Raw genomic sequence first — 57671 nt, forward strand, 5'->3', positions numbered from 1 at the left:
TTGTTCTCCTTCTTTTACCAAAATATCAATAATACGTCCAGGCATGGGCGCTTCTAGTCGTTTAATAAAGTCATTGTTTTCATCTTTATTGGAACGTTTACTTCTTTCTGGTTTATCGCTGATAGCCCATTTTCTACCGCAATACTGAATATAAAAGAGCCCATCCTTACCCACTGTATAATTCAGTGAAAAATGTTTGCCCTGTATAATAAATGAAAGTTCGTTTTGTTCAATCCTGATACTTGAAATTAGAATGATATCTTCCTCGTCTATTTCAAGGCTGATGCCTGATGTATCTTGATAAATAACGGATAAATGAAGCTTGTATCCAGAAAAACGAATTTGATGTTGTTGACTTTGGCGCCAATAACCCGTTTTTCTCCAAATGTTATCGCCACTTATTTGCGTATTATTTTTTAAGATAACGAATGCAGCCGATATAACTTCTAGTTCGGAGTTTTGCAAAGGATTTTTGGATAATAAATATTCATGCTTCGCTTGAAAAAAGGAAGTATCATATTTACCCATTTCAAAATCTTTATCCTCCAGTGCTTTAATAATGAACTCGCGATTTGATTCTACACCAAATAGGGCATAGTTATTTAAAAAGCTACGTAATCTTTTTATTGCTTGATCACGATTATTTCCTAAAGCAATCACCTTTTTTAATAAAGGGTCGAAGTTCGGATTCAAGTTTTCTGTGGCTTGTGCTCCTCCATCAATTCTAATGTTAGGATGAGAGGGTATATGCGTACCAATAATCTGGCCAAATGATGGTTTGAAATTGTCTTCTGGATTTTCGGCATAAATACGTGCTTCAATGGCGTGCCCGCAGATGGTAATTTCATCTTGTGAAAAAGAAATAGGCATGCCCGAAGCAATTAAAATTTGTTCTCGAACAATATCAACACCAGTTATTTCTTCACTTACAGGGTGCTCCACCTGTATGCGTGTATTCATCTCCAAAAAGTAATGTTCTTGATTTGGAGTCAGCAAAAATTCAATGGTACCAGCACTAACGTAGCCAATGTGTTTTGTTAATTTTAAGGCATCATTAAGGATGGCTTTTTTCACCTTGGAATCTAGGTTTGGAGCTGGAGCTTCTTCAATAACCTTTTGGTGTCTGCGCTGAATGGAACATTCCCGCTCATGCAAATGAATTATATTACCGTGCGAATCTCCAATGACCTGTACTTCTATATGACGCGGATTTTCAATATACTGTTCGATATAAACAGAAGGATTATTAAAGTACCTTGCTGCTTCAGCGGCTGCGCGTTCAATTTCAGTTTCTAGTTCTTTAAAATCATTGACTATGCGCATTCCTTTTCCACCACCACCTGCAGCTGCTTTAATGATCAACGGTAGCTTTAGTTTTTTAGCTTCGTTAATCATCTCATCAACGTTACCATTTACTTTTTTGAGCAGCGGTACTTTACATTCTAGAGCTATTTTATTAGCTTCATCCTTATTACCCATCATCTTTATTTGCTGGGGACTAGGACCTATAAATGCAATGTTATTAGCGATACACAATTGAGCAAACTCGTCGTTTTCAGATAAAAAACCATAACCTGGATGAATGGCATCTACACGATAACGCTTGGCTAGCTGTACTATTTGTAATGGATTCAGATAAGTGTCCTGCAAAGAATGGCCAGTCATCATAGCCTTTAAATCTGCCTTTTCAACATGTAAGGCATCCTCTTCGGCATCGGTGTAAATGGCTACCGTTTCAATACCCATATCCCTAGCTGTTTTAATGACTCTTACAGCTATTTCACCTCTATTGGCAATTAAAATTCTATTAAACTGATGGTATGTTTTCTCCATTATTCCAAACTGGTTTTCTTTTTTCAAAAAATGCCTTAACGCCTTCTTGTCCTTCGTTTGACGTTCTTGCATTGGCTATTAATCGGGCACAATACAATAATGATGTTTCTTCATCAATATTTTCCTCTAAGCGATGAATCAGTGATTTAGTTTGAATCAAAGCATCGGGTGCTGATGCTGCTATGGCGTGGGCTATTTCTAATGTTTTTTCTCGTATGGGAGCATCTTTAGAAATATAATGTATTAAAGCTTCGTTGTGTGCTTCGTCAGCTGTAAAATGCTGAGGATTCAATAATCTTTTACGTGCATTACTACTGCCCATCTTACTTAATATATAGGGCGCTATAGTAGCTGGTATTAATCCCAATTTCACTTCAGGAAATGCAAACTTTGAATCGGCTTCACAAATGGTGATATCGCAACTGGCCACAATACCTACAGCTCCACCAAAGGCCGATTTTTGTACTTCACAAATTACGGGAGTTGGAAAGCTATGAATACTTTCGAATAAGGTGGTGAATAGCTTAGCATCATTAATGTTTTGAGTTTTAGACTGTAGAATGCCATCCTTCATCCAATCTAAATCGGCACCAGAGCAAAAAGTATCTCCTTCGCCATAAATCACCAACACTCTAAAACTTCGGTTCGATTTTTCCTCGTTTAAAGTAGTAATGATTTCTTCAATCATAGTTTTGTTGATGGCATTCTTCTTTTCAGGTCGGTTTAAACCTAAAAATCCAATTTTGTCTTCGATATGAAAATTAATCGTTTGCATACAATTACATTCTAAAAATTCCGTAAGAGGAACTGTTGTTTTGTTTATTTTGAGCTATACTTAATCCAATGGATAATATGGTTCGGGTGTTGGCTGGGTCTATTATGCCATCATCCCATAAACGACTGGTGGCATAATACGGAGAAGCTTCCTTTTCGAAACCGGCTTTGGTTTGCTGCTTCATATTTTCCAATTCTTCTTCCGATATTTCTGTTCCTAAAGATTTAGCTTGGTCTATTTTTACTGTAGCTAATACATCGGCAGCTTGTTGAGGTCCCATCACCGAAATGCTTGAGTTGGGCCAGGATAAAAGCAAACGAGGGCCAAAGGCTCTTCCTCCCATGGCATAATTTCCTGCGCCATAACTACCACCAATCATAATGGTGAAAAATGGCACTTTAGAATTAGCTAATGCATTTACCATTTTGGCGCCATCCTTTGCTATGCCCTGTTTTTCGTATGCCTTACCTACCATAAACCCAGCAATGTTTTGTAAAAATATCATGGGTAAATTACGGTTGTTGCATAGTTGAATAAAGTGCGCACCTTTTTGTGCCGATTCGGAAAAAAGAATGCCGTTATTGGCTAAAATTCCTACTTTATTACCATTTATACTAGCGTAACCAGTCACTAATGTAGAGCCATAGTCGGCCTTAAATTCACTAAACTTTGCTTCGTCTGTTAAATGCTGTATTAACTTTCTAACATCCTTTTGCTGATGTCCTGCAGATGGTATTTCCTCATAAATATCTTCGGGTGCAAAGCCAGTAGGTTTAGCCTCTTCCTTCAGAAAATTTTCTTTTTCGGGAATAGGTAAACTTTTAAATATGTCTCTGCATATTTCAATGGCATGGTGGTCGTCATCGGCTAAATGGTCTGCTACTCCTGATTGCGAAGTATGCATCTTTCCGCCACCTAATTCTTCTGCAGTAACATCTTCGCCAGTGGCTGCTTTTACCAACGGAGGACCTCCTAAAAATATGGTTCCTTGGTTTTTAACAATGATGGTTTCTTCGCTCATGGCAGGAATGTACGCTCCACCTGCAGTACATGATCCCATGACAATGCTGATTTGTGGAATACCTGCGGCAGACATACGAGCCTGATTATAAAATATACGACCAAAATCATCTTTATCTGGAAAAACATTGGCTTGTTCGGGTAAAAATATACCTCCAGAGTCAACCAGATACACACAAGCCAGGTTATTTTCTGAGGCAATTTCTTGAGCCCTCAAATGCTTTTTAATAGTCTCCTTTACATAGGTACCTCCCTTAGTAGTGGCATCGTTGGCAATAATCATCGTCTCTCTGCCTTCTATTACGCCAATACCTGTAATGATACCAGCCGAAGGAAAACTATCCTTGTATTGCCCATAAGCTGCTAAAGCCGAAAGTTCTATAAAAGGAGTGTGCGAATCTACCAATAAATCAATACGTTCTTTAGTAAGCAGTTTTCCTCTTTTTTTGTGTCTTTCTTTTTGCTTGAAATTGAGCTTATCGAGGTTTTGAAGTATTTTATTGAATTCGGCCACCTCATGAGGCACCGATTCTGTATGGTTAAGATTATTATATGTTTTTGTATTTGTCATTTTTATAGGATATATCGCATGCCTTAATAACCATGATAAATGCAAAATGTTTGAAGGCAATTAAAATTATCAAACCTAAAGCCTATAAAAATGACATCCTCTTAAAAAATATGCACAATAGATTAAAATTGAAGCGTCCACAATAGCAGTTGTTTATTGATGAGAATCTCAAATTAAGATATAAAAAAACGGAGTGCGATAATTGTATCACACTCCGTTTTGAATAGAATAGTTATTCTGAAATTTTAATCTCGGTTTATATCAAATATGATATTTTCCACATACATATTTTTTAATTCAGTCCTAGATAATATATAAATATCATCGCCATAACATGTATCATTCTCAATTTCATGTAGTCCACTTTTAGTGGTAAACCCATAATTGTTCTGTACAAAAACAATACTGTCCTCAGTAACCTCAATTACCTTAATAGTTGAATAGTTCTCAGGTCCATCTTCGTATTCATATACATCTCCTGTTAGGGGATTGTTAATATATTCTTGTTCGTTTTGAGCCTCCACATTCGAAGAATAGCTTAAAAATGCGATTAGCAGAGCAATAAAAATTAATCCTGAGAAATGCCAAATGGGAATTTTAGAATCTTGTTTTATTTCATTGTAGGCACGTTTTATATCATCCGGCATTTCTTTAGGTTTAAAAACGTGGTTGCACTGAATGCATTGGGCAGCACTTTTTTTGCCAAGTGAGAAGGTCGGAATCCAAAAAATATGAAAATACTTGCCAAAGAAACTACTTGTTATAGAGTCCTTTGTTTCGCAATTAGGACATTTGCAGTTTTTAAGTTGTTGACTTTTAATGTGTGATGAACGCCATCCATAGATTACCATAAGTATAGAGTTTAATTATTTTGCACTTGGTTTAACGTATTACTTGAACTAAGGTTACTGGTGTAAATAGGAAATTTTATTATTGTTATTTATTTATAAGAGTTGCTATTTTTGCAATTATAAAGCCAAGTGAATGAGCAGAGCAGTTAAGGAACTTAAAAAAGTACTTGCACTTCTTTTACAAGAGAAGGAAGAGGATTTACTTCAGTATAAAAGAAAGGTTGCTAATACATCCATTGTAGAAAGACGAAAAGAAGGTGTGTGTTGGTATCCTTTAAGTGTTGAGCGGACTAAATTTGATGCAGGTGAACGATTGTTGGTTAAGGTATCTCGCCCTAAAGAGCATAAAGAGTCGCATTTGTTTCAATCCGGAAAGTTGGTTTCTATATTCTCCAATGCAGGTAGTAATAATGAGCAAAAACATGCCATTACTGGTGTTGTTAACCGTTCGGGTGAGCGAGAAATGATCATTACCTTAAATAATGATGATGAGCCTGATTGGTTGCATGATGGTAATGTGGGTGTACAACTCATGTTTGATGAGAACGCTTATTTAGAGATGGAGCGAGCCTTAAATATTGTGATGAATCCGTTGGATAATCGTTTAGAGCAATTGCGCGGTATTCTGCTGGAATCCGAAGAAGCTTCTTTCACTCAAAAGTATCCTGTAGAAATTCCTCATTTGAATAGCAGCCAGAATAAAGCTCTGCAATTAATTTCTTCGGCTGATGATTTAGCCATTGTTCACGGACCACCGGGAACGGGAAAAACTACCTCCTTAGTTGAAAGTATTCATCATACTTTAAAATCGGAAAACCAAGTCTTAGTTTGTGCTCCGAGTAATGCGGCTATTGATTTGTTATGCGAAAAACTGGGAGAAAAAGGTTTAAATGTGGTTAGGATAGGACATCCTGCCAGAGTAACTGAGGAAATTTTAAGTAAAACATTGGACGCTCAGATAGCGCATCATAATAATTATAAAGATTTAAAAGCTATAAAAAAACAAGCTGATGAGTATTATAGAACGGCCAGAAAATACAAACGTAATTTTGGTCATGAAGAACGTCAGCAACGAAGGTTATTGTTGCAAGAATCCAGTAAATTAAAAAAGGAAGCCGAGCAATTGGAGTATTACATTGTTAACGATATTTTAAGTAATTCTCAGGTTATTGCAAGCACTATGGTGGGTGCTTCAAATTATCAAATTAGAGATAGGAAATTTAATACTGTTTTTATTGATGAGGCAGCGCAAGGTTTGGAGCCAGCAACTTGGATTCCTATTACTAAAGCCAATCGTGTTGTTTTTGCAGGCGACCATTGTCAATTGCCACCTACCATTAAATCATTTGAAGCTGCCAGAGCGGGTTTAGACGAAACGCTATTTGAAAAAGCTATCAAGCGGAACAAGGCCGATGTCATGTTACAGGAGCAATATCGCATGCATGCAGATATTATGCGTTTTTCAAGTCAGTATTTTTATGGAAATAAATTAAAGGCCAATGAAAATGTTGAAGATTGGAAAGTATTTGAGGAGGATTTAGCCATAGAATTTATTGATACGGCAGGCTGTGGGTTTTTTGAGCAGGTGGATAAGGAAACTAGAAGCTCTTTTAATCCAGAAGAAAGTGATTTATTATTAAAGCACTTTAGAGAATATTTTAGCACCATCGACCAAACCTTGGGAGATATTGAAACCAGTGTAGGTGTAATTTCTCCTTATAAGGCTCAGGTAAATTTATTACAACAGAATTTTAAAGGAGTGGAGGAGGAGTTTGAAAATACCAAAGCATTGATTTCTGTAAATACGGTAGATTCTTTTCAGGGACAGGAGAGAGATGTGATTTATATTAGTTTGGTGCGTAGTAACGAAAAAGGTGAGATAGGCTTTTTAGGTGATACACGACGAATGAATGTGGCTATGACTCGGGCGCGTAAAAAGCTCGTTATTATAGGGGATAGCGCTACAATTGGTCAGCATCAGTTTTATAGTAAGTTTTTAGATTACGTAAACGAGATAGGAGCATATCGCAGTGCTTTTGAAATGTTGTATTAAAAAGATATTTAGGTCTTAATTGTTAAAAACTATTAAATATCTAGGGAATATTGCATTTAATGTAACATTTTTCTGTGTTTATCGATAAAAGTACTCAAAAAGAGGGTGTTGATATGAAGCTGAAAGAAATTACTACATTACTAACTGGATTGTTATTTTTATCAAATGTTAGTGTGGCTCAATCTAATCAAAAAAGTTATTGGCAAAGAGGTTCGTTAAAAGTAGATACTACTTTTAAAAACATGTATCTCGATAATTTTCTGGTTCCATTCACCCAATTTGAGGATTTACACCATTGCAAAATCCGTATTAAAACCAAGAAGTTAAAAACTACTATGACCGCCCGTCCTGGCTTTTGGTCCTTACTTTTAGGCAAGCGAAATCGTCAATATATTATTCATGTAAATACCGACCCCAATTTTGATGGCGTACTTTTAGCCGATGTACCAGAGGAAGCTCGCATTGGTTTATTTGCGCATGAGTTAATGCATATACGCGATTACGAAAGCAGAAAAATGACTGGTGTAATGCAACGCGGATTTCAGTATCTATCTAAGGATGGAAAACGTAAGGTGGAGCATTATACCGATAGCTTAACTATAGCTGCAGGTTTTGGTGAGCACCTTTTTCAGTGGGCTGCATACGTGTTATACGACTCTGATGCCTCAGAAGAATATAAAGCCTTTAAATCGGAAATTTATATGTCTCCTGTTACTATCTACAATAAAATGAGTTTGGTAGAGTAGTTCGGTTCTGTTATAAAGCTTTCCTTTGTATTATGTTTGTACGTGTATAGTCATTTAATGTACCTCAAAGTACATCTACCCCCGTTCAATGTGTATTATTGTACCGTAGTTTTTTTACGAATTATTTTATCTTTGATGGGCTTGTTTAAAAATGGGCTCAAGTAATAGAAAACTATTTTACATAAATATACTAACATGAAAACCTCAAATTTGATTTCTTCCTTTTTGATTGTTTTGGCATTTTTAGCGAGCTGTGCTCCTGCTAAGAAAAAGGAAGCTGAAACATCAGAAAAAACAACAAAGCCTAACATTGTTGTAATTTATTTAGATGACCTAGGTTATGGTGATGTAGGTGCTTATGGTGCTACTGAAATTGCTACGCCACATATGGATGCCTTAGCTAATGGCGGAGTTCGTTTTACTAACGGATATGCAACATCGGCAACTTGTACTCCAAGTCGTTACGGATTATTAACTGGTGTTTACCCTTGGCGTAATAAAGATGCTAAAATTCTACCAGGAACAGCTCCATTGTTAATTAGTACAGAGCAAATGACTATTCCTAAAATGTTAAAACCTGCTGGTTACCATACTGGTATTGTAGGTAAATGGCATCTAGGACTAGGGTCTGGTATAGTAAACTGGAACGAAAGAGTTAGCCCGGGACCTAACGAGGTTGGATTTGATTATGCTTATATCATGGCTGCCACGCAAGATCGTGTTCCAACGGTTTATATCGATAACGGTAATGTAGCTAATCTTGATCCTAATGATCCAATTGAAATTGATTATAAAAATAATTTCGAAGGACAACCTACAGGAAAAGAGAATCCAGAGTTGTGCGAAATGAAATGGCATCATGGTCATAATAGCACAATTATTAATGGTGTACCGCGTATTGGATTTATGAAAGGTGGAGAGTCTGCTCGTTGGAAAGATGTAGATATGGCTGACCACTTTTTAGCTAAGGCGCAAGCTTACGTTAAAGCGCATAAAAATGAGCCTTTCTTTTTATACTATGCCATGCAACAACCACACGTGCCTCGTACACCACATCCTCGTTTTGTAGGAGCTACTACATTAGGGCCTCGTGGAGATGTAATTGCTGAAGCTGACTGGTGTATTGGTGAGTTTATCAAAACACTTGAAGCGGAAGGTTTAATGGAAAATACTTTAATCGTATTTTCTAGCGATAATGGGCCAGTATTGAATGATGGCTATTACGATGACGCAGTAGAAAAGCTAGGCGACCATACTCCTGCAGGCGGATTAAGAGGTGGTAAGTATAGTTTATATGAAGCGGGTACACGTGTTCCATTCTTTACATATTGGAAAGGTAAAATTCAGCCAAAGGTATCGGATGCCTTGGTATGTCAAATGGATGTGATGGCTTCAATTGCAGAGTTAGTTGGTGTTGAAAATCCAAATTTGGATAGTCAAAATATGTTAGCTGAATTAATGGGTACTTCTGATAAAGGAAGAGACGAATTGGTTCTTGAAGCTACTTCCAGAACTGCTTTCCGTAAAGGAGATTGGGCGTTAATTCCTCCGTATAAAGGAAAGCCAGTAAATACACAAGTTAATATTGAGGTAGGTAACGGACCAGATTATCAATTGTACAACCTAAAAGAGGATATTGGTCAGCAAAAAGATGTTGCTGCTGAAAATCCAGAAAAAGTAGCTGAATTAAAAGCTGCCTTTGAAGCTATTAGAGGTGATGCTAATGCTGGTGTTCAGAAGTTAGAATTACACTAGAATGTAAGTTGTAGTGCTTTAAAATATATAAAGAGAGTGTTCCTTGTGAGCACTCTCTTTTTTTTGTATAAGTGAGGCGCGCAACCCATCTTTTTTTGTTTCGTCAATACTGAAAGAATTTGAAACGAAACCCTATGAAAAAAACTATTTTATTATTATTATTATTTGTACTAGCCCTAGTAGTTGCATGTGAAAAAGAAAACACTCCGGTTGAATATGTCGATGTTGAAAAAGAAGACTGGTATATAAATCTTAAAGCACCATGCGAGGAGGATGATGTTTGTAAAACCACCATTGTAAAGGCAGTTTATAAAAAAGATACCGTTTATTATACAACTATGGTTGGTCCTTTATGTGATAATTTCTTCTATGTTGAAATATTGAATAATAAAGGAGAGCTCATTAAAAAATATGATTACACTAGCGTGGAGGAGTTTTCTAAGGAGCTTACTACTGTTTCTGTAGTTTATCGTTGTGATGAGCAATAAATAATAGGCTGCAGATGACTTTGGGTATTCAATACTTTCTCTGCTGTTGTTGAGTTGTGGCAATTATTATATCTTTAATGCCAAGTCAAAATATACAAGCTTAAAACTATGCAGAAAATTGAAAAATTATATGAAGTAATGGGAGAGTTACTTTATGCCGTTGCAAAAGCAGATGGAGTAATCCAGCCAGAAGAGAAGGATGCTTTAAATAAATTACTTCAAAATCATGCCTCTCAAGAGGATATTATGTGGTCGTTTGAATATGAGGAGAGTAAAAATACTACAGTAGAAGAGGTATATAATAAAGTAATTAACTTTTGCCATAGTTACGGACCAGCTGCGCAGTATCAAGAGTTTATTAATGCCATGACCGTGATTGCAGAAGCAGCGGATGGTTTAGATGAAAAAGAGTCAAAAATCATCAATTCCTTTTCTAAAGATTTATTGGCCAGATTTCAACAAGATGCTGAAAAATTGCTCGTCTTTAAAGACGATATGGAAGATTAATAGCATAAAGGGTTTTGCATAATTGAAACCCTTTTTAGGTTTACTATACCTCACATCTGTCATTTTTTTTGTGCTTCATATTCTTCAAATTAGAAACAAAAAGAATATGGCATATCAAGCTATTATCCAACAAATCTACGAAAAGATAAAGGCCGAAGATAATATTGGTCAGGCTGCATCGTATATACCTCAATTAACCGCTGTCGATACAAATCTCTTTGGAATTCATTTGGTCACAAAAAATCATCAGGAATATGGAATTGGTGACAGGTATGTGAAATTCTCTATTCAAAGTATTGCTAAGTGTTTATCGTTATGCGTGGCGTATAAACTCCTAGGGTCACAAATATGGAAGCGAGTTGGTGTGGAGCCTTCTGGCACTGCTTTTAATTCGCTTACACAGCTGGAGTTGGATAAAGGTATTCCTCGAAATCCGTTTATTAATGGAGGCGCTATGGTAGTGGCTGATATGTTGGTGAGTGCTTTCCGTCATCCAGAAGAAGAATTCCTTAGTTTTATAAGAGAAATTAATGGAGATAATGATATTTCGTACAATGAGCATATTGTGCAATCGGAAAAAGAAATAGGCTATAGAAATATTGCCATATGCAATTTTATCAAGTCATATGGTAATTTAGAGAATCATCCAGAAAGGGTCTTGGATTTTTATTTTCGTATATGTTCCATTGAAATGACTTGTCAGGAATTGGCCAATACTTTTTTGTTTTTAGCAGATGATAATTTCAGAAACTCCAAAGGTGAGGCGGTTTTAAATATGAGTCAGGCTAAACGAATTAATGCTTTAATGCAAACGTGCGGTTTTTATGATGAGTCGGGTGAGTTTTCGTTTACCGTTGGTTTGCCTGGGAAAAGTGGGGTAGGTGGTGGAATAATTGCTATATTTCCTGATAAGTATTCTATAGCGGTATGGAGTCCTAAATTAAACGAAAAAGGTAACTCTTACAGAGGAATGCGCTTTTTAGAGCAATTTACAACACAAACAGAGTCATCGATATTTTAAATGAAATGCAATGGAAAGTATAGCACATCTTGACGAAATAATAAAAGACCAGGGTTTTATAGATTACAAATGGATTAATACCAAAGATATTGAAGTGGCACATTGGGTAAGGGTAAAATGTCAGTTTGGTTGCAGTGATTTTGGTCTAGGTACTTGTCCTCCCAATACTCCAGATGTGGAAGATTGCCGTAAGTTTTTTAATGAATACAAAAAAGCCATTGTAATTAGGTTGAATAAAAAAGCGGATAGAAATAATTACCCATCCGATTGGTCTAAAGAGATGACCAATAATTTACTGAAGTTGGAGAGGGAAATATTTTTAGCAAACTACCCAAAAGTATTTTTGCTCAATCAAACATGTTGTAGTATTTGTAAAGATTGTTCTAGCAATAGATTGCAGTGTAAGGACAAGAAGAACTCCAGACCAAGTCCTGAGAGTTTTTCGGTGGATGTTTATTCCACCTTAAAAAATGTGGGTATGGAAATTCAGGTAGTATCCGAAAATCCGGGAGAAATGAATCGTATTGCTATATTACTCGTGAGCTAAAAACAAAAAACCGTTTTAGAAATTCATCTAAAACGGTTTTTTTACTTCTTAAAGTCCCTGACTAGTACTCATCTTCATTAAAGAAAAAATCATCCTTGCTAGGATAATCAGGCCATATATCTTCAATACTTTCGTAAATGTCCCCTTCGTCCTCAATCTCCTGAAGATTTTCTATAACTTCTAATGGTGCCCCTGAACGAATACCGAAATCGATTAATTCGTCTTTAGATGCTGGCCAGGGTGCATCCTCTAATTTTGATGCTAATTCTAGTGTCCAATACATACCCTGAGTTTTTATTAATTATTTGTTAAATACATTCTTTATATTTCCTGCGAATATAAAAAAAAAGTAATAACCTACAACTCGGGAACCCAAGGAATTTCATTTGAATTGTAATGTTTTGACAAATGGCGCGATAAAACGAACAAATAATCGGATAAACGATTTACGTACCTGATTACCCATGGATTTACCTCTGTATCATCGGCCATATCCAATATTCGTCTTTCAGCTCTTCTGCAAACTGTTCGTGCTATGTGGCAATAACTTACTCCAGGATGTCCTCCTGGTAAAACAAAATACTTCATCGGAGGTAATTCGTTTTCCATTCTATCCATTTCCTTTTCCAGCTCCTCTATAATACTTTCACTATAATCTAGCTTATCTCTTAGGTCGGTTACATTCGAATCTGTAGCTAAATAAGCACCTATCACAAATAACTTGTGCTGTATGTCTATTATTTGCTTTTGGGTGTTATCATCTACCTCATACGAGCGAATCATACCTATAAAGGTATTTAATTCATCCACCGTACCGTACGCTTCTAGCCGATAGTGATTTTTAGCAACGCGGGTTCCTCCAATTAAGCTTGTTTTTCCTCGGTCGCCTGTTTTTGTGTATACTAAACTTTTATTCATTCTTATACTATATCAATGTTCTAATCTTTTGTTTAAAGACTGGCTTTATCATTGAAACAGCAACTATTAATAAATGTTCTGTTATACTACTTCGGCAGGTGTAATATTTTCGTTTACCGTATCCGATTCTATTAAACCATCCTTAAGTCGGATAATACGGTGGGCATGTTGAGCAATATCTTCCTCATGTGTAACCAGGATAATGGTGTTACCCATGGCATGAATATCGCCAAATAAACGCATGATATCTACTGATGTTTTTGAATCTAAATTACCTGTAGGCTCATCGGCAAGAATAATGGATGGGGTGTTGATAAGAGCTCTGGCTACTGCCACTCTTTGTCGCTGACCACCCGATAATTCGTTGGGTTTGTGCGAGGCTCTATCTTCAAGACCAACCTTTGCAATGGCATCATTTCCTTTAATTATTCTTTCCTGTTTAGATACGCCCGCATATATTAATGGTAACATTACGTTTTCTAAAGCAGAGTATCGCGGTAGCAAGTTAAAAGTTTGAAAAACAAAACCAATTTCCTTATTTCTAATTTCGGCTAATCTGTCATCTGTTAAGCGACTAACGTCGGTGCCATTTAAAACATAGCTTCCCCCGGTTGGAGTATCCAATGCACCAATCACATTCATCAAGGTCGATTTTCCAGAACCAGAAGGCCCCATAATGGCTACGTACTCACCTTTTCTAATGTTTACGTTAACTCCTTGTAGTGCTTTTACTACCTGAGTACCTACCTCGTAAAATTTTGTGATTCCTGTTATTTCAATGACATTGTCGTTCATAGGTGACTTATTTCTTTGGTTGTAACAAATATAGTTTTTTAATTGAATTATTGAATAAGGTATAATGGCGCAACAGCATCATGAAATAACGATGTTATCTCAATCTAAACTCTTTTAATAATATAATGCTCTTTGTTTTTTTGAATTTTTAATATGGCTACACCAAACCTAAATAAATCAAAGGTTAATGATACATCAGGATGTTGTTTAATTTCGCTCCAGGCCTTGGCCATTCCTTCAGACCAATAGATATCATCAAAAATAAAAATTGCTGATTCCGAAGCTTTGCTTAAACAGATGTTGAAATAGTTTATAGTAGCTTGATAGTCATGATGACCATCGAAATATACAAAATCAACTTCTTTTATTTTACTTATAACCTTTGGAAGTTCTGTTTCAAAAGCACCTACATTCTGATGGATATGGATGGATTTTGCAATACTAAAATTTTCCTGGGCTTCTTTAGCAATGTTAGCACAGCCTTCGATAGTATACACAGGTGTTGTAGAATTGGGAAGTGCTAGGTAAAGTGTACCGATTCCTAACGAAGTGCCTAGTTCTATGATGTTTTGGGGTTTGAAATAACTTATTAATCTCGAAATTATCTCGCCTTGTTGTTGTGAGCTAGCATTGTATTTTACCAAGTTTTTAATGCTTCTTTTATTACTCCTAAATTTTTTAGAACCCGCACCAAAGTCGCTTATTTCAATCTGTTTTTTCGATTGTAATAAATCATTTCTTATGTCGTTTATAACGACAAAATGATAATATGGATGTACTTCATAAAAAACATCTTGAGCAATGTTTTGTGCCAAGGGCGATTGAAAATCCTTATCGCGCCATTGCTTTTTCTTAAAGATATATTGAAGGTATGCCTTTGCTTGAAACCAGTTCACTATAGGTGATTTATTAATTATTATCTTATTTATTCGTCCTCGTATTCTATTAAGTCGCTAGGTTGACATTGTAATGCCTTACAAATAGAATTTAATGTTGAAAAGCGAATTGCTTTGGCTTTATTATTCTTTAAAATGGATAGATTAGCCATTGTAATATTTACCTTTTCGGATAGTTCCGATAAAGACACCTTTCGTTTTGCTAGCATTACATCTAGGTTGATAATGATTGCCATAGTTATACAGTAAGTTGGTTTTCAGATTTTAGTTTCTCACCTTCTTTAAATACTTTACTAGCTACCATTAAGAATAAGATTACAAATAAAAGGTTAATGTAGGAGTTAATGTTAATATAAAAACCTTGTAAATCTATTTGATTAGCTATAATGTTATTAGAAGCGTTTTTCTCATAGTATATGTACGATAATGAAGATCTCCAATATAATAGGACTAAACTTAGGCATAGATAAATGGAGCAATATATAGATGACTTTTTAAAGAATTGAGATGTATTGTAAAAAAAAGAACCTTCTTTTCTGGATATATTGACAAAACCTCTAAGTTGGTTAATTATCAAAAGAACAAAAGTAAGGCTGATTAATCCTGACATCCAAATTTTAAATTTAGAGCCTCCAGATAATTTATTAAAGAAAATACCTTCAATGTCAGAATTTTTATATTCCTCATAGGTTGTAGGTATTTTTGTTATGTTGCCTGTAAACTCTATGTAAGTATGTTTTGTTAATAGTAATTTTTCTACACTTTGGGGAGAATATCTTGCATGAATGAATAGGTAACTAAATAGAAAAATAGAAATAATAATTATAAGCTTTATAAAAGAAAGAAGTTTGCTTGCAAAAAGTAATGTTCGACTCTGTTTCATAGTTTTTTTATTTTAAATTAATAACTCAAATGTAAAATAAAAATATTAATAAACAATAATAAAATATCGAAAAACGATAAATATATTGATAAGGATTATCTATTCTTAACGCTTATGTTTTCTTCCAGCTCAGGCAGTATAAATTTGTTAATCACTTTTTTTGCCGCTTTATAACCTACTTCAATCAACTCATCTACTTTCGAATAGTCCCAAGGCGAGTAATGAACAATGTTTCTAGGTTCAATAAAAAAGTCGCAATAGTTTCGGCTTTGCCAAACGTTTTGTGCTATAGATAGATAAAATACACGTTCTCCCACTTGTTTAGCCGATTCAATGTTCTCCTCGCGTTTAACAGGGTTTACATTAGAACCAATAATGAAATTACACTCACCAATCATAGCTTCTGCTGGTAAGTTATGAAAAAGACCTCCATCAACATACGCACTTCCGTTTATTTTCAATGGCGTAAAAACTAAAGGAACACCTGCGCTAGCAATTACCCAATCCATCAGTTGACCACCTCGGTTAATAATTTCTCCTTTACCCGAGTTTATATTAGATACAGCCACGGAGAAAGGACGTTCTAGTTTTTCGAATTCGTTATGTCCAATGTGTTTTATCAGTAATTCTTTAACCCCAGTTAAGCTCAGCAAACCAGGCTTAAACCATTCAACTTTAAACCATTTGTAAATTTTCTCATCCTTGAGTAGTTTGGCCATTTTTTTTGCGCTAAACCCAGCAGCATACATTACGCCCACAATGGCACCCATACTGGTTCCTGCCACTAATTCAGGTTTAATATTATGTTCTTCGAGTGCCTTAATTACCCCAATGTGTGCTATTCCTCTTGCGCCACCGCCGCTAAGCGCTATGCCTATTTTATTTTCGTTCATTTTAAATCAATTGACGTTACTTATTATATAATGTCCTTTTTCCTTCAATTTACTCACTTAACTCCAAGCTAACTTAGTTTCTCCATTCTACAATGTGTCCGTCTGTTTGGTTGAGTAGATATTCAGGAACGCTCTTTTTTATATGTTCAAATAGATGTTTAAGCAGCTGTTGCTTGGCAAAATTACGCGAATACACCATACTTACTTCTCTTAAAGGATCGCTTTCTCCAATGTTTTTTACCTGTGCATGTTTGTTATTCAATACATTATCATCAATGCTTAATTCCGGCAAAAGGGTGTAACCTCCTTCTTTCTCAACCAGTTTTTTAATGGTTTCTAAAGATCCACTTTCGTAGTTAATAGCTATCTCTTCTTTTAATTTATCATGAATAGAACACAAATTAACCACCTGACTACGGAAACAATGACCAGTACTTAATAACCATAATCCATCTCCCGCAATTTCAGCAGGATCTACCCTGTTTTTGGGAGCCAGCTGATGTTTATTATTCACGTATAAAAACATTCTCTCGTAAAAAATAGGCTCTTCTTTTATGCCAGCTTCGTTTAATGGAGTCACCAATAAGCCCAAGTCAATCATGTCTTTATGAAGCTGGTCAATAATATCTTCTGACAGTAGTTCAATGATTTTTAGTTTAATGTCGGGGAACTCTCTCGAAAATGAACCTGCAAATAAAGGGAGTAAGTATGGAGCTAGGGAAGGAATTATGCCAATAACGAGTTCTCCGCTTACAATTCCTTTTTGCTGTTTTACTAAATCGTAAATTTTATTGTTTTCGGCCAGTGTTTTTCGAGCCTGCTCAATAATTACCTTGCCCACTTCGGTAGGTACTACAGGTTGTTTGGAGCGGTCAAAAATAACAATGTCAAGTTCATCTTCCAGCTTTTTAAGTTGCATACTTAAAGTAGGTTGCGATACAAAACATTTTTCGCTAGCAGTAACAAAGTGCCTGTATGTATCCACTGCAACCACATATTCTAATTGTGTTATCGTAATCATGGCATTTATTTTTTCACTTCATGTAATGGTAAGTCAAATATAATCAATAGATATAAATAATAGCTATTACAATATAAAAACAATCGATTTGATTGATGCTGGCTTAGTTCGCATATTTGTAGTGTACAATAACAACAAAGAAATAATAACAACAAAAAATATAACGACATGAAAAATTTAGTAGGATTAGACAAAGAAAAAGCGACTGTATTAGCAAGTAAGTTAAATGAGTTATTAGCCAATTATCAATTGTTTTATCAAAATTTAAGAGGTTTCCATTGGAACATAAAAGGGAAAAACTTTTTTGAGCTTCATGTAAAATTTGAAGAGTTTTATAACGATGCGGTAATTAAAGTGGATGAAATTGCAGAGCGAATTTTAACCTTAGAAGGTGAGCCATTGCATACCTTTAGCGATTATCTAAAAACAGCCACTTTAGAGGAGCAAAATGGAATTACAGATGGTGTTCAGGCTATCGAAGTAATTGTGGCTAACTTCTCCACATTAGTATTGTTGGAGCGCGAAATTTTATCCTTAGCAGGAGATGCAGATGATGAAGGAACAGCTTCATTAATGAGTGACTATATCTCAGAAACAGAAAAAACACTTTGGATGCTAAATGCTTATTTGAGGTAAGTTTTGGTATAGGTAGATTAAAAATGAAGGCGCAAGGGTATGGAATACGTTTGCGCTTTTTTTTGTTGATATTTCGTGGATAGTTTAGGTAATTAAAAGCCTGATTAATAATTCGCGTGAGTCATCCTCATATTTAAATTAAAAGTTTATTTTTGCAGCTTCTTAAAATACCCAATTAAAAATGAATAAATCATCAAGTGCTTGCATAGGAACTCCCCTGTCTCCTTCTGCAACAAAAGTTATTATGCTAGGTTCGGGTGAGCTGGGCAAAGAGGTTGTAATTGAGTTTCAACGATTCGGAGTTGAGGTAATTGCCATTGATAAATACGAAAATGCGCCGGCTATGCAGGTGGCACATCGTAGTTATATCGTTTCTATGTTAGATGGCGAATCTTTGGCTAAGATTATTCGTGAAGAGAAACCGGATTATATTATCCCAGAAGTTGAAGCTATAGCTACCGATACTTTATTGGAGTTAGAGAAAGAAGGATTTAATGTGATTCCAACAGCCAATGCTACTAGTTTAACGATGAATCGTGAGGGCATTCGATCTTTGGCTGCCGAGGAATTGGGGTTAAAGACATCGCCATATAGATTTGCAGGCACCAAAGCTGAATTTGATGCAGGTGTTGCTGAGATTGGATATCCTTGCGTGATTAAGCCTATTATGAGCTCGTCAGGTAAAGGACAAAGTGTGATTAAGAGTGAGGCTGATATTGATTATGCTTGGAATTACGCTTTAGAAGGAGCTCGTGGAAATAGCGACCGTGTTATCATTGAGGGTTTTGTTGATTTTGATTACGAAATAACTTTGCTAACCATTAGTCATATTGGTGGCGTTTCGTTTTGTGCTCCAATTGGTCACCGTCAAGAAGGTGGTGATTATCAAGAGTCGTGGCAACCGCAAGCCATGAGCGAAAAAGCTTTAGCCGATTCTCAAATGATTTCGGAAAAAGTAGTGAAAGCGCTTGGAGGAAGAGGTTTATTTGGTGTTGAGTTTTTTGTAAAAGGTGATGAGGTTTATTTTAGTGAGCTTTCTCCTCGTCCGCATGATACAGGTATGGTAACGATGATTTCGCAAGATTTAAGTGAGTTTGCTTTACATGTAAGAGCTATCCTAGGATTACCCATCCCAAATATTGTTCAGCATGCACCAGCAGCCAGTAGCGTAATTATGGTTGAAGGAAACTCAAAACAAGTTTCGTTTACCGGATTGGAACAAGCCTTAGCTGAGCCGGATACGCAAGTAAGATTATTTGGGAAACCAGAAGTAGAGGGTGAGCGAAGAATGGGAGTTTGTTTGGCACGAGGAGCTTCGGTTGAAGAGGCTCGTGAGAAAGCCAATAAAGCAAGCGCTGCTATTAAAGTAAGTTTGTAAAAATTTAGTATAAAACACAAAAGGCACAGAGATATATTCTTTGTGCCTTTTTGTTTAGTTGCTTAATATTAATATCTTCTTAATTTAAGAAACTTTAAAAAAATCGATTGCTTTTTTGAGGTTTTGAGCCTGTGTAGAAAGCTCTTCAGCGCTTGAAGAAAGTTCCTCGGCTATGGATGCATTTTGCTGTGTGGTATTATTCAACGCTTGTATTGCTGAGTTAACTTGATCTACACCATTAGTTTGTTCTAGGCTGGCAGCTGTTATCTCCATCACTAAATCATTAGTTTTAGCTATTTTTGGCGAAATTTCGACCATTAAATTTCTTGAATTTTCGAACTCGTTCATGCTATCCTGTGAGGTTTGCATAATTTCATCGGCCGATTGTTTACTTATTTCTGCCAGTTTACGAACTTCTCCTGCAACAACAGCAAACCCTTTGCCTGCGCTACCTGCTCTGGCTGCTTCTACAGAGGCATTAAGAGCAAGTATGTTAGTTTGTTCAGCAATGCTGTTAATAACAGAAATCTTTTCGATGATGGAATTTACTGACTCAAAACTCTTTTGGGTTGAATCATTTACAATTTTAATTTCTTTGTTGGATGAGGATGCTATTTTAGAAGTCTCTTGTGCGTTATGAGTATTGCTACTAATATTTCCAGTTATTTCCTCCATGGTAGAGGAAATTTCTTCCAACGATGAGGCCTGCTCTGATGAGCCTTGCGATAATGAAGCTGAGGTGTTTTTAAATTGGTTGCTTGCAGATGCAAGATTGGCAGAATTGTTTTTGACTTCTTGAATTATTCTAATCAAATTATCAGACAAGTCTATAATGGAATTATTGAGTTTGTTAATTTCATTTTCTTTGTCTTGTTTTTGTAAATCATTTTTTAATTGACCTTCAGAGAGTTGTTTTACTCTTTCTGCAAAATCTTCGAGTGGTTTTTTTACCCAAACGCTTATAAGTTTCAATGAAACTACGGCAATTATAATACCGAATCCAAGATTAAGGTATGCGTTTATGTAACCAAGTGTTGTCCATGCAGATAAAGTATTTACTATAATAATATCGATTACTACAACTAAACCAACCTTGTTTAATATGGATTTTTTAAAGAAGTACTTAAGGATAAAATACCCTATTGATGCTCCAAATAATACCCTAATTAGTTGAGAGATTGCATATTGTTGAATATCTACGTCCATCTTGTTTTTTGTTTATCTTTTGACGGGGAGGGATGGATAAGGGCTATGCTTACGGTAAGTCCTTTTAAAAGTTTCGGGTATTGTGTTAAGAATTGGTAATTCGGGTATTGTTTGCATCATCCGCTTCATTCTACTATTTTTGTTTCCCTTATTTGTAGCGGGAGATTATGTCGGAATTATCCACCAAGGAAATAACATACTTAGCGGGAGTAGGTCCTAAAAAAGCCGAAGTGTTAAAGCAGGAGCTTAAGATTCAGTCTTATGAGGACTTGTTGTACCATTTTCCGTACAAATATGTGGATAGAAGCCGCACCTTTAAGATAAGAGAGATTAGTAGTACCTCTTCGCATATTCAGTTGCAAGGAAAGGTAATAGGTTTAAATAAGGTTGGTTCAGGTAAGTCCGAGCGTTTGGTGGCAAAATTTGCTGATGATACGGGTGTGATTGAATTGGTATGGTTTAAATTTATCAAGCAGATTAAGGGTAATCTGGATGCCAATGCTGAGTATATCATTTTTGGAAAACCCACTAAATTCAATCAATCGTATAATATTGTTCATCCCGAAATGGAAAAGGTGGATGAAAGTAAACCTAAAGTAACAGCTGGTCTTCAGGCTTTTTATCATACAACTGAACGAATGAAGAAAGGCTACCTGAATTCCAAAGGTATTCAGAAGATGCAGGAAAGTATATTTCTTTCGTTTAAAGGTGCTATTTCTGAAACATTGCCTGCTTATATAGTGCAACAATATAAGTTGATGATTTTAGATCAGGCTTTGCGAACGGTTCATTTTCCTCCTGATTCGCAAGCCTTGCAGCAAGCACAGTTTCGTTTAAAGTTCGAAGAACTTTTTTATATTCAGCTTAGTATATTAAAACTAAAAAATCAGCGAAGCCGAAGTATTAAAGGACATATTTTTGCTACGGTAGGTGATTATTTTAATCACTTCTTTTTTAATAATCTTCCTTTTGAACTGACTGGCGCACAAAAACGTGTTATTCGCGAAATTCGCAATGATGTAGGGTCTGGACGTCAAATGAACCGATTGCTACAAGGCGATGTAGGAAGTGGTAAAACCATGGTGGCCTTAATGGTGATGTTAATTGCGCTGGATAATAATTATCAGGCATGTCTGATGGCTCCAACCGAAATATTGGCATCGCAGCATTTTGAATCTATTCTGGAACTATTAAAAGGGATGGATTTAAATGTGAAGCTACTTACCGGTTCAAGTAAAAAGAAAGAACGTGAGCAGATTCATGCAGAATTACTATCAGGTGAGTTGCAGATTTTAATTGGGACGCATGCTTTGTTAGAAAATATAGTTCAGTTTAAGAATTTGGGTATGGTCATTATAGATGAGCAACACCGCTTTGGAGTAGCTCAGCGTGCCAAGCTATGGGCAAAAAATACCATTCCTCCTCATGTATTGGTAATGACGGCAACTCCTATTCCTCGTACGCTGGCTATGACGGTTTACGGCGATTTGGATGTGTCGGTGATTGATGAATTACCTCCTGGGCGTAAACCAATAGAAACCAAGCATTACTTTCATAACAAACGAAATAACCTCAATCATTTTATTAAGGCGGAAATTGAAAAAGGACGCCAGATATATGTGGTTTATCCTTTAATTGAGGAATCGGAAAAGATGGATTTTAAAAATCTGGCAGAAGGGCTAGAATATATGCAGTCTGCTTTTCCTGATTATAAAACCACTATGGTTCACGGTAAAATGAAACCAGCAGAAAAAGATGCAGCTATGCAAGAATTTGCTTGCGGAGATGCACAAATATTAGTAGCTACAACGGTTATAGAGGTTGGCGTAAATGTACCTAATGCTTCGGTAATGATTATTGAAAGTGCCGAGCGTTTTGGATTGTCGCAATTACATCAGCTTCGAGGCAGAGTAGGGCGAGGAGCCGAGCAAAGCTATTGTATTTTAATGACCGGTTATAAGTTAGGAGAGGATACCAAAAAACGAATGGGTATTATGGTGGATTCTAATGATGGTTTTGAAATAGCCGAAGCGGATATGAAACTTCGCGGTCCTGGCGATTTAGAAGGAACGCAGCAAAGCGGTTTACCCTTTGAATTAAAGATTGCCAACATTACGCGCGATGCCCAACTTCTGCAGCATGCCCGAAATGTAGCCAATGCCATTTTGGATAATGATCCTACCCTCGAAAAACCAGAAAATCAAGTACTCAATAAGCAACTTACCAAGCTTGCCAGACAAAAAATGAATTGGAGTCTGATTTCCTAGGTTATGTCGTGCAATGGCAGCGTTTGAGTTATAAGGTTTAATGCGTAGTTCTTAATGGTATTTGACCAAGATAGCTGACTCCGAACGAACATAGCTTGCAATTTGAAACGCATAGCCAGTCATCCGAAACACATAGCTGGAAGTTTCCATCCAAAAAAGCAAACCGAAATAGGGGCTATTCAATAATTCATGTCAATAGGTGAAATCACCAAGTTAGTCTAATAAAACAATCACGAATTACACAAATTCCCACGAATGTAAATTGCTGTACAATTTTAAGGTTGCAGTAGGCAAACTTTTATTCGTGAAGATTCGTGCAATTCGAGGTTAATAATAATTGAAGTTGAGGTTTTTTGAATTTGTTTCTCAAGCAGTATATTAAGTTGCATCGTAAATAATGGGAATCAGGCACCGCGGGAAGTTAAGTCAATAGTCTACCATATCTCCCTTAGTCTATTAAACACTGATAGGTGCAATAACCAAGTTGGTCTAAAAAAAGAACCACGAATTACACAAATGCCACGAATTTTAATTGCTACGCAATTTTTTGTTTGCCTTAGGTAAACTTTTATTCGTGAAGATTCGTGCAATTTGTGGTTAATAAGTAAATGAGGTTTATTAATTTTAGTGTATAAATTGAAAGTCTTAAAACCCCAAACGCAATGACCAATATTATATATCGGCAAGAGTCTTACGCTATTATTGGAGCAGCAATGAAAGTTCATAATGAGTTAGGTTGTGGTTTCTTGGAATCTGTTTATCAAGAAGCATTTGAAGTTGAATTAAAACATCGAAATATTCCATACCTTAGAGAAGCTCCTTTATCTATTAACTACAGGGGTGCAAAACTTAACAAAGAATTTAGGGTTGACTTTATTTGTTATGATAAAGTGATAGTGGAGCTAAAAGCTGTTCGTGAGTTTATTTCAATTCATGAAGCTCAAGTTTTGAATTATCTAAAGGTTTCTGGGATTTCGTTAGGTCTTTTAATCAACTTCGGAAATATCGAATTGGAAACGAAGAGGTTTGTTAAATAAACCACGAATTCCACAAATTCCCACGAATGTAAATTGCTATACAATTTTAAGGTTGCAGTAGGCAAACTTTTATTCGTGAAATTTGTGGTTAATTAATAATTGAAGTTGAGGTTTCTTGAATTCTATCTCTCAAGTGCCATATTAGGTTTCATTGTAAATAATGCGAATCAGGCACCACGGGAAGTGAAGTCAATAGCTTACTATATCGCTCTTGGTATAATAAACCATAATAGGTGAAATCACCAAATTAGTCTAAAAAAAGAACTACGAATTACACAAATTCCCACGAATGTAAATTGCTATACAATTTTAAGATTGCAGTAGGCAAACTTTTATTCGTGAAGTTTCGTGCAATTCGTGGTTAATAATAATTGAGATTTCTTGAATCTGTTTTCAAGTGGCATTTGAAATTGAACTAGTTTTTAAACGCCTAATTTCTCCATTAATTCTGAGGTTGATAAGGAGTAATTAAGATTAAAGTACTCAAAGATAAATGTATATGATAATCCTAAAAGTATAGCTGCTAGCATAACCGTTAAGCGTTGTGATTTTTTAATTTGATAAAGTGTTATTACTCTTTCATTACTCATTAATAACACAGGCAACAAAGCTATAATTAGGAGTAAATAATAATACCATTCTGTATTCTCTAATGGGAAGAGAATAATGGCAGCTTTAGTGAAAATATAGAAGAAAAAATTATTGCTTAAAACCCATCCAGACTTATTGGGCATACATAGGCCAATAATACTTAGTGTAAGAAATGTAGGATTTATTACAGCACCTGAGATAAAAAAGCCTTTTATGATATTTGTTAGACTGAGGTTTATTCCTTGGAATTGTTCTAGCGTTTTTACGTCGTTATAAAGATGTATAATATTGAAAATAGCAACTAATATCAAAAGCAGTCCTACAATTATTACATTTCTATTTTTTAAAGTATTCATGATTTGGCTTAAATTTTATAGGTAAGCAAATATAAATATTTCCTAAATGTTAACAACTCTAAAATATCCCTGCTTTAATTAAAGAAATATTTCTTTATAACCTCCAAACTGTCAATGTTTAACATGACAAAATACAGTTTTAAGAAAATGTGAAAAAAAATTAACACACAAAATTCTAAAATTGTAATCTCTACTTTACACTATCCATCAAGGTTTTGCAATGTCCATGTTGCAGTTTTATTTATTTATACCAATTCCAAATAGCAAAACGGCCTTTTCTGATTACTCTGATTAATTACATTTGTTCTGAAATTTTCCTTAAAAATCATGGCGGAGGTCAAGTTTGTAGAGCATACAGGAATAGTAGAACAAGTCAATAAAGGACAGGCTAAGGTTTGCATTGTAAGTGAATCTGCATGTGCATCTTGTCATGCCAAAGGGGCTTGTACTGCTTCCGATAAATCTGAAAAATCCATTGATGTAAATATCTTTGGAATGACTGATTTAAAGGAGGGGCAAAAGGTAATTATTCGCGGACAAAAGTCTCTAGGACTAAAAGCATCTTTAATTGCCTATATCTATCCATTTATATTGGTTTTCATCACCCTATTTACAACTTACGGAATAACAGAAAGCGAAGGCATTGCAGGATTAGCTTCCCTGGCGATATTAGTTCCGTATTATTTAGTGGTGAAGCTGTATACGCCTAAGCTCCAAAAAACATTTGTATTTACTATTAAAGAAATAATCGACTAGATAAAATCAAAATAAAATGAACGTAGTAGTATTAACTATTTTAACACTTGGAATACTCGGAACCGTTGCGGCTTTGGTGCTCTATTTTGTAGCGCAAAAGTTTAAGGTGTTCGAAGATCCAAGAATTGATCAGGTGGAAGAAGTTCTTCCTGCTGCTAATTGCGGAGGTTGTGGTTTTCCAGGTTGTAGAGCTTTTGCTGAAGCAATGGTGAAGAGCGATGATATTTCTAGCTTAAATTGTCCCGTTGGTGGTGCAGAAACCATGAGTGCTGCCGCTGGTATTTTAGGTAAAGAGGTTGCTGCTGCCGATCCTATGATTGCAGTAGTTCGTTGTAATGGAACTTGCGACAATCGTCCTAAAACAAATCACTACGATGGAGCTACTTCATGTGCTGTTGCAGCTTCTCTTTATGGAGGAGATACTGGTTGTAGCAATGGTTGTTTAGGCTGTGGTGATTGTGTTGAGGCTTGTACTTTTGATGCCATTTACATGGATGATAAAACGGGTTTACCTGTTGTTAAAGACAACTGTGTGGCTTGTGGAGCTTGTGTAGACGCTTGTCCTAAAGACATTATTGAATTACGTAAAGCAGGTCCAAAAGGTCGTAGAATCTTTGTTTCATGTATTAATGTGGCCAAAGGTGGTGTAGCTAAAAAAGCTTGTAAAACAGCCTGTATAGGATGTAAGAAGTGTCAAAAGGAATGTCCGTTTGATGCCATTACTGTAGAGAATAACCTGGCTTATATAGATTATACCAAGTGTAAGTTATGTCGTAAGTGTGTGGCCGTATGTCCTACCAACGCGATTCATGAAATTAACTTTCCGCCCAAAAAGGTAAAGCCAGCTGTGGCTCCAGCTACGCCTGTTAAGCCAGTAACTAGTGATAATAATCCATCTTCGGATAATAAAAATAAGGAGGAATAATTGTGTTAAAGACTTTTTCACTTGGAGGAATCCATCCTCCCGAAAACAAATTTTCGGCTGGTAAAAAAATAGAAGCTTTACCAGTTCCTTCACAGGTAGCTATTCCAGTTTCTCAGCATATTGGAGCACCTGCAAAGCCCATTGTTAAAAAAGGAGATGCTGTTAAGGTAGGAACTTTAATAGCCGAATCGGCAGGATTTGTATCCGCCAACATTCACTCGCCAGTTTCGGGTACTGTATTTAAAGTAGACGATATTGTTGATGCCAGTGGTTATCGCAAGCCAGCTATTATCATTAATGTTGATGGCGACGAATGGGAAGAAAATATTGATAGAAGCACTGAATTAAAGAAAGACATTACAGCAACGCCAGAGGAAATTGTAAAAGCTGTGGCTAATGCCGGTATTGTTGGATTAGGAGGTGCAACATTTCCATCACATGTTAAGCTTTCGGTACCTCCAGGGAAAACATGTGAAGTACTTATCTTAAATGCTGTTGAGTGTGAGCCTTATTTAACTGCCGACCACCAATTAATGATGGAAAAAGGTGAGGAGATTATGGTGGGAACACAAATCATCATGAAAGCACTTAAGGTGGATAAGGCCGTTATTGGAATTGAAAATAACAAGCCAGATGCCATCAAACATATGGAGTCGTTAGCTTCATCTTATCCTGAAATTACCATCGAACCTTTGAAGGTTCAGTATCCACAAGGAGGAGAGAAGCAATTAATTGATGCTTGCATCAAACGCCAGATTCCTTCTGGTAAATTACCGATTGAAGTGGGAGCTGTGGTGCAAAACGTAGGTACTACATTAGCGGTTTACGAAGCCGTTCAAAAAAATAAACCATTGTTTGAGCGCGTGGTAACTATCACAGGTAAGTCGGTTTCAAAGCCGTCAAACTTTTTAACGCGAATTGGTACGCCTTTAAATAACCTAATTGATGCTGCTGGTGGATTACCAGAAGATACAGGTAAAGTAATTGGAGGAGGACCAATGATGGGTAAGGCATTAGTAAGTACAGATATTCCTATCACTAAAGGGAGCTCTGGTGTGCTTATTATGCCTAATGAAGAGGCCAAGCGTAAACCAATGCAAAACTGCATTAAGTGTAGTAAGTGTATTACAGTTTGCCCAATGGGATTAGAGCCTTATTTGTTAATGACTGTAAGTGATAAACAAGTTTGGGATAGAGCTGAAGAGGAAAACATCATGGATTGTATTGAGTGTGGTTCTTGTAGTTATACCTGTCCGTCGAGCCGACCTTTATTGGATTATATCCGATTAGGAAAAGGTAAAGTTGGGCAAATCATGCGCAGCAGAACAAAGTAGAATCTGCGAGATACAACAAATTAAAAGACTAAATAATAAACTGATATTAGGCTAAATTATAATTAATATGAGCACATTAACTATTTCACCTTCACCACACGTACATAGTGGCGATAGTGTGAAAAAAAATATGTATGGCGTAATCCTAGCCCTTATTCCGGCTTTGATTATTTCCGTATACAACTTTGGGTTAGGAGCCATTGTTGTTACAGCTACAGCTGTTGTGTCATGTATGTTGTTTGAGCATCTTATTCAAAAGTTCTTGTTGAAACAAGAAACTACTATTTGGGATGGGTCGGCAATGATTACAGGACTACTACTGGCATTCAATATTCCGAGTAACTTACCTATTTTTATTATTATAATAGGTGCTTTGATATCTATTGGAGTAGGTAAGATGTCGTTTGGTGGTTTAGGAAACAATCCTTTTAATCCAGCTTTAGTAGGTAGGGTTTTCTTATTGATTTCGTATCCTGTACAAATGACAAGTTGGCCAATAGCTAAGGCCTTACCTTTTAGTTATACGGATGTAACTACAGGAGCTACGCCGCTTTCAGTAATGAAAGAAGCTTTGGCAAATGGTGAGTTACCTACCAATGTGTTACACGAAATTCCGAGTTATCGAGACTTATTTTTAGGATTACAAGGAGGTAGTGCAGGAGAAATGGCTGGTATCGCTATTTTATTAGGTTTAGGTTTTATGCTTTTTCGTAAGATTATTACTTGGCATATTCCAACAGCTGTTATTGGGTCCGTATTTATCTTCACGGGTCTGCTTCATTGGATTAACCCATTAATGTATGCACCGCCGATGTTCCATGTATTGTCAGGAGGACTTTTCTTAGGAGCTGTTTTTATGGCTACGGATTATTCCAGTTCGCCGATGAGCAAAAAAGGAGGTCTTATTTTCGGAATCGGAATTGGTGTTCTAACAGTAGCCATCAGGGTATTTGGAGCCTATCCCGAAGGTATTTCATTTGCGATATTAATTATGAATGCCTTTGTACCATTAATCGATAAGTATATTAAACCAAAGCGTTTCGGTGAGAAACCTGCGGTTGCTAAATAATTTGTAAATCATGGCAAAAACAGAATCAACATTAGTAAACATGGTGCTTGCCTTGCTGATTATTACAGCTGTTGCAGGGGGTACGCTTGGTATGGTTTACAAAGTAACCAAAGAGCCTATTGCGGCTGCTAAATTAGCCAAGCAACAAAAAGCCATTCTGGAAGTCGTTCCTGGCTTCGATAATTCTCCTACCGATGAAGTGTATGAGTTAACATCGCAAGAAGGATATGTATTGAAGGTTTTTCCTTGTAAAAAAGGCGAAGAACTTTTAGGGGTGGCTATCTCAACTAAAACGGATAAAGGTTTTAGTGGCGAGATTAAAGTTATGGTAGGCTTAAAGCCAGATGGTTCAATCATCAATTATTCTATTTTAGAGCATAAAGAAACACCTGGATTAGGTTCGAAAATGCAAGACTGGTTTAGAGTAGAAGGTAGTAAACAAACTATTTTAGGAATGGATCCGGCTACGGCTAAAATGACTGTATCTAAAGATGGTGGAGATATTGATGCTATTACAGCAGCAACCATTAGTTCTAGAGCATTTTTAGATGCCATTACCATTGCTTATAATACATACAAAAAGGAGGGAGGCAAAAAATGAATCAGTTACAGAATTTTACCAAAGGTTTCTTTAAAGAGAATGCAGTATTTACCTTGCTATTAGGTATGTGTCCAACTTTAGGGGTAACTTCTTCCGCTATTAACGGATTAGGAATGGGCTTGGCCACTACTTTTGTACTTATCATGAGTAACATTGTAGTTTCACTGGTTAAGGATTTAATTCCAGACAAAGTTCGTATTCCAGCCTTTATTGTCATTATCGCATCCTTTGTAACTGTAGTAGAGTTATTGATGCAGGCATACTTACCAGCACTTTTCGAATCATTAGGTCTGTTTATTCCTTTGATTGTTGTAAACTGTGTGGTATTAGGTCGCGCTGAAGCTTTTGCTTCTAAAAATAATTTTGTTTCATCTTTAATTGATGGAGCAGGAATGGGACTTGGATTTGCCATGGCATTAACTATGCTAGGTGCAGTAAGAGAATTTTTTGGAAGTGGAAAAATGTTTGATATGGTGATTTTTCCAGAGCAGTACGGAATGTTAGTATTTGTTTTGGCGCCAGGAGCATTTATTGCTTTAGGTTATTTAATTGCATTAATTGATAAACTTAAAAAAGCCTAACAAATGGAATACGTATTAATATTTATATCGGCCATATTTGTTAACAACATTGTATTGGCCCAGTTCCTGGGAATATGTCCATTCTTAGGTGTTTCTAAAAAAATATCTACGGGTATTGGTATGACGGGTGCAGTTACCTTTGTAATGGTAATAGCAACTATAGTTACCTATCTGGTTCAAAAGTTTGTGTTAGATGCCTTTGATATTGGCTATCTACAAACCATCACCTTTATTTTGGTGATTGCTTCTTTGGTTCAATTGGTAGAGATTATTCTTAAAAAAGTAAGTCCGCCATTGTATCAGGCATTAGGGGTGTTTTTACCATTAATTACCACCAATTGTGCTATTTTAGGGGTAGCTATCATGACTATTCAAAAAGACCTTAACTTACTTGAAGCGGTTGCTTTTTCTGCTGCCAATGCTATTGGTTTTGGTTTAGCTTTAATTGTTTTTGCAGGTATTCGCGAGCAACTGGAGTTAGTTGATTTGCCTAAGGGAATGAAAGGGACACCTATTGCTCTTTTAGTAGCAGGTATCCTAGCTTTGGCCTTTATGGGTTTTGCAGGTATGGTGTAACTGTGAGTGAAAAGTTGAAAGAGTAAAGTACCTACAGGGTACTATAGATATAGAAGCCGTTCTTAGAAATAAGAGTGGCTTTTTTAGTTATGTATGTTCTTTGCTATTTTAAAATGTATGATGTATATTTGATATCAAAATAATATCACTATAAATTACCGTTCTATGAAAGCAGATAGAGAAAGAGTTGCCTTAAATGGTTATGTTATGATTTTAGTACTAGTCATTTTAATGGGGCTGGTGTCGTATAGTTTAGGACAGGAATGGATTCTGTTGGGTATTGTAGGTATTGGAGCAATGATTTTTGTGCTTCGAGGTCTGTTTGTTATTAATCCTAATAGTTCAAGGGTATTATTGTTGTTTGGTGCTTATTCGGGTACCATTAAAAAGAATGGTTTTGGTTGGGTACTTCCTTTTTATACCCGAAAATCAGTTTCTCTTAGAGCACGTAATTTCGAGAGTGAGCGTTTAAAAGTGAATGATAAGCTGGGTAACCCAATTATGATTAGTGCTATTTTAGTATGGAAAGTGAGCGACACCTTTAAAGCGCTGTTTGATGTTGATAATTACGAAGATTTTGTGAAAATACAGACGGATGCAGCCGTTCGTAAACTTGCTGGTAGTTTTCCATACGATCAGTTTGAAGATGATCAAAGCTCAACTACCCTAAGTTCTAACTTTGAGGAAGTAAATAAGTGTTTAGAAAAAGAAATTACGGATAGACTAAGTATTGCTGGACTAACAGTTATAGAGGCTCGTTTAGGATATTTGGCCTATGCACCTGAAATTGCACAAGCTATGCTAAAAAGGCAGCAAGCTACCGCTATTATTGCAGCCCGAACAAAAATTGTAGAGGGAGCTGTGGGAATGGTGGAAAGTGCATTACATTTGCTGTCTGAAAAACAAATTATAAATTTGGACGAAGAAAAGAAAGCTGCCATGGTAAGTAATTTACTTACGGTATTGTGTAGCGATAGTGATGTGGAACCAATCATCAATACCGGAACCTTAAATCATTAAAACAAGGGTAAGGTTTTTAGGGATGAAATTCCTAAGGGGTTTCAATATTTATTGGAGTGTTTTTAACCTTGATTGGAAAAATAAGGATTGACTAGAAGGTATGGCAGGAAAAAAGTCGTTTGCATTACGGATAAATGAAGATATGATGAAGGCTGTTGAAAAGTGGGCTGCAGATGAGTTTAGAAGCACCAATGGTCAGCTGGAATGGATCATTAATAAAAGCCTGAAAGAAGCGGGCCGATTGAAAAAAGAGCAAGAGAATAAGCAGAAAAAAGAAGAGGAGTAAATAAAATAATCACACCCCTAAAATAAAACCATGGCCGAATTTAGAAACTATTTATCCTATAGCGACGAGCAAGAAGTAGAGCATTATGTAGATGCATTTAATGAAAACAATATCAAGTATAATATTTCAAAGTCTACAGCTTCTGTTGATGTAACCTTTACTGGTAATAATCCTACGCAATTTTGGTTACAAATATTAGATACAGATTTTAATAGAGCCAATCATTTAATTGAAGAGCTGAATAAAAATAATGCAATAGAGCAAGATCATTATTTAAATGACTTTACGGATAATGAATTAATTGAGATTATACACAAATATGATGAGTGGAGTAAGTTAGACTTTCAATTAGCTCGTGATTTATTGCAGAAACGAGGTCAATCATATACCGATGCGCAAATAAGTGAGATTAAGAAGAAGCGATTAGCTCAGCTCGAACAGCCCGAAAAGGTTAAAAGAGGCTGGATATTGTTTGGTTATATTACAGCCTTTTTAGGAGGATTTATTGCAGTTGTTATTGGATTCTCTATTTATGGTGCCAAAAAAGTAATGCCCGATGGTCGTAAGGTTTATACCTACGATGAAATAAGTAGATGGCACGCTAAGGTCATTCTTGGCTTTGGAACAGTATTTTTGATCATTGGTGTTTTGTATAAGGTTTTTTTGAGGTAGGGTATGGTTTATACAATTCCAAGTTACGACTTAGATTCGCATTATCGTAAAGAAAGCAAAGAGCCAAAGCATATTGGTTTTACAGAATCGATTTCGGAATTTTCTAGCAAAGAACTGATCATTGCTTTAACCAATAGATATTGTAAGCTCACGGATAAAGCATCCAATAGACTAATTGAAGAAATTAGGAATAGAAGGATTAGTAAACTGCAGATTAAGGAGTTTTATATAGAGGCTAAAGTATTTAAAAATCCATTCAATGGTTCATGTCCTTGTTGTCAATCTTCTTCATTTTTAACCGAACAAAATTATAAAATAACAGACTGTTTAATCTGTGGTTTTAACCATAGAAAAGACAATCCTAACTGACCGTTAAATCGATTAAGTTGTTAAGGTTTGGTTTTATTCAATTTTACGATAGTTCAGTATTTACTTCAATAACTTCCTTCTTCTTCAATCTAACAGTAAAAGTCTCTTTAACTCTTTCTGAGTTTAAAAAGTACGGAACCCAAATAGCCATGCGTATCATGGCTTTAATAATTTCAGAAGTAAAGGAGCTGTCGGTTTCTATATTTAACGCGCTAACCAGTATGCTATCTAAAATGATAAAGACGCTGTTTGATACATAAAAAATAATCATCAAAAGTGGTGCGCTACTTCTTTTGCTATGAAATAGAATATTGGCCAATATTGAAAAAACGATGAATATCACATTAAAAGAAAACTCAAAAAATACGATAGATGAGTGTGCTGCACTATAATTACTCGTGGCTTGATTAATGATACCCTCCCATCCATCTAATTCAAAAAAACCATTCGTAAAAAGGTTGTAGGTCATGATGATTGGACTAAGCGAAATGCCAATGGCAGGAAGAACAAGCCATCCTCCAACGGGAGTGTTGGAATACAGATGTGCCGAGTTTACAGGAGGGTTGTAAAAGTAGAATTTGTACGCAAGCATGGCTGCTATTGTAGCAATTAAAAAACCTAAAATATAAATAATAGGACTGGCAGTACTATCCGAGTCGCTGCCATTTGAGCTTCCGTAGTAAACAATTCCGTATGATAACCTATCGCTTACTTTGTCATTTTTTTCTATGTAGGTTTTGTAATCATCTTTATTAATGTATGCCTGCTTGGTTTTGTGTGTGTAGTTTAGCGTTAGTTTTTTATTGGCATAGTGTACGCTCTCGTTAAACTGAAATCCAGGGCCAATAATGGAGTCTTGGCTGTTTGAAATACTCCATCGTTTGGGCAAATTGACGATAATGGTTTGTTGCACCAATCTTTGATTATTTAAGCGCATAGGTGTTTCTCTGCGAGGGTCAACATCTATGTTAAGCATTTGTCTGAGGCTGTTGGGATAAAAAGTGGTAGATACATCGCGAGGTTTCTTCGGATCATCAACTTCCCAAAAGTCTTTTATTTGGTACGATTCGTATACTGTAAATTCATTTTTTATTAGATCGTCTTCAAAGTTGAGAATATTGATGGTATCGATATTGGGGTAGTAATAAGCATAGAATTCTAGATAGCCACTTTGCATATCGTGGGCCGATGAGTTTTTAAAAGTAGATCTTTGATAATCTGCCTCAACACCTTTGTAAATGGTTTTTACATGAAGTTTAGCATCGCCCTTTAAATCCTTAATATCATAGGTTTCGCTTATAAGCGTTTCTTTAAATATTTGTGTTGGTATCGAACTTAACTGTTTGGTTTTGTCATCAATAAGTAAGCCGTAATAATAATCAGGAAAGCAAATGTTGTTGATGTCGCCACCTTGGTTTGAAATGGTGGGATCTACATAAATGGTGTCGCCATTGTTAATAAAGCAACAAACGCAATGGTTAAACGATTCTAAACTAGGAGGGTATTCGTTAAGTTTGTAGCCCGTATTTGTATGTACTAATACTGGGTAAGAAGTAAAACCCAGTTCACGGAGCATGGTACATAGTAACCAACTCTTTTCCTTACAGTCGCCCGATTTTTTATTTAATATAGTATTTGGATGCCTTGGTTTGTAGCTGTAAATGCCGTTCTCATTTCCTAAATACCTTACGTTATTTTGCACGTATCTAATCAACTCTAGTGCCTGCGTTTCTTTAGTTTTATTATCTGATTGTACTTGCTTTAATAAATCTTTAATTTCTGAACTTAAGGCCTTGTTTGATGTGTAAAGTGAAAGCATGTGTTTGGCCAGTTTATTCCACGAAGACTTTCTGTAAAAATAAATACTTGGGTACGGATCAAACCAAGAGGGCTCGTTGTCTTCATGTGTAATTACTTGAGTAGATTCAGAGAGCCATGAATAGTAATTTAATCCATTTTGTTTGTGAAGCTTGGGCTCGTTGGCACCGTTAGTTAATTTATATGCATATTTGTTTTCGTTATCTGTAATGATGCAAACATTTATTTTGCCTACGGGAACTCCAAAGGCTTGGTAGTACCGTAAGAATGCAAAGTCCTTTTTGATTGGATTGTCGCCTGTGAGTGTGTAGCTGTATTCCAAAATATCACCAATTCTAAGATCATTTACTTCTAAATACCAAGTTAACTCTCCATCTGTAATTCCTTTTTCAAGAGATTTTTCGCGTCTTAAAATTTCAGGTTTTTGAAGCTTTAAGACATCAATTGTTTGTTGTCCTCTGATAATATGAATATGATTTACCTGTAGTTTTTGGTATTCGCTATCGTAGTCTAGTGTAATGGATGATACATTTCTTAAGCCAATTTCCTCTGTTATTCTATAGGCTAAGCAATGGTAGTATTCCTTGCTGACCAAATTGATTTGGGAGTCGGATAATAAAAATGTATAACCGTCGGATTGTTGGTTTGAGTGAGCTGTGTAGTTTTTATCGTATGTTATTTGTTTGGCCCATTTAGGTTGAAATTGTGCTGATGTGTGCGAGGCGTAAACAGATAGCAATAGGATTATAGCAGTAATAATTCGGTTTTGTCTCATAGTTTTTCTAGGCTGAAAAATGTTTCAAGCTCAAAAATACAAATGAAAATGATTTTTCAAATGGTACCTACTAGTTTTTACATGAGTGCAAGTTTGATGCAGTTTAATGAACAGATTCATATGTCTCAGTGAGTAAAATGAATCTGACTTTAGAAAGGATGATTAAGCTTTGCCATGTGAATGAAGTGTTTATTTTGCTACCAACTGATTTGATAAGTACAAAAAGTTAACCAATTCCATTTGTTTTTTAACGTAGGTTTCAATCAGCTTTAAATTGCCATTGATGTATTTTTCCTGGCGTTTGTTAAGTAAGAATACCGAGCTTTCGCCATATTTAACCTTCTCATTTTCTCCTTCCAGCAGCTGTTTGTAGCCATCTACACTCTTATTTAAAATAGTGATTTGCTCCTCTAAAATAATTTGTTTTTGCAAACTCGATTCTAGCTTGTTTTGCAGTTCGTATCTTTTGTTAGCTATATCAAGTTCCAGTTCTTCTATTTTAATTTTACCCTGTTTAATATCTCCTCGTTCGCTTCTTAAAAAAATAGGAAACGAAAAATCGAGCCCCCATTTGTAGTTAGAGGATGAGTAGTTTGGTGTAATACTATTTTCGTTGGTAGCCAATAAAGCATTGTATTTTACCTTTAATTTAGGAAGTACCTTTTGGCGCTTTAGGCGTTGTTCTATTTCTAAAATAGAAAGTTTATTCAATGAGGATTGAATGAGCGGATTGGCCGATAAATCGGTGGAGTCGCTAAGTGAAAAATCAACAAAAAACTTATTTTCATAATTCTCGGGTAGTGTTTGCTCTTGCAATAAAACTGGTTTTTGTTCGTACCACAAATAGGTTTCAATGTCGTTACGAGCTTTGGTCAATGCAATTTTATTCTTATTCAGCAAGCGTTGCGCATCTTGATAAACGATTAATGTTTCCAAGGTGTCCATGGCGGTTTTTTCACCATTTTTATAGGATAATCGAGTATTGGTAAAATAGTCATTCGCAATGCTCAGGTTGTTCTCAAGCACTTGATGGTTGAAGTGCGATTGTTGCCACAATAAATATTTATACGTTGCATTAAATACCAGCTCATTCAATAGCGATTGCTGTTCTACTTGAGCCATTTGCTGATAAACCTTAGCTTGCTGTAATGCTACCTTCCTATCGTTTACCCACAAGCCTTGCAATACGTTAACTTCAACACCCATGTGCCACAACCCATTTTCGTCGGTATATCTTTCTGGGTTTAGCTTTTCGCCATCCGTATTTTCATAACCTCCAACCACATCAATGCCCAATGGGGTAGGTATAATAAGTTTGCTGGCAAAATGACTATAATATAATTTGTCGTCAAACTCTTTTTTATCGTAGCTTGATTTTAAAACAGGATCAAACTTGCCACGTGCAGATAAAACATTGGCCTCACCATATTTTAAGCGCAGATTGGCTTTAATAGCCAGTGGGTGATGGTCGATGATGTGCGCTAAAAACTCTTGATAGGTAAAAGTAGCAGTGCTATCCATTTGTGCTTGAGCAGAAATGCATAACCAAAGCGCAGTAAACGCTAGTAAAGCCTTTAAAAGCACGGTTTGTATAATAGCATATATGTGGTTAAGCATTGTTTTCATATAAATGATATGTAATTATTTAATGTCAGCAATAAACCGATTGTTGTTCCAAATGCTTGAATCGAAAAGTTTAAGTTCGAGGCTTAGTCTTTTTGGGAAAATCATTCATTTTCTTAAATGACTGTTTTTAAAAAAAAGGCCGTTACGATGAAATTAGACTTTTAGGGCAAGCGCTATTTAACCGATTTGATAGGTGCCTTGCGTTTAATTTCATTCTTGGTGTCCTTGCCTTTGCTATAATGGTCGTCCGGAAAACCATTCAGTTGTCGCCATATTTCGTACCAGATAGGCACCTCGTTTAAAAGCAAGAAGGTGCGTGCTCCTGTACCAACGCGGAGTTTAGCAGGCCAGTCTCTGTCGTTTTCGTCAGGGCTAATCATAATACGGTAATAGCCACTTGAATTTATCGATTGATCAATTGCTACTACTGTTCCTCTGAAAACACCAACGCTCGATTCTGGCCAACCACTAATCACCATTACTGGCCATCCATCAAAACGTATGGTGGCTTTACTACCCAACCTAAGTAAAGGTAAATCTTGCGGTTTTACCGATACTTGCACCGCTAAATCGTACTCCATAGGTGCAATGGTGGCAATGTCAGTTCCCTCTTTGATGGTTTCTCCAATACCCTTGGTTAATACTTCGTTTATATAACCCGCCTGCGGAGCTGTGGTGTAATGATTATCTTGCCTAATGGTATAATTGCTAAGTTGGTTGCGAAGTTTAGAAGTGGCGGCAATGCTTTCCATTTTACTTGCAATAGCAGATTGTTTATCGGATTGACTTTTGGCCAACTTATCGGCATATTCTTTTTGTATCGATAAAAGATCAATCTGCAAGTTGCTAAGAGAATTTAGCTGGTTGTAATATTTATTTTGCTGCACATTTAATTTGGCCGTTGCCGATTGTACCTTCAATTCTTTTTCCTGCACTTCGGTCAACGACTTTAAACCTTTGTTGTATAATTCTTGGGTTCTGGATAATTGATTTTCTGCAATTTTTAAGTTGGCTTTGTAAGCTGTTAAATCAATGCTATCGTTTTTAACCTTATTGTGTGCTTGTTCAATTTTATTATGAATTTGCTTAGTCTTTAAAACTAAAGATTCTTGTAAAGCCTTGTATTGTTTTTGTAATGCTTTAATTTTTTGGTCGTATGATGATATACTTTGCTCTTTGGCATTTAACTGTTCGCTGGTTCTTTCAAGCAGCTCAGGATCTAAGTAGTCATTTTTTACTTCGGACAAGAATAAAATAGTGTCGCCCTTATTTACAAAATCACCTTCCTTTACATACCACTTCACAATTCTTCCAGCTATCATGGAATGAATCGCTTGTGGTCTGTGCTCAGGAGAGCGCGTAGTTACGTATCCTTTGGCATCAATACTTTGAGTCCAGGGTAAAAACGAAAAAATAATTAAGCCAAGTAGTAGCGACGCAAAAATAATCAGGGTCAACCTTCGTATTCTGGTTTTTACCAGTTGTCTACAAGCTTTAAAATCTTCTATATTGATGTATTGAGATATCTTATTGTCTGTAATATTCAGCATGGCCTTGTTGTTTTAGTTTTTAACTAACTCAATCACTCTATCGCATTTTTCTTTCCAGTAATAGTAGTCCGAAACGATTATTACTGTCCAATCTCTGCGTTTATCCATGATGTAGTCCACAATTATTTTTTTATCCTCTTCCTCTAAAAAGTGTAATGGATCTTCTAACAATAATAATTTAGGTTGATGAACCAAGACACGGGCAATAAGTATTTTTTGTATGATGCCTCTAGGTAGCCTTCTGCCTCCACTATCAAGCATGGTTTCTATGCCTTTAGCCTGATAATTTAGGTAAGGTTGTAAATCCAGAAGGTCAATAATTTCTTTTAGCTCAGTTTGAGAGCAAGCTTTACCTAATAGAATATTTTCTTTAAAAGTAGCTTCAAAAATTTGGTTTGATGGAAAGGCAACGCCTAAGGATTCGTATATTTCATCTTCCTGATAATTGTTATACGGAATACCGTTTATCGTTAAGTTACCGCTGTCGATATGATGGATGCCTGCTAAAATATGCAGCAGCAAAGATTTACCAGTACCTGATTTTCCTTTAAGTACGATTTTTTCACCCGCTTTAATATCGAAGGATAAGTTTTTGATCAGTGTGCGTTTAGGTTCTCCCAGACCAAAATTAATTTTATCCGCTTTAACGGCCATACCAGTTTCCTGATTCATGGTGGCGGTGCCATTACTTTGATCTAATTCCAAATCAGTAACATCGCCTATTTTTTCAAGTGCTGTCAATACATCATAAATAGAATCTACACTGTTCATGATTTTTTCCGCTGAATTAATCACTAATAAAATTATGATTTCGGCAGCTACAAACTGACCAATATTCATTTTCTCGGCAAAAACCAATAATCCACCCATGATAAGTAAAGAGGAGCTAGCTATAATTTTAAAGCCAATAAACATCTTATACTGGTTCACAATAATTTTAAAGTAGGTTTCTCTTTTGCCTAAGTAATCCGTAACAAGATCATCTGTTTTGCTCAAGTGAAACTTGTGTTTAGCATTTAGCTTAAAACTACGACTTACATGAGCTACTTCTTCGAGCCAAAAAACTAGGCTGTATTTTAGTTTACTTTCTTTAATGCTTGCTTTTAAACCTTTAGGTCCGCTTATTTTAAACATAACCCATGTGGCTACAGCTAATACAAAAGCTAAAATAATAAAGTACGGACTATATATGCTTAGTAATACCAGGCCAAAGGTTATTTGGAAAATAGCCAAAGAGAAATCGATAAGTACTTTCGGCAATCCCTTTTGTAATGTTAAAGTATCAAAAAAACGATTGACCAACTCTGGAGCATGTACTTTATCCAGCTGTAGAAAACTTATTTTGGGTAAACGGTAAGCAAATTCAAAGGCTGAGCGTGCAAATATATTACGCTGAATATTCTCCACAGTTCTTAATTGCATAACCTGCAATATTCCTGTAATACCTATACCTCCAATCACAAAAAGTACCAATACCATCCAGGTTGAGGTTACTTCTCCTGTCTGTAGATAATTGATAATGGCTTGTATACCAAGAGGCAATGTGAGGTTTACAATACCAATAAATATGGCGTAAACATATATCTGCCTTAACTCGAATTTATATAATTCCAGCAATCGCCAGAATCTTTTTATGGGTGCTAATTTAGTTGTTAACATACTTCTATGTGTAAGATATTTGTTCAAAGATTAAGTTCATACTTTAGTAATTGTATAAAATTAAGCTTCTAGCAACAGGTTTTAATTCTCCAAACACAACAATACAGTTGATGTTTTGGTTTACAAACCTAAACAAAAAATAGCTTGATTTTGATCTGAAATAGCTAGTATTTAGACTTAAATCATAAAAAAAATCCAAATTTTGTAACCCAGTTGATAACCGCAGTTAATTATATTCTTTAGGCACACTTTTTTTATTAATTTTGCAGGCTTAAGAAGAATGACATTTTTATGAGTGAGAAGAAAGAAGTAAATCTGGAGAGTTTAGGAGAGTTTGGTTTAATTGACCGCTTAACAAGTCAGATAAAAATTAAACATAATAGTACTGTAAAGGGGATTGGTGATGATGCAGCAGTGGTAGATTACTGTAATAAGCAAATGGTAGTAACTACCGATTTGTTGTTGCAAGGTATTCACTTCGATTTAGTTTATACGCCATTAAGGCATTTAGGCTACAAAGCAGTGATGGTAAATCTAAGCGATGTTTATGCTATGAATGCTAAACCTAAACAGATTACTGTTTCTTTGGGCTTAAGTTCTAAGTTTAAATTGGCTTCTATCGAGGAACTATACGAAGGTATTAAGATTGCATGTGAACTACATGATGTTGATTTAATTGGCGGAGACACTTCTACTTCATTAACAGGACTAACTATCAGTATTACTGCATTGGGTGAGATTGATAAAGAAGATGTTGTTTATAGAAGTGGAGCTAAACCCAACGATTTAATTTGTGTATCAGGCGATTTAGGTGGGGCGTATATGGGCCTTCAGCTGCTAGAGCGTGAAAAGAGAGTTCATGAAGGAAAAAGTACACAACCTGATTTAGCAGGATACGATTATATTTTAGAGCGCCAGTTAAAACCAGAAGCGCGTAAGGATGTAATAGAGTTTTTAGCTGACATAGGTGTTAAGCCAACTTCTATGATTGATATTTCAGACGGATTGTCTTCTGAGGTTCTTCATATTTGTAAGCAATCGCAAACAGGATGTCGTATCTACGAAAATAAAATTCCTATTGATCACGCAACGTCCTTAATGGCTGAAGAGGTTAATATGAATCCTACAGTCGCAGCCTTAAATGGAGGTGAAGATTATGAATTATTATTTACCATTTCTATGGAGGATTACGAAAAATTCTCGAAAGAAACGGATTTGAAAATATACACCATAGGTCATATCACCGAAGAAAGCAAAGGTAAATACCTTGTAACGGGTGGAGATCAAGAAGTGGAATTACAAGCTCAAGGATGGAATGCACTAAATTAACCGTAGGGTTAATTTGGTCATAAGTAGTTTGTCAGTAGTTATTTTTTATTTGTGATTACTATTGACTATTAACCAATGACTTATTAAACTAGCATGTTAGAATACATTAAAGGTCATATAATAGAAGCCAGTCCTGCACATTGCATAGTGGAGAATAATGGATTGGGATATTTTATTAATTTATCTGTAAATACGTACACGAAACTTCAAAATCAGAAGGAGATACAGTTGTATTTGTTTGAGCAGATTCGGGAGGATGCACATAATTTATATGGCTTTTACGAAAAAACAGAGCGAAGTATTTTTATTCATTTGATTTCGGTAAGTGGTATTGGAGCCAATACAGCGCGTATGATGCTGTCGTCAATGTCACCAGGTGAAATACATGAAGCCATCACCTCTGGAAATGTAAATGTTTTAAAGGGCATTAAAGGGATTGGTGCAAAAACAGCTCAAAGAGTAATTGTTGACCTTGCCGATAAGCTTGGTAAGGAGCCTGTGGATCAAAAAATATTTACCGAGGCAAACAATACAATAAAAGAAGAGTCGTTATCTGCTTTAGTGATGTTGGGTTTTGTGAAGGGTAGCGCACAAAAAGTAATTGATAAAATACTAGCTGCTGAACCTGATAGTAAAGTAGAAGATGTAATAAAAAAGTCGTTAAAAATGTTGTAAGCCGGAGTTGCTTATTATTTTCATTCGATAGCTTAAACCAATAGTTACCAGTACAATGCAAAAAAACTTGAATAAAGTTTTTCCATATACCTTAATTAGTGTTTTTATACTTACGCTGTTTGTCGTTTCGGGCTTTGCAGCACCTAAAACTACGCAAAGTACTGAGCTAGGATGGCAGGATTATGATCAGGAACCTGATACACTGCAGCAACAAAGCTCTAGGTTTAAGCCTGTAGATAAGCAAACTAATAACCCCTTTTTAGATCCACAACAGGAAAAAGCCATGGAGCTAGCCCCTGTTAACAGCTTACAATACGAAACAGAGTATGATCCTAAAACGGGTCAAATCCATTTTTACCGGAAAATAGGTAATATGAATGTGAAGCTTCCTTACACCATGAGTGTAGAGGAGTATATGGATGAAGAAACCCGTAATTCACTGTTGTCATATTGGGATACTAGAGCGCGATCGGAACAAGGAAGTGATAAGTTTAGCATCCTAAATCCAAAACTCGATTTAGGGATTGATGGCTTGGATAATATTTTTGGTAGCGACCTGATTAATATCAAACCTCAGGGTATGGCTGAGCTTAAAATTGGTATTTCCAGAAATAAAATTGATAACCCTACCTTACAAGAAAACTTAAGAAAAACCACCACCTTCGATTTTCAGGAGAAAATTCAAATGAATATTCAAGGTAATATAGGTGATAAGTTAAAGATGGGTATCAACTATAATACCGAAGCTACTTTTGAGTTCGAAAACGAAATGAAACTGGAGTACGAGGGTAAGGAGGATGATATTATCCAATCCATTGAGGCAGGTAATGTTTCACTTCCGTTGCCAGGAACTTTAATTACGGGTAGCCAGAGTTTATTTGGTTTAAAAGCCGATTTGCAATTTGGTAAATTGAGCGTAACGTCCATCTTTTCGCAGCAAAAAGGAGAAACCTCTGTCATGGATATTCAAGGAGGTGCTCAACAACAAGAGTTTGAATTGCCCATTAATGAGTATGATAAAAACCGTCACTTCTTTTTATCTAACTATTTTAGAGGTTTATATAACGATGCACAGAAGAATTACCCAATGATTACCCGTATTAATGTGGGTAGGGTAGAAGTTTGGATTACCAACCGTGCAGGTAAGTTTGATGAAGCCAAGAATGTGCTGGGTATGATGGACCTTGGCGAGACGGGTAATAATTTGTATAATACTGGTGAGTGGGGTGTGACACCTGATACGGTACCAGATAACAATGCCAACGGTGTTTATGCTGCTTTAATAGATGTGAATGTATATGGTGCTGTTCGTGATATAAATAAAGTAACAGAAACCTTTCGTAATTCACAATTGGTAAATGGAGTTGATTACGAAAAAGTGGAGAATGCCAGACGTTTATCGCCATCAGAGTACACCTTAAATAGTGCTTTGGGTTTTATCTCTTTAAATATGTCGCTTAATGCGGATGAGGTTTTAGCGGTAGCTTTTGAATACGATATTGATGGGAATACTTTTCAGGTGGGTGAATTTGCTGGAGATGGAGCAGAATCTAACGAGACCCTTTTCTTGAAGATGTTGAAAAGTACCAACCTAACGCCAAGTGTTAAGCCAACTTGGGATTTGATGATGAAAAACATCTATGCCATTGGTGCTTATCAGGTAAATCGTGAGGATTTTATTTTTGATGTTACCTACGTAGATGATTCAACAGGTGCGCATATTAATTACATGCCCGACGAGGGAGACTTAAAAGGGCAGTTGTTTTTAAGATTATTGGATTTGGATAAATTAAACGAGGTTTATGATCCAACGCCTGATGGTACCTTTGATTACATCGAAAACCAAACTATTTATCCGCAAAATGGTAGAGTGATTTTTCCTGTGCTAGAACCCTTTGGTTCCCATTTATTCGAGTTGTTTGGTTCGAACGTTGACGATCCGCTTTGGAAAAAATACGGATATCAAGCTTTGTACGATTCTACGCAGACCTTGGCTACTCAAGATGCCGAGAAAAATAAGTTCCGATTAAAAGGTTCCTATAAATCAAGCAGTGGAAGCGAGATTTCTTTGAATGCTCAAAATATTCCTAAAGGATCAGTGATTGTTACGGCAGGCGGTATTAAGCTGGTTGAGAATGTGGATTATACCGTAGATTATTCTTTTGGTACGGTAAAAATTATTAATCAAGGTTTATTAAATAGTGGATCTCCTATTCAGGTATCTCTTGAAAGTCAAAGTTTGTTCAATCTACAAACTAAAACGTTGATGGGTACCCACATGAACTACCAGTTTAATAAAGATTTTAATATTGGCGGTACTATCATGCATCTTAGGGAACGTCCGTTAACGCAAAAAGTTAATATTGGCGATGAGCCTATTGCCAATACCATTTATGGTTTCAATACTTCTTATTTTTCCGAGTCGCAATGGATTACCAATTTATTAAATAATCTGCCGTTGTTGCAGGTTACAGAGCCTTCTAGTGTTTCGTTCGAAGGAGAATATGCACAATTAATTCCTGGTCATCCTGATGTGATAAAAGAAGAGGGTGAGGCCTATATCGATGACTTTGAAGGGACAAAGATATCGATTGATATGCGTAACTGGACAGCATGGAATTTGGCCAGTACACCACAAGGTCAAAAGGATAAATTTCCGAAGGCAGAAGAAATTAATGACATAAGCGCCGGTTACGAAAGAGCCAAAGCTGCTTGGTATATTATCGACCCATTATTTTCTCGGGATAATCAGTATACTCCAAATCATATTAAAAACGATTTGGACATGCAATCTAATCACTTCTCGCGTGAAGTATTTATTAAAGAGATATTCCCAGATCAGGATGTAGCAACAGGCACGCCAACTAATGTACCTGTGCTTAACTTTGCATACTATCCAAAAGAAAGAGGGCCTTATAATTTTGATACAAATGTAGAAGAGAACGGTGATTTAGTGGCACCTGAAACGAGATGGGGAGGTATTCAGAGGCGTGTAGAAACAAGTGATTTTGAAGCGGCCAATATTGAGTTTGTGGAGTTTTGGGTAATGGATCCATTTGTGTATGATGAGAACCCAGATAAGGCGGGTGAGTTATATATAAACTTGGGTAATGTTTCTGAGGATGTATTGAGCGATTCGCGTAAATCTTTTGAACAGGGTTTACCAGGGCCCGATGAACCATATGATGTTGATTCTACCGCATGGGGTGTGGTTTCTAAAAAGCAAAGTTTGGTTAGTGCCTTTAGTAATGAAGCTGATGTGCGGATAAGACAAGATGTAGGTTTAAATGGATTGAATTCTGGACAAGAGCTGACCTTTTATGAGCAGTTTATGTCTGATATGGAGGCTTTAAGAACAAATGGTAATTTGGCTGATGAAGCTTATAATAGGATTGTTGAAGATCCTGCATCGGATAATTACCATTACTTTAGAGGAAGTGACTTTGATCGTGATGAGGTAGACATTCTAGATAGATATAAGAATTTTAACGGACCAGAGGGTAACTCGGTACCTTCGGAATACTCGCCGGAGTCCTATGCTACCGCATCTATTTCTATTCCTAACCAAGAGGATATTAATAGAGATAATACTTTAAGTGAAAATGAAAGTTATTTCCAGTATAAGGTACGTTTCGACCCTACGGATATGCAAGTGGGAAATAATTATATCTCCGATATACGTGAAGCAGAAGTTAAACTGAAGAATGGTGATGTAGATAAAGTAAAGTGGTATCAGTTTAGAGTTCCAATAACTATTCCAGATACTATTGTGGGTAATATTGAGGATGTACGTTCCATTCGATTTATGCGTATGTTTATGCATGGTTTTCAGGATACTACCATACTGCGTTTTGCTACGCTCGATTTAGTAAGAAGTGAATGGCGTAAATATACCGATGACCTGATAGAGGCGGACGAATATGTCCCTAATGCTAATGGTGTATTTGAAACTGGAGCTGTAAATATTGAGGAGAATGCAAGTAGGCAACCAATTAACTACGTTTTACCACCAGGAATTGATCGTATTATTGACCCTGCCAATCCTCAATTGCGTGAGTTGAATGAGCAGTCTATTTCATTAAAGGTTTCAGATATTGCTAAAAATGACAGGCGAGCCGTATTTAAAACCATGAATATGGATATGCGTCAGTATGGTCGTTTGCAAATGGAAGTTCATGCGGAAGAAGTGGAAGAGGGAACAATTTTAAATGGTAAAGCAAAGGCTTTTATTCGCTTAGGTTCAGATGCTAAGAATAACTATTACGAATATGAAATTCCGCTAGAAATGACGGCGCATGGAGCTACCGACCGAGAGGATATTTGGCCCCAAAATAACCGTTTTGATTTTGCCTTAAAGGCTTTTCAGACAATTAAGCTAAAACGAAGTAAAATTGGTAAGCCTGTTAATGAGGTGTATGTAACACCGGATCCTGATAACGACAGGAATAAGGTAAAGATTAAAGGTAATCCAAACTTGAGCAATGTAAGAACCATTATGCTTGGTTTGCGTAGTGCTAATGAAGAGGAAGTTTCGTATGAGGTATGGTTCAATGAACTTAGGCTTACGGACTTTAACGAAGAAGGTGGTTGGGCTGCTAATGCCAGGATGAATATTAAACTATCCGATTTAGGTAATTTATCCTTAGCTGGTAATACCTATACCGTTGGTTTTGGTAGTATCGAGAAAAATGTGGCAGGCAGAAGTCAGGAAGATTTTTATCAGTATGATATTGCCACAAATCTTGAGTTAGGTAAGTTCACCGGAGCTAAATCTCGTATGTCTATTCCATTTTATTACGGATACTCAAAAGAAGTGGCTAGTCCGAATTATTACCCGTTAGATCCGGATATTCCCTTGGATGTAGCTTTGGATAATGCCAAAGATGAAGCAGAAAGAGATAGTATCAAAAAGATGTCGCAGGATGTGGTAAAACGTAAAAGTGTGAATTTTACCAACGTTCGCTTAAAACCAAAAGGCAATAAATCTAAGATTTACGATGTGTCTAACGTGTCGGCTACCTATTCTTATAATGAAACTACAGAGCGAAGTGTTAACACGGAAAGTAAATTAGATAAAGATTATAGAGGGGTATTGGCTTATAATTTTAATAACAGACCAAAAGTTTATGAGCCATTTAAAAAGAGTAAAGCATTAAAAGGTGAAGCTTTTAAACTGATTAAAGATTTTAACTTTTATTTGATGCCTACACAGTTGTCCTATCGTACCGAAATGTTAAGGAGGTATAGTCAGGAGCAACTTAGAAATGTTAATAATCCAACATTTAAAATACCTGTTACGGTTCGAAAAGATTTTAATTGGAATAGATATTTCGACCTTCGTTATAATTTAACCAAGTCTTTGAAATTTGATTTTAAATCGGTTACCAATGCCCGTATTGATGAGCCCCTGGATATATTAGTGGTAGATAAAGACCTGAAGGATGAGTATTCGGAGTGGAAGGAAGAGGTGATGTCTAATATTATGGGAGGTGGTAGAGTAACCAATTATCAGCATAACTTTAATGCCAGCTATAAAGTTCCGATTAATAAATTACCGTATTTAAATTGGACTAGCGCTAACTTGAGATATAGCGGTATGTATAGATGGCAAACTGCACCTAGGTCAACCGATGAGTCGATTACTTGGGGTAATACTATTAGTAACTCCAACAATGTACAGGGAACTTTACAGTTTAACTTTAAAACTTTATATAATAGATCTAAGTATTTAAAGGGACTGTCTCGTAAGTATAATGGTTCAAGCAAGAATAAAAATACCAAGCAAACAGTTAGATATAATAAAGATGGCATTAAGCTTAAGAAAGGCGAATCTTTTATTATCAACCATAAGTTAAAAACCACCGAAACTAGGGTGAGGATGTATGATGCCAATGGTAGAACAGCGCGTGGTAAAACAGTGCCAATCGACCAAAATAAGTCGGAGTTTATTCCTGAGGCAGATTATGATAATGCCAGAGTGATGGTGACAGGTACCAAAGAAAATAAGACAACTATATTTGGTACAATGGTTGACTATACGGCCATGATAGCTACAGGTATTAAAAATGTAAACCTAAGTTACACTGAAACAAACGGAACAATATTACCAGGGTATTTACCGACTTCTAAGTTTATGGGAACTTCTTCGTATGGAGGGTTTAGTGCTCCGGGTTATGGTTTTATTGCTGGTTGGCAAGATCGTAATTATGCTCAGAAAGCGGCTGAGCGAGGATGGGTTACAAGTTCTACTATTAACCAGGCATATGTAATGACGCATCAAGAAGACTTTACCATTAAAGCAACGATTGAGCCGATAAATGGATTACGAATTGATTTAACTGGTAATAGGAGATACTCTAATAACTTAAACGAATACTATAATTATAATGATAATAGTGGTGTTTTTGAGGTTTCAAACCTTCGTGAAAATGGTAATTTCAGTATGACCTTTAATATGATTGGCACTTCGTTTGAAAAGGTTGGTAAAACAGGTACTTATGAATCTAAAACTTACAATGAGTTTCTGGAAAATAGACAAATTATAGCGGATCGATTGGCGCAAGATAAAATTGGTTATACGGATTCAGAAACAGGAGAAGTATATAACCCTGATCCAGGAGAAGGAATAGATGGAGCTAATGGTTATAGCTTAAACTCGCAGGAGGTATTAATACCATCTTTACTGGCGGCGTATAGCGGACGCGATGCAAATAATATTTTTACCGATTTATTTCCGAGTTTATTAAGTATGCACCCTAATTGGCGGGTGTCGTACAATGGTTTGTCAAAAATAAAACCTCTTAAAAAATATATTAAGTCATTTGACATTACCCATGGTTATCGATCTACCTATAATGTGGGCTCGTATGTAACTAATTCTGGTTATGATGAAGATGGTTATGGAATTAGTTGGGTTAGAAACTTGCAAGAAGATTTCATAACGCCGTTTCAAGTAAATTCAGTTTCGTTAAGCGAGATGTTTACGCCATTAATTGGATTAAATATTACCTGGAAAAATAATGTAACAACTAAAATTGAAAATAAAAAGACTAGGACAATCAACCTAAGTTTATCTAATAATCAGTTAATTGAAAACTATAATAACGATTGGGTTATTGGATTAGGTTATAGGTTTGATAAAATGGATATGATTTTGGGAAGTAAATCGGGGCAAAAGAAAATTTCAAGTGACCTTAACTTAAGAGCCGATTTCTCCATTAAGGATAATATTGCCATTTTCAGAAGAATTGAAGATGGTGTTAGTCAGTTAACCTCCGGTAGAAGAATCAATACTTTAAAAATAACGGCGGATTATGTATTAAGTGATAGATTTAATATGCAGGTGTTTTATGATAGAGCCTTAACGTCGCCATATATTTCTACATCATACCCAACTACCAATAGTAATTTTGGAGTAAGTTTCCGATTCTCACTAACGCAGTAAGAAGAGAATCGGAAGGCGGGTTTTATTCGATAGATTGAGCTTCTAGAACTTTTAAATAGATATATCCGCATAATAGTGTTACGGTACCTACACCAACCATAAAGTTGCCAAAGTCTGTTGTTTTAGAATTGTAAAAGGTGTCCTTTCTATCTTTAATGGATGCAGATGAAGTGCGAAATATACTCGAAACCCAAAAGTCCGTATCTATTTTTTTAAGACGATTTCCATTAGGATTATCACAATAGGCCAAGCTGCAGTTAAACTTATAAGGAGATGATGCTTGGTTGAATAAATGCTCCCTGACTTTAGTGGGAGTGCCGGAAGTATTATATGTGTAGATGGGAATGCGCATGGTACTGTCAGCATTTTGTGTACTTAAAAATCCTTTTTGCTCCAGTGTGTTGTAAATAGATGATTGTCCTTTGGCAGGTATTCTTTCGATGGATTTGGATTTAGTAGAATGTGTGCTGTTTCCATATTCAAAACTATCGTTAAAATAAGATAAGCTTGGTTTTAAGGGTACTAAGATGTTGTTTATGTTTAGCTTTGAATTTTGCCAATCGATATATATGGTTGTATCTAATTTGTTAAAAATATCTATTTGTATAGGGCATCCAGAGCCATCAAAGGAATACACCACCTGTATACTGTCATCTTCATAAAAAAAATCATCGTATTGCGATTTCGGAAGGTTACTACTTAAGGTAGAATATTGGTAGGCAGAACAAGAGCATAATGAGCTAATAATAGCAATAGAAATTACAAAAATGGGTAAAGGTAAAGATGTTTTCATCGGATGTTAATTATAGTTTGTTAAAGTAATTGTTGGCGTCTATGTTGAATCAATTTCTATGCCAAATCTTTAATCATTGAAATTAGCTTAAGTCCGTTTATTGTTGAAATAAAGTTGTTTTTAGGATAGAAAATGGCTTTGCTTAGAGGTGGTTTTTAATGTGTTTGTCTTGTACTATTCTGCTAAAAACCACAAGTTTTCGGTATAATTTGTTAATTTTGCGCATTAAATTAATATCGATAATAAATTTAAGATAGAATATTGCGGTAAGCTACTGGTTTATTGTGCTGTGTGCTCATAGTAGGCATGGATATTTTATCATCTAAATATTAGAATGGAAAAAGAGTTAGACCATATTGTTTATTCAAAAAATGTGCTTGAATTTGTAACGGTAGCTAACGAATATTGTAATCAAATAGAAGCAGTAGAAGAAATGTCTGTGAAAGAATTGATTACTTTAGCTACACGTATCTTACCTCTGGTTTATTTAAAAGCAGTGGTATTGCCAAAAGTAGAGTTTGTTTTGGATGAAAGCATCGAGAAAACAATTAGAGAAGAAGATTATATTAGAGTTCAACATACTTTATTGAATAAATTAGGTGAGTACGACGATTATTTGGAAGTCTTTGTTCCAGATAATGAGCAAGATCAAGGTGATGTTGCTTCTAGTGTATCCGAAAACTTAGCGGATATATATCAAGATTTAAAAGATTTTCTTTTTGCCTATAAAATTGGAGTAACTGATATAATGAATGATGCGTTAGCTGAGCTGAATAATGCATTTGAGCTTTATTGGGGGCAAAAATTAGTCAATGTACTACGAGCTTGCCATAACTTGTTATATAGCAATAAAGATTTAGACGAAGAAAGCCTGTATGGCTCAAGCGAAGGAGAGAGTACAAATAATTGGTTCAATAAGTTTCAGGACCAATGGCAGGAAGGTGAGGATTAAATGGATAAAGGAGAACACTTGATCAAGAATAAAATAACAAACGAAGAGCTTAATGAATTACCTTTGCAGCACTATACTGGAGAAATAGTAGTGGTTGAAGATGCCAATGGTGTAACACAGGTAATGAAAGAAATAAATGGTGAAACCATCTTAGGTTTTGATACGGAAACGCGACCATCGTTTAAAAAAGGTAAAACCAATTTTATTTCGCTTATTCAGCTTACTACAGAAAAATCTACTTTTTTAATCAGAACAAATAAAACGGGTGTTACGCAAGAGTTAGTTGACTTGCTTCGTGATGAGAATGTTAAAAAAGTTGGTGTTGGTATTCGTGATGATATCAGAGGACTTCAGAAAATAGAAGCGTTTGAGCCTGGTGGCTTTGTGGAGCTTCAGACCATGGCTGTGGATAAGGGGCTAAAAGACTTTTCCTTAAAAAAGCTAGCTGGAATTTTATTGGAGTTTCGGGTTTCAAAACGTCAACGGCTTTCTAATTGGGAAGCTGACGAATTATCGCAAGGTCAAATGATTTATGCAGCTACCGATTCTTGGGTAGCATTAGAGATATTTAAAAAATTAAACATACTCGATAAAGGTCAAATTATTGACGTTGAACCTGAAGAGGATCAGGCATAATTAATCGAACAAAACTACATTCAAAAAAATAACAAATAATTTCATGTCATATATTAAAGTTGTTCTAAAATCAGGAAAAGATCAGTCTTTACGTAGATTTCACCCGTGGGTATTTAGTGGTGCAATAAAAAAAATATACGGAGAGCCTGCAGAGGGAGATATAGTTGAGGTTTTTGACAATAAAGATGGTTTCTTAGGTTTAGGACATTATCAAATTGGTTCAATTGCTATTCGTATTGTTTCGTTTAAGCAAGTAGAAATTACGGATGAGTTTTGGGCTGATAAAATTAAGCAAGCCTATCAGTTGCGTAAAGATCAAGGATTAATTGATGACCCTAATACAGATGCGTATCGTTTGATAGGTGCTGAAGGGGATAATATGCCAGGCCTAATAATTGATATGTATGGCGATACAGCAGTAGTGCAAATGCACTCTGTAGGTATGTTCCTAATCAAAGATAAGATAGATCAAATTCTGAAAGATGTTTTTGGAGATGCTTTAAAGGCTATTTATAATAAATCAGAAGGAACACTTCCTTTTAAAGCTAAAGTGACGCCTGAAAATGGATATACTTTTGGTAAATCGGAAGCCAGAATTGCACTAGAAAATGGATTGAAGTTTAGGGTAGATTGGGAGAAGGGACAGAAAACGGGTTTCTTTGTTGATCAGCGAGAAAATAGAGCGTTATTGGAGCATTATAGTAAAGGTAAGTCTGTGTTAAACATGTTTTGTTATACAGGAGGATTTTCCTTTTATGCCATGCGTGGAGGTGCAGAATTAGTTCACTCGGTAGATAGTTCGGAAAGAGCTATTGAGTTAACTAAAGAAAATGTTGAGCTAAATTATCCAGGAGATGAGCGTCACGATGCATTTGCTGTGGATGCTTTTAAATATTTGGATGATATAAAAGACAAATATGACTTAATTATTCTTGATCCACCTGCATTTGCTAAACACAATAATGTGCTAAATAATGCTTTGCAAGGATACAAGAAATTGAATGCTAAAGCTTTTGAGCAGATAAAATCAGGCGGTATTATTTTTACCTTCTCTTGCTCTCAGGTTGTTAGTAAAGATGCATTTAGAAAAGCTGTTTTTTCTGCAGCTGCTAGGTCGGGGCGAAATGTAAGAATACTAAATCAGCTTACTCAACCTGCAGATCATCCTGTAAATATTTATCATCCAGAAGGAGAATATTTAAAAGGATTAGTGTTATACGTTGAATAATATTGTAGTACATAGTTTGGTGTCCTGACGATTTTGTCTGGATGTTTTATACTAATAAAGGATACATGAAGTTTACAGAATTTGATTTTTCCCAAGAAGTATTAGATGGATTGGATGCCATGCGTTTTGATGAGGCTACTCCTGTTCAGGAAAAAACCATTCCTATTATAAAAACGGGAACAGATTTAATTGCGTGTGCCCAAACTGGTACGGGAAAAACGGCTGCCTATTTGTTGCCTGTGTTAGATCGTATTGTGCGTGAAGGACATAATGGTACTACAGCCTTAATTCTTGTTCCTACAAGGGAATTGGCTTTGCAGATAGATCAGCAGATAGAAGGTTTTAGTTACTTTTTGGATGTCACTTCAATGTCTGTTTTTGGAGGTAATGATAAAGGGCTTTGGGATCAGCAAAAAATTGGATTAACTAAAGGTGCGGATATCATTGTTGCTACTCCAGGGAGGATGATTCAGCATTTAACCATGGGTTATGTTGATTTTAAATCTGTGAAACACTTGATCTTAGATGAGGCAGATAGAATGCTTGATATGGGTTTCTTGGATGATCTTATGCAGATAGAGAGCTTCTTACCAAAAGAAAATAGACAAGGTTTATTGTTTTCTGCTACTATGCCTCCTAAAATTAGGGATTTAGCAAAAAAGTTATTGGATAAACCTGAAGAAATTAATATTGCCATTTCAAAGCCTGCGGAAGGTATTTTACAAGCGGCTTACGTGGTTCATGAGCATCAAAAAATAGACTTAATTGTAGATCTATTGAAGGATAAAGATGTTCCAAGTATCATTATTTTTTCTTCTCGTAAGTCGAAGGTAAATGATATTGTAAGGGCTTTAAAAAGAAATGAATTTAATGCGCGAGGAATTCATTCTGATTTGGATCAGAAAGAACGAATTGAAGTGCTTAGAGAATTTAAGAATCGTAATGTTCAGATTCTTGTTGCAACGGATATTGTGGCTCGAGGGATTGATATTGAAAAGATAGATTTAGTAATCAATATAGATGTTCCTAATGATGCGGAGGATTATGTGCATAGAATTGGTCGTACTGCCAGAGCTCAAACGCAAGGAGTGGGTATTACCTTTATTAACGAAGATGATCAATATGACTTTCATAAGATTGAAAAATTAATAGAAACAGATATTTATAAAATTCCATTACCTCCGCATTACGAAGAGGCGCCTAAATATGAGCCAGAGGCCAAGATGAAACGTTTTGGAGGAAAGCGCAAAGGTGGTGGTAAAAAAAGTGGTGGAAAACCCCAGTATAAAAAAAAGGCGCCAAAGAAGGATTAATGCTTTCTTGCGCGTAAAAATATTTAAATCTGGTAATGTGTGATACCGCTGTATAAATTCAGCGAAACGATGAGTTGAGATGTGGTATTCATTATTACTTTCTCAAACAACAACACATGTCAACTCAAATTAATCAGATTATAGCTCAGGAGCTGAAGTTGCAGCTCAATCATGTAAATAGTACCATCGAATTAATTAGCGAAGGAGCTACTGTTCCATTTATTAGCCGTTATCGAAAAGAACGAACGGGTAGTATGGATGAGGTAAATGTTGCTTTAGTTAAAGAGAGATACGAAAAGTTGCTTGAAATAGAAAAGCGAAAAGAAGCTATTTTAAAGTCGATGGACGAGCAAGGGGTGTTGACTGCTGAGCTTCGAAAGAAAATTACGGAAACTTTTAATTCTACTGAATTAGAGGATATTTACCTTCCTTTTAAACCCAAAAGAAAAACGCGTGCTGTAAAGGCTAAAGAAAAAGGACTTGAGCCTTTGGCTAAAGTCATCATGAAGCAATATGAACGTGATGTAGAAGGGAAAGCTTCGCAGTTTGTAAATGATGAGGTATTGGATGCAGAAGAGGCTTTACAAGGTGCGCGAGATATAATTGCGGAGTGGGTTAATGAAAACTCTGTTGCACGAGATATTGTACGTACGGGTTTTGATCGAAACGCTATAGTTTCTTCCTCCTTGGTGAAAGGAAAACAGGAAGAAGGAATGAAATATAAAGATTATTTCGACTTTAGTGAGCCTCTTAAAAAGTGTCCTAGCCATCGTTTGTTGGCGATACGTAGAGGAGAAAAAGAAGGGGTTTTAAAAGTTAATATTTCGCCAGATGAAGAACAGATTTTAGATCGTCTAGGTCGCTATTTTGTAAAAGGTAATACAGAGGCTTCGGAGCAGGTGGAATTGGCTGTAAAGGATTCGTTAAAGCGTTTGTTGAAACCATCCTTAGAAACGGAGTTTGCTAACCTCTCAAAAGAAAAGGCAGATGCTGAAGCGATAAATGTGTTCACAAATAACTTACGACAATTGTTACTTTCTTCGCCTTTGGGCCAGAAAAGAGTGTTGGCTATTGATCCTGGCTTCAGGACGGGTTGTAAGGTCGTTTGCTTGGATGCGCAAAGTAATTTAGTGCATAATGAGAATATCTATCCGCATCCTCCGCAAAGAGAGACTAAGCAGGCAGCAAAGAAAATATCTTCTTTGGTAGATGCTTATAAGATTGAAGCCATTGCGATTGGCAATGGTACTGCCTCTCGAGAAACAGAATCGTTTATTCGAAGTATAAAATACAGTAGAGATATTCAGGTTTTTGTGGTGAGTGAAGATGGAGCATCTATTTATTCGGCCAGTAAGGTGGCTCGTGAGGAATTTCCAGAGTATGATGTTACGGTTCGTGGAGCGGTTTCTATCGGCAGGCGTTTAATGGATCCTTTGGCAGAGTTGGTAAAAATTGATCCTAAGTCAATTGGTGTGGGACAGTATCAGCATGATGTTGATCAATCTAGTTTGAAGTCATCGTTAGATCAAGTAGTTGAGTCTTGCGTAAATAAAGTGGGAGTTGACTTAAATACGGCTAGTATGCACTTGTTAACTTACGTCTCAGGTTTAGGGCCGCAGTTGGCTAAAAATATTGTAGAATATAGAAAAGAGAACGGAGCTTTTGCTTCCCGCAATCAGTTGAAAAAGGTGCCGAGATTAGGTGCCAAGGCTTATGAGCAGGCTACGGGATTTTTACGAATAACCGAAGCTAAAAATCCTTTAGATAATTCTGCAGTTCATCCTGAATCGTATGCTATAGTGGAAAAAATGGCTAAGGATAATGACTGTAAGGTAAAGGATTTAATTTCGGATAAAAATATCCGGGATAGGATAAAATTAAACGATTACGTTACAGAAACTATCGGAATGCCTACGCTTAAAGATATCATGAGTGAGTTAGAAAAGCCTGGGCGTGACCCGCGACAAATCATTAAAGTATTTGAGTTTGATAAAAATGTGAGGGGTATTGAGGATTTGATTGAAGGCATGATTTTACCAGGTATCGTGACCAATATAACCAATTTTGGGGCTTTTGTAGATGTGGGTGTAAAACAGGATGGTTTGGTTCATATTTCGCAGCTAGCCAACAAGTTTATAAGCGACCCTAATGAGGTTATTGCTTTACATCAGCATGTAAAAGTTAAAGTAATGGAAGTAGATAGGGTGCGTAAAAGAATTCAACTGTCGATTAAAGAAGCAGAGATGCAGTAGCGAATGCTTATAAAGTATAAAGTAAAGGGTGTGGCTATATGAAGAATAGACATGCCCTTTTCGTTTATGGGCATGCGAATTCTCTTCGTTGGTGCGTGGAATATTTATCTATATTTGTGTTGTTTCAAACAAAATGATGAAAATTTAAGGTTGTTATGCAGGAATTTAATGATTTTTTGGTCAATATAGACTCGTATATTGGGAGTAGTGCTTGGTTTGTTTACCTTTTATTAGGTGTAGGGTTATTCTTTACAATTTACTTAGGGTTTCCGCAATTGCGATATATGCGATATGCGCTTAAAATTGTAATGGGTAAATTTGATCGAGAAGGAGATAAAGGAGATACTTCGCATTTTCAAGCCTTAACTACAGCCTTGTCTGGTACGGT

50 protein-coding genes (2 of these 50 only partly in view) are annotated in these 57671 nt (G+C 36.1%); 31 read left to right on the forward strand and 19 right to left on the reverse strand.

The genetic code is table 11. The features are described from left to right. From A8L32_RS05840 to A8L32_RS05855, 4 genes are all read right to left on the reverse strand, one after another. A protein-coding gene (locus A8L32_RS05840; RefSeq protein WP_066628841.1) for an acetyl/propionyl/methylcrotonyl-CoA carboxylase subunit alpha crosses the window boundary here: on the reverse strand, window positions 1–1833 show its 5' portion. Its footprint begins 147 nt before the window's first position; the window shows 1833 of its 1980 coding nt (coding positions 1–1833); its start codon is at window positions 1831–1833; the stop codon falls past the left edge of the window. Next, window positions 1808–2608, reverse strand: coding sequence for an enoyl-CoA hydratase/isomerase family protein (locus A8L32_RS05845; protein ID WP_066628844.1), 801 nt, complete (start codon window positions 2606–2608; stop codon window positions 1808–1810). The genes A8L32_RS05840 and A8L32_RS05845 overlap by 26 nt, the downstream gene beginning before the upstream one ends. 4 nt (window positions 2609–2612) lie before the next feature. After that, complete coding sequence (locus tag A8L32_RS05850; RefSeq protein ID WP_066628847.1) at window positions 2613–4199, reverse strand: carboxyl transferase domain-containing protein; 1587 nt, start codon at window positions 4197–4199, stop codon at window positions 2613–2615. Window positions 4200–4444: 245 nt separating this feature from the next. Continuing rightward, the gene (locus A8L32_RS05855; RefSeq protein WP_066628849.1) at window positions 4445–5050 is read right to left on the reverse strand and encodes a zinc-ribbon domain-containing protein; all 606 of its coding nucleotides are present in this window, start codon (window positions 5048–5050) and stop codon (window positions 4445–4447) included. Between the two features lie 133 nt (window positions 5051–5183). Between A8L32_RS05855 and A8L32_RS05860 the strand changes: the two genes are divergently transcribed. The 7 genes from A8L32_RS05860 (at window position 5184) to A8L32_RS05890 (ending at window position 12167) form a co-directional block, all read left to right on the forward strand. Next, complete coding sequence (locus A8L32_RS05860; protein WP_066628852.1) at window positions 5184–7103, forward strand: AAA domain-containing protein; 1920 nt, start codon at window positions 5184–5186, stop codon at window positions 7101–7103. A 113-nt stretch (window positions 7104–7216) separates the two neighbouring features. After that, window positions 7217–7849, forward strand: a complete 633-nt coding sequence (locus A8L32_RS05865) for a hypothetical protein (protein ID WP_143525028.1) — start codon at window positions 7217–7219, stop codon at window positions 7847–7849. 195 nt (window positions 7850–8044) lie between these two features. After that, the gene (locus tag A8L32_RS05870) at window positions 8045–9604 is read left to right on the forward strand and encodes a sulfatase family protein (protein WP_066628859.1); all 1560 of its coding nucleotides are present in this window, start codon (window positions 8045–8047) and stop codon (window positions 9602–9604) included. Between the two features lie 134 nt (window positions 9605–9738). After that, the gene (locus A8L32_RS05875; RefSeq protein ID WP_066628862.1) at window positions 9739–10092 is read left to right on the forward strand and encodes a hypothetical protein; all 354 of its coding nucleotides are present in this window, start codon (window positions 9739–9741) and stop codon (window positions 10090–10092) included. A 108-nt stretch (window positions 10093–10200) separates the two neighbouring features. Further along, the gene (locus A8L32_RS05880; RefSeq protein WP_066628865.1) at window positions 10201–10599 is read left to right on the forward strand and encodes a tellurite resistance TerB family protein; all 399 of its coding nucleotides are present in this window, start codon (window positions 10201–10203) and stop codon (window positions 10597–10599) included. 106 nt (window positions 10600–10705) lie between these two features. Continuing rightward, window positions 10706–11620 (forward strand): glutaminase, encoded by a 915-nt coding sequence (locus A8L32_RS05885; protein WP_066628867.1) that lies wholly within the window; start codon window positions 10706–10708, stop codon window positions 11618–11620. Window positions 11621–11630: 10 nt separating this feature from the next. Then, window positions 11631–12167, forward strand: a complete 537-nt coding sequence (locus A8L32_RS05890) for a DUF2284 domain-containing protein (protein ID WP_066628869.1) — start codon at window positions 11631–11633, stop codon at window positions 12165–12167. Between the two features lie 61 nt (window positions 12168–12228). Here the strand turns inward: A8L32_RS05890 and A8L32_RS05895 are convergent, their stop codons facing one another. From A8L32_RS05895 to A8L32_RS05930, 8 genes are all read right to left on the reverse strand, one after another. After that, complete coding sequence (locus tag A8L32_RS05895) at window positions 12229–12450, reverse strand: DUF2795 domain-containing protein (protein ID WP_066628872.1); 222 nt, start codon at window positions 12448–12450, stop codon at window positions 12229–12231. A gap of 74 nt (window positions 12451–12524) precedes the next feature. Next, window positions 12525–13085 (reverse strand): cob(I)yrinic acid a,c-diamide adenosyltransferase, encoded by a 561-nt coding sequence (locus tag A8L32_RS05900; protein WP_066628875.1) that lies wholly within the window; start codon window positions 13083–13085, stop codon window positions 12525–12527. 81 nt (window positions 13086–13166) lie between these two features. Next, on the reverse strand, window positions 13167–13880 hold the full coding sequence (locus A8L32_RS05905) for an ABC transporter ATP-binding protein (RefSeq protein WP_066628877.1): 714 nt from the start codon (window positions 13878–13880) through the stop codon (window positions 13167–13169). 104 nt (window positions 13881–13984) lie between these two features. Next, window positions 13985–14776 (reverse strand): O-methyltransferase, encoded by a 792-nt coding sequence (locus tag A8L32_RS05910; protein WP_066628879.1) that lies wholly within the window; start codon window positions 14774–14776, stop codon window positions 13985–13987. Window positions 14777–14805: 29 nt separating this feature from the next. Continuing rightward, window positions 14806–15012, reverse strand: coding sequence for a helix-turn-helix domain-containing protein (locus A8L32_RS05915; protein ID WP_066628881.1), 207 nt, complete (start codon window positions 15010–15012; stop codon window positions 14806–14808). Between the two features lie 2 nt (window positions 15013–15014). Further along, the gene (locus A8L32_RS05920) at window positions 15015–15659 is read right to left on the reverse strand and encodes a hypothetical protein (RefSeq protein WP_066628883.1); all 645 of its coding nucleotides are present in this window, start codon (window positions 15657–15659) and stop codon (window positions 15015–15017) included. Between the two features lie 95 nt (window positions 15660–15754). Next, window positions 15755–16552, reverse strand: coding sequence for a patatin-like phospholipase family protein (locus tag A8L32_RS05925; RefSeq protein WP_066628885.1), 798 nt, complete (start codon window positions 16550–16552; stop codon window positions 15755–15757). A gap of 73 nt (window positions 16553–16625) precedes the next feature. Beyond that, a complete protein-coding gene (locus tag A8L32_RS05930) occupies window positions 16626–17573 on the reverse strand; it encodes a hydrogen peroxide-inducible genes activator (protein ID WP_066628888.1) in 948 nt (315 codons plus the stop codon). Window positions 17574–17741: 168 nt separating this feature from the next. Here A8L32_RS05930 and A8L32_RS05935 point away from each other — a divergent pair, with 168 nt between their 5' ends. Next, window positions 17742–18209 (forward strand): Dps family protein, encoded by a 468-nt coding sequence (locus tag A8L32_RS05935; protein ID WP_066628891.1) that lies wholly within the window; start codon window positions 17742–17744, stop codon window positions 18207–18209. A 181-nt stretch (window positions 18210–18390) separates the two neighbouring features. Then, entirely contained in the window at window positions 18391–19587 is a 1197-nt protein-coding gene (gene purT / locus A8L32_RS05940; RefSeq protein ID WP_066628894.1) for a formate-dependent phosphoribosylglycinamide formyltransferase, read from the forward strand. Between the two features lie 84 nt (window positions 19588–19671). Here the strand turns inward: purT and A8L32_RS05945 are convergent, their stop codons facing one another. Continuing rightward, window positions 19672–20793 carry a methyl-accepting chemotaxis protein gene (locus A8L32_RS05945; RefSeq protein ID WP_066628898.1) on the reverse strand — a complete coding sequence of 374 codons (1122 nt, stop codon included), beginning with the start codon at window positions 20791–20793 and terminating at the stop codon, window positions 19672–19674. 167 nt (window positions 20794–20960) lie between these two features. On the opposite strand from A8L32_RS05945, the gene recG reads away from it, so the two are divergent. Together recG and A8L32_RS05955 are read left to right on the forward strand one after the other, a co-directional pair. Continuing rightward, window positions 20961–23060 carry an ATP-dependent DNA helicase RecG gene (recG, locus tag A8L32_RS05950; protein ID WP_066628901.1) on the forward strand — a complete coding sequence of 700 codons (2100 nt, stop codon included), beginning with the start codon at window positions 20961–20963 and terminating at the stop codon, window positions 23058–23060. A 662-nt stretch (window positions 23061–23722) separates the two neighbouring features. Then, window positions 23723–24097 (forward strand): GxxExxY protein, encoded by a 375-nt coding sequence (locus A8L32_RS05955; RefSeq protein WP_066628904.1) that lies wholly within the window; start codon window positions 23723–23725, stop codon window positions 24095–24097. Window positions 24098–24519: 422 nt separating this feature from the next. On the opposite strand, the gene A8L32_RS05960 is transcribed toward A8L32_RS05955, so the two are convergent. Beyond that, window positions 24520–25044, reverse strand: a complete 525-nt coding sequence (locus tag A8L32_RS05960; protein ID WP_066628906.1) for a hypothetical protein — start codon at window positions 25042–25044, stop codon at window positions 24520–24522. A gap of 327 nt (window positions 25045–25371) precedes the next feature. Between A8L32_RS05960 and A8L32_RS05965 the strand changes: the two genes are divergently transcribed. The 11 genes from A8L32_RS05965 (at window position 25372) to A8L32_RS06015 (ending at window position 33233) form a co-directional block, all read left to right on the forward strand. Beyond that, window positions 25372–25800, forward strand: coding sequence for a SoxR reducing system RseC family protein (locus A8L32_RS05965; RefSeq protein WP_066628908.1), 429 nt, complete (start codon window positions 25372–25374; stop codon window positions 25798–25800). Between the two features lie 16 nt (window positions 25801–25816). Beyond that, entirely contained in the window at window positions 25817–26725 is a 909-nt protein-coding gene (locus A8L32_RS05970) for a Fe-S cluster domain-containing protein (protein ID WP_071797445.1), read from the forward strand. A gap of 2 nt (window positions 26726–26727) precedes the next feature. Further along, complete coding sequence (gene rsxC, locus A8L32_RS05975) at window positions 26728–28059, forward strand: electron transport complex subunit RsxC (RefSeq protein WP_066628910.1); 1332 nt, start codon at window positions 26728–26730, stop codon at window positions 28057–28059. Window positions 28060–28126: 67 nt separating this feature from the next. Further along, window positions 28127–29128, forward strand: coding sequence for an RnfABCDGE type electron transport complex subunit D (locus tag A8L32_RS05980; protein WP_066628913.1), 1002 nt, complete (start codon window positions 28127–28129; stop codon window positions 29126–29128). Window positions 29129–29138: 10 nt separating this feature from the next. Beyond that, entirely contained in the window at window positions 29139–29729 is a 591-nt protein-coding gene (locus A8L32_RS05985) for an RnfABCDGE type electron transport complex subunit G (RefSeq protein ID WP_066628916.1), read from the forward strand. Then, window positions 29726–30310 (forward strand): RnfABCDGE type electron transport complex subunit E, encoded by a 585-nt coding sequence (locus A8L32_RS05990; RefSeq protein ID WP_066628919.1) that lies wholly within the window; start codon window positions 29726–29728, stop codon window positions 30308–30310. The genes A8L32_RS05985 and A8L32_RS05990 overlap by 4 nt, the downstream gene beginning before the upstream one ends. Window positions 30311–30313: 3 nt before the next feature. Beyond that, entirely contained in the window at window positions 30314–30886 is a 573-nt protein-coding gene (locus A8L32_RS05995; protein ID WP_066628922.1) for an electron transport complex protein RnfA, read from the forward strand. A 165-nt stretch (window positions 30887–31051) separates the two neighbouring features. Then, the gene (locus A8L32_RS06000; protein WP_066628924.1) at window positions 31052–31906 is read left to right on the forward strand and encodes an SPFH domain-containing protein; all 855 of its coding nucleotides are present in this window, start codon (window positions 31052–31054) and stop codon (window positions 31904–31906) included. A gap of 100 nt (window positions 31907–32006) precedes the next feature. Then, window positions 32007–32192 (forward strand): Arc family DNA binding domain-containing protein, encoded by a 186-nt coding sequence (locus A8L32_RS06005; protein ID WP_066628926.1) that lies wholly within the window; start codon window positions 32007–32009, stop codon window positions 32190–32192. A gap of 30 nt (window positions 32193–32222) precedes the next feature. Then, entirely contained in the window at window positions 32223–32864 is a 642-nt protein-coding gene (locus A8L32_RS06010; RefSeq protein ID WP_066628929.1) for a hypothetical protein, read from the forward strand. A gap of 3 nt (window positions 32865–32867) precedes the next feature. Beyond that, complete coding sequence (locus A8L32_RS06015) at window positions 32868–33233, forward strand: hypothetical protein (RefSeq protein WP_066628932.1); 366 nt, start codon at window positions 32868–32870, stop codon at window positions 33231–33233. 43 nt (window positions 33234–33276) lie between these two features. On the opposite strand, the gene A8L32_RS06020 is transcribed toward A8L32_RS06015, so the two are convergent. The 4 genes from A8L32_RS06020 to A8L32_RS06035 all read right to left on the reverse strand — a co-directional run bounded on the left by A8L32_RS06020 (window position 33277) and on the right by A8L32_RS06035 (window position 40661). Continuing rightward, complete coding sequence (locus tag A8L32_RS06020; RefSeq protein ID WP_066628935.1) at window positions 33277–35826, reverse strand: DUF2569 family protein; 2550 nt, start codon at window positions 35824–35826, stop codon at window positions 33277–33279. A gap of 189 nt (window positions 35827–36015) precedes the next feature. Beyond that, entirely contained in the window at window positions 36016–37443 is a 1428-nt protein-coding gene (locus A8L32_RS06025) for a TolC family protein (RefSeq protein ID WP_066629158.1), read from the reverse strand. 182 nt (window positions 37444–37625) lie between these two features. Continuing rightward, the gene (locus A8L32_RS06030; RefSeq protein ID WP_066628938.1) at window positions 37626–39002 is read right to left on the reverse strand and encodes an HlyD family secretion protein; all 1377 of its coding nucleotides are present in this window, start codon (window positions 39000–39002) and stop codon (window positions 37626–37628) included. A gap of 12 nt (window positions 39003–39014) precedes the next feature. Continuing rightward, on the reverse strand, window positions 39015–40661 hold the full coding sequence (locus A8L32_RS06035; RefSeq protein WP_066628941.1) for a peptidase domain-containing ABC transporter: 1647 nt from the start codon (window positions 40659–40661) through the stop codon (window positions 39015–39017). Window positions 40662–40952: 291 nt separating this feature from the next. Here A8L32_RS06035 and thiL point away from each other — a divergent pair, with 291 nt between their 5' ends. From thiL to sov, 3 genes are all read left to right on the forward strand, one after another. Further along, window positions 40953–41990, forward strand: a complete 1038-nt coding sequence (thiL, locus tag A8L32_RS06040; RefSeq protein ID WP_066628944.1) for a thiamine-phosphate kinase — start codon at window positions 40953–40955, stop codon at window positions 41988–41990. Window positions 41991–42083: 93 nt separating this feature from the next. Then, window positions 42084–42665 carry a Holliday junction branch migration protein RuvA gene (ruvA, locus tag A8L32_RS06045; protein ID WP_066628955.1) on the forward strand — a complete coding sequence of 194 codons (582 nt, stop codon included), beginning with the start codon at window positions 42084–42086 and terminating at the stop codon, window positions 42663–42665. Window positions 42666–42720: 55 nt separating this feature from the next. Then, on the forward strand, window positions 42721–50109 hold the full coding sequence (sov, locus tag A8L32_RS06050; RefSeq protein ID WP_066628958.1) for a T9SS outer membrane translocon Sov/SprA: 7389 nt from the start codon (window positions 42721–42723) through the stop codon (window positions 50107–50109). Window positions 50110–50131: 22 nt separating this feature from the next. Here the strand turns inward: sov and A8L32_RS06055 are convergent, their stop codons facing one another. Continuing rightward, complete coding sequence (locus A8L32_RS06055; protein WP_066628961.1) at window positions 50132–50902, reverse strand: hypothetical protein; 771 nt, start codon at window positions 50900–50902, stop codon at window positions 50132–50134. A 334-nt stretch (window positions 50903–51236) separates the two neighbouring features. Between A8L32_RS06055 and A8L32_RS06060 the strand changes: the two genes are divergently transcribed. The 6 genes from A8L32_RS06060 to A8L32_RS06085 all read left to right on the forward strand — a co-directional run. Continuing rightward, a complete protein-coding gene (locus A8L32_RS06060) occupies window positions 51237–51854 on the forward strand; it encodes a DUF5063 domain-containing protein (RefSeq protein ID WP_066628963.1) in 618 nt (205 codons plus the stop codon). Further along, window positions 51855–52490: a 3'-5' exonuclease gene (locus tag A8L32_RS06065; RefSeq protein WP_233145461.1), complete on the forward strand. Its 636-nt coding sequence runs from the start codon at window positions 51855–51857 to the stop codon at window positions 52488–52490. 43 nt (window positions 52491–52533) lie between these two features. After that, window positions 52534–53718: a class I SAM-dependent rRNA methyltransferase gene (locus tag A8L32_RS06070; RefSeq protein WP_066628966.1), complete on the forward strand. Its 1185-nt coding sequence runs from the start codon at window positions 52534–52536 to the stop codon at window positions 53716–53718. Window positions 53719–53783: 65 nt separating this feature from the next. Continuing rightward, the gene (locus tag A8L32_RS06075; protein WP_066629164.1) at window positions 53784–55031 is read left to right on the forward strand and encodes a DEAD/DEAH box helicase; all 1248 of its coding nucleotides are present in this window, start codon (window positions 53784–53786) and stop codon (window positions 55029–55031) included. A 116-nt stretch (window positions 55032–55147) separates the two neighbouring features. Next, the gene (locus tag A8L32_RS06080; protein ID WP_066628969.1) at window positions 55148–57283 is read left to right on the forward strand and encodes a Tex family protein; all 2136 of its coding nucleotides are present in this window, start codon (window positions 55148–55150) and stop codon (window positions 57281–57283) included. Between the two features lie 155 nt (window positions 57284–57438). Beyond that, window positions 57439–57671 carry the 5' portion of an alanine/glycine:cation symporter family protein gene (locus A8L32_RS06085; RefSeq protein WP_066628972.1) on the forward strand. Its footprint extends 1492 nt past the window's final position, so 233 of the gene's 1725 nt are visible here — the first part of the coding sequence; the start codon lies at window positions 57439–57441; the stop codon falls past the right edge of the window.

Origin of the sequence: Labilibacter marinus (genome assembly GCF_001659685.2) — a bacterium.
Classification (GTDB): Bacteria; Bacteroidota; Bacteroidia; order Bacteroidales; family Marinilabiliaceae; genus Saccharicrinis; species Saccharicrinis marinus.

Coding starts and splice junctions, on each gene's coding strand:
- A8L32_RS05945 (WP_066628898.1), bottom strand. CDS start 20,793: ATGGACGTAGATATTCAACAATATGCAATCTCTCAACTAATTAGGGTA.
- A8L32_RS06060 (WP_066628963.1), top strand. CDS start 51,237: ATGGAAAAAGAGTTAGACCATATTGTTTATTCAAAAAATGTGCTTGAA.
- A8L32_RS05965 (WP_066628908.1), top strand. CDS start 25,372: ATGGCGGAGGTCAAGTTTGTAGAGCATACAGGAATAGTAGAACAAGTC.
- A8L32_RS05890 (WP_066628869.1), top strand. CDS start 11,631: ATGGAAAGTATAGCACATCTTGACGAAATAATAAAAGACCAGGGTTTT.
- A8L32_RS05865 (WP_143525028.1), top strand. CDS start 7,217: ATGAAGCTGAAAGAAATTACTACATTACTAACTGGATTGTTATTTTTA.
- thiL (WP_066628944.1), top strand. CDS start 40,953: ATGAGTGAGAAGAAAGAAGTAAATCTGGAGAGTTTAGGAGAGTTTGGT.
- ruvA (WP_066628955.1), top strand. CDS start 42,084: ATGTTAGAATACATTAAAGGTCATATAATAGAAGCCAGTCCTGCACAT.
- A8L32_RS05880 (WP_066628865.1), top strand. CDS start 10,201: ATGCAGAAAATTGAAAAATTATATGAAGTAATGGGAGAGTTACTTTAT.
- purT (WP_066628894.1), top strand. CDS start 18,391: ATGAATAAATCATCAAGTGCTTGCATAGGAACTCCCCTGTCTCCTTCT.
- A8L32_RS06025 (WP_066629158.1), bottom strand. CDS start 37,443: ATGCTTAACCACATATATGCTATTATACAAACCGTGCTTTTAAAGGCT.
- A8L32_RS05860 (WP_066628852.1), top strand. CDS start 5,184: ATGAGCAGAGCAGTTAAGGAACTTAAAAAAGTACTTGCACTTCTTTTA.
- A8L32_RS05905 (WP_066628877.1), bottom strand. CDS start 13,880: ATGAACGACAATGTCATTGAAATAACAGGAATCACAAAATTTTACGAG.
- A8L32_RS05855 (WP_066628849.1), bottom strand. CDS start 5,050: ATGGTAATCTATGGATGGCGTTCATCACACATTAAAAGTCAACAACTT.
- sov (WP_066628958.1), top strand. CDS start 42,721: ATGCAAAAAAACTTGAATAAAGTTTTTCCATATACCTTAATTAGTGTT.
- A8L32_RS05930 (WP_066628888.1), bottom strand. CDS start 17,573: ATGATTACGATAACACAATTAGAATATGTGGTTGCAGTGGATACATAC.
- A8L32_RS05980 (WP_066628913.1), top strand. CDS start 28,127: ATGAGCACATTAACTATTTCACCTTCACCACACGTACATAGTGGCGAT.
- A8L32_RS06065 (WP_233145461.1), top strand. CDS start 51,855: ATGGATAAAGGAGAACACTTGATCAAGAATAAAATAACAAACGAAGAG.
- A8L32_RS06000 (WP_066628924.1), top strand. CDS start 31,052: ATGAAAGCAGATAGAGAAAGAGTTGCCTTAAATGGTTATGTTATGATT.
- A8L32_RS05920 (WP_066628883.1), bottom strand. CDS start 15,659: ATGAAACAGAGTCGAACATTACTTTTTGCAAGCAAACTTCTTTCTTTT.
- A8L32_RS05985 (WP_066628916.1), top strand. CDS start 29,139: ATGGCAAAAACAGAATCAACATTAGTAAACATGGTGCTTGCCTTGCTG.
- A8L32_RS05895 (WP_066628872.1), bottom strand. CDS start 12,450: ATGTATTGGACACTAGAATTAGCATCAAAATTAGAGGATGCACCCTGG.
- A8L32_RS05970 (WP_071797445.1), top strand. CDS start 25,817: ATGAACGTAGTAGTATTAACTATTTTAACACTTGGAATACTCGGAACC.
- A8L32_RS06015 (WP_066628932.1), top strand. CDS start 32,868: ATGGTTTATACAATTCCAAGTTACGACTTAGATTCGCATTATCGTAAA.
- A8L32_RS06010 (WP_066628929.1), top strand. CDS start 32,223: ATGGCCGAATTTAGAAACTATTTATCCTATAGCGACGAGCAAGAAGTA.
- A8L32_RS05885 (WP_066628867.1), top strand. CDS start 10,706: ATGGCATATCAAGCTATTATCCAACAAATCTACGAAAAGATAAAGGCC.
- A8L32_RS06020 (WP_066628935.1), bottom strand. CDS start 35,826: ATGAGACAAAACCGAATTATTACTGCTATAATCCTATTGCTATCTGTT.
- A8L32_RS05875 (WP_066628862.1), top strand. CDS start 9,739: ATGAAAAAAACTATTTTATTATTATTATTATTTGTACTAGCCCTAGTA.
- A8L32_RS05960 (WP_066628906.1), bottom strand. CDS start 25,044: ATGAATACTTTAAAAAATAGAAATGTAATAATTGTAGGACTGCTTTTG.
- A8L32_RS05845 (WP_066628844.1), bottom strand. CDS start 2,608: ATGCAAACGATTAATTTTCATATCGAAGACAAAATTGGATTTTTAGGT.
- A8L32_RS05925 (WP_066628885.1), bottom strand. CDS start 16,552: ATGAACGAAAATAAAATAGGCATAGCGCTTAGCGGCGGTGGCGCAAGA.
- A8L32_RS06075 (WP_066629164.1), top strand. CDS start 53,784: ATGAAGTTTACAGAATTTGATTTTTCCCAAGAAGTATTAGATGGATTG.
- A8L32_RS05915 (WP_066628881.1), bottom strand. CDS start 15,012: ATGGCAATCATTATCAACCTAGATGTAATGCTAGCAAAACGAAAGGTG.
- A8L32_RS06055 (WP_066628961.1), bottom strand. CDS start 50,902: ATGAAAACATCTTTACCTTTACCCATTTTTGTAATTTCTATTGCTATT.
- A8L32_RS06005 (WP_066628926.1), top strand. CDS start 32,007: ATGGCAGGAAAAAAGTCGTTTGCATTACGGATAAATGAAGATATGATG.
- A8L32_RS06035 (WP_066628941.1), bottom strand. CDS start 40,661: ATGTTAACAACTAAATTAGCACCCATAAAAAGATTCTGGCGATTGCTG.
- A8L32_RS06070 (WP_066628966.1), top strand. CDS start 52,534: ATGTCATATATTAAAGTTGTTCTAAAATCAGGAAAAGATCAGTCTTTA.
- A8L32_RS05955 (WP_066628904.1), top strand. CDS start 23,723: ATGACCAATATTATATATCGGCAAGAGTCTTACGCTATTATTGGAGCA.
- A8L32_RS05990 (WP_066628919.1), top strand. CDS start 29,726: ATGAATCAGTTACAGAATTTTACCAAAGGTTTCTTTAAAGAGAATGCA.
- A8L32_RS05935 (WP_066628891.1), top strand. CDS start 17,742: ATGAAAAATTTAGTAGGATTAGACAAAGAAAAAGCGACTGTATTAGCA.
- A8L32_RS06030 (WP_066628938.1), bottom strand. CDS start 39,002: ATGCTGAATATTACAGACAATAAGATATCTCAATACATCAATATAGAA.
- A8L32_RS05870 (WP_066628859.1), top strand. CDS start 8,045: ATGAAAACCTCAAATTTGATTTCTTCCTTTTTGATTGTTTTGGCATTT.
- A8L32_RS05850 (WP_066628847.1), bottom strand. CDS start 4,199: ATGACAAATACAAAAACATATAATAATCTTAACCATACAGAATCGGTG.
- A8L32_RS06080 (WP_066628969.1), top strand. CDS start 55,148: ATGTCAACTCAAATTAATCAGATTATAGCTCAGGAGCTGAAGTTGCAG.
- A8L32_RS05900 (WP_066628875.1), bottom strand. CDS start 13,085: ATGAATAAAAGTTTAGTATACACAAAAACAGGCGACCGAGGAAAAACA.
- recG (WP_066628901.1), top strand. CDS start 20,961: ATGTCGGAATTATCCACCAAGGAAATAACATACTTAGCGGGAGTAGGT.
- A8L32_RS05995 (WP_066628922.1), top strand. CDS start 30,314: ATGGAATACGTATTAATATTTATATCGGCCATATTTGTTAACAACATT.